Source organism: Draconibacterium sediminis, assembly GCF_000949475.1.
Classification (GTDB): domain Bacteria; phylum Bacteroidota; class Bacteroidia; order Bacteroidales; family Prolixibacteraceae; genus Draconibacterium; species Draconibacterium sediminis.
Map to the genome: position 1 here is coordinate 634,386 of NZ_JRHC01000001.1, position 57,671 is coordinate 692,056.

At 40.1% G+C, this 57,671-nt stretch carries 55 protein-coding genes and 1 tRNA gene (2 of these 56 cut by a window edge); 24 read left to right on the forward strand and 32 right to left on the reverse strand.

What is annotated here, in order from left to right:
- From LH29_RS02510 to LH29_RS25090, 6 genes are all read left to right on the forward strand, one after another.
- On the forward strand, positions 1-7 hold the 3' portion of the coding sequence (locus LH29_RS02510; RefSeq protein WP_045025965.1) for a DUF2461 domain-containing protein. It extends 644 nt beyond the left edge of the window; 7 of the gene's 651 nt are visible here — the last part of the coding sequence; its start codon lies beyond the left edge, outside the window; its stop codon occupies positions 5-7.
- 250 nt (positions 8-257) lie between these two features.
- Positions 258-938 (forward strand): DUF5020 family protein, encoded by a 681-nt coding sequence (locus tag LH29_RS02515; RefSeq protein ID WP_045025966.1) that lies wholly within the window; start codon positions 258-260, stop codon positions 936-938.
- Positions 939-948: 10 nt separating this feature from the next.
- Positions 949-2,241, forward strand: a complete 1,293-nt coding sequence (locus tag LH29_RS02520; protein ID WP_045025967.1) for an NCS2 family permease — start codon at positions 949-951, stop codon at positions 2,239-2,241.
- Between the two features lie 122 nt (positions 2,242-2,363).
- Positions 2,364-2,438: transfer RNA gene (locus LH29_RS02525), tRNA-Val, on the forward strand.
- A gap of 14 nt (positions 2,439-2,452) precedes the next feature.
- On the forward strand, positions 2,453-2,698 hold the full coding sequence (locus LH29_RS25085) for a GIY-YIG nuclease family protein (protein ID WP_082063387.1): 246 nt from the start codon (positions 2,453-2,455) through the stop codon (positions 2,696-2,698).
- Between the two features lie 94 nt (positions 2,699-2,792).
- Positions 2,793-3,038, forward strand: coding sequence for a GIY-YIG nuclease family protein (locus LH29_RS25090; RefSeq protein ID WP_045025968.1), 246 nt, complete (start codon positions 2,793-2,795; stop codon positions 3,036-3,038).
- A gap of 123 nt (positions 3,039-3,161) precedes the next feature.
- On the opposite strand, the gene LH29_RS02535 is transcribed toward LH29_RS25090, so the two are convergent.
- Positions 3,162-4,076: a nuclear transport factor 2 family protein gene (locus LH29_RS02535; protein ID WP_157493541.1), complete on the reverse strand. Its 915-nt coding sequence runs from the start codon at positions 4,074-4,076 to the stop codon at positions 3,162-3,164.
- 380 nt (positions 4,077-4,456) lie between these two features.
- On the opposite strand from LH29_RS02535, the gene LH29_RS02540 reads away from it, so the two are divergent.
- On the forward strand, positions 4,457-5,257 hold the full coding sequence (locus LH29_RS02540; protein WP_198152328.1) for a ThuA domain-containing protein: 801 nt from the start codon (positions 4,457-4,459) through the stop codon (positions 5,255-5,257).
- Positions 5,258-5,476: 219 nt separating this feature from the next.
- On the opposite strand, the gene atpG is transcribed toward LH29_RS02540, so the two are convergent.
- The 15 genes from atpG to LH29_RS02615 form a co-directional block, all read right to left on the reverse strand.
- A complete protein-coding gene (gene atpG / locus LH29_RS02545; RefSeq protein WP_045025970.1) occupies positions 5,477-6,352 on the reverse strand; it encodes an ATP synthase F1 subunit gamma in 876 nt (291 codons plus the stop codon).
- An 82-nt stretch (positions 6,353-6,434) separates the two neighbouring features.
- Positions 6,435-8,012: a F0F1 ATP synthase subunit alpha gene (atpA, locus tag LH29_RS02550; RefSeq protein ID WP_045025971.1), complete on the reverse strand. Its 1,578-nt coding sequence runs from the start codon at positions 8,010-8,012 to the stop codon at positions 6,435-6,437.
- A gap of 30 nt (positions 8,013-8,042) precedes the next feature.
- Complete coding sequence (atpH, locus tag LH29_RS02555; protein WP_045025972.1) at positions 8,043-8,588, reverse strand: ATP synthase F1 subunit delta; 546 nt, start codon at positions 8,586-8,588, stop codon at positions 8,043-8,045.
- A gap of 2 nt (positions 8,589-8,590) precedes the next feature.
- Positions 8,591-9,085, reverse strand: coding sequence for a F0F1 ATP synthase subunit B (locus LH29_RS02560; RefSeq protein ID WP_045025973.1), 495 nt, complete (start codon positions 9,083-9,085; stop codon positions 8,591-8,593).
- Between the two features lie 66 nt (positions 9,086-9,151).
- Positions 9,152-9,415 carry an ATP synthase F0 subunit C gene (gene atpE / locus LH29_RS02565; RefSeq protein ID WP_038557555.1) on the reverse strand — a complete coding sequence of 88 codons (264 nt, stop codon included), beginning with the start codon at positions 9,413-9,415 and terminating at the stop codon, positions 9,152-9,154.
- An 18-nt stretch (positions 9,416-9,433) separates the two neighbouring features.
- Positions 9,434-10,588: a F0F1 ATP synthase subunit A gene (atpB, locus tag LH29_RS02570; protein ID WP_082063388.1), complete on the reverse strand. Its 1,155-nt coding sequence runs from the start codon at positions 10,586-10,588 to the stop codon at positions 9,434-9,436.
- A gap of 222 nt (positions 10,589-10,810) precedes the next feature.
- Positions 10,811-11,191, reverse strand: coding sequence for a hypothetical protein (locus LH29_RS02575; RefSeq protein ID WP_045025974.1), 381 nt, complete (start codon positions 11,189-11,191; stop codon positions 10,811-10,813).
- Positions 11,192-11,440 carry an AtpZ/AtpI family protein gene (locus tag LH29_RS02580; RefSeq protein WP_045025975.1) on the reverse strand — a complete coding sequence of 83 codons (249 nt, stop codon included), beginning with the start codon at positions 11,438-11,440 and terminating at the stop codon, positions 11,192-11,194. It lies immediately after the preceding gene.
- Positions 11,403-11,816 carry a bactofilin family protein gene (locus LH29_RS02585; RefSeq protein ID WP_045025976.1) on the reverse strand — a complete coding sequence of 138 codons (414 nt, stop codon included), beginning with the start codon at positions 11,814-11,816 and terminating at the stop codon, positions 11,403-11,405. The genes LH29_RS02580 and LH29_RS02585 overlap by 38 nt, the downstream gene beginning before the upstream one ends.
- Before the next feature lie 130 nt (positions 11,817-11,946).
- Positions 11,947-12,945 (reverse strand): beta-ketoacyl-ACP synthase III, encoded by a 999-nt coding sequence (locus LH29_RS02590; protein ID WP_045025977.1) that lies wholly within the window; start codon positions 12,943-12,945, stop codon positions 11,947-11,949.
- Between the two features lie 276 nt (positions 12,946-13,221).
- Complete coding sequence (rpmF, locus tag LH29_RS24235; RefSeq protein ID WP_074780135.1) at positions 13,222-13,407, reverse strand: 50S ribosomal protein L32; 186 nt, start codon at positions 13,405-13,407, stop codon at positions 13,222-13,224.
- 12 nt (positions 13,408-13,419) lie between these two features.
- Positions 13,420-13,962, reverse strand: a complete 543-nt coding sequence (locus LH29_RS02600) for a YceD family protein (RefSeq protein WP_198152329.1) — start codon at positions 13,960-13,962, stop codon at positions 13,420-13,422.
- Positions 13,963-14,130: 168 nt separating this feature from the next.
- Positions 14,131-15,312 carry a sensor histidine kinase gene (locus LH29_RS02605; protein ID WP_045025980.1) on the reverse strand — a complete coding sequence of 394 codons (1,182 nt, stop codon included), beginning with the start codon at positions 15,310-15,312 and terminating at the stop codon, positions 14,131-14,133.
- A 119-nt stretch (positions 15,313-15,431) separates the two neighbouring features.
- The gene (dxs, locus tag LH29_RS02610) at positions 15,432-17,351 is read right to left on the reverse strand and encodes a 1-deoxy-D-xylulose-5-phosphate synthase (protein WP_045025981.1); all 1,920 of its coding nucleotides are present in this window, start codon (positions 17,349-17,351) and stop codon (positions 15,432-15,434) included.
- A gap of 99 nt (positions 17,352-17,450) precedes the next feature.
- Positions 17,451-18,215, reverse strand: a complete 765-nt coding sequence (locus tag LH29_RS02615; protein WP_045025982.1) for a type III pantothenate kinase — start codon at positions 18,213-18,215, stop codon at positions 17,451-17,453.
- A 142-nt stretch (positions 18,216-18,357) separates the two neighbouring features.
- On the opposite strand from LH29_RS02615, the gene LH29_RS02620 reads away from it, so the two are divergent.
- Positions 18,358-18,852, forward strand: coding sequence for a response regulator (locus tag LH29_RS02620; RefSeq protein ID WP_045025983.1), 495 nt, complete (start codon positions 18,358-18,360; stop codon positions 18,850-18,852).
- A 924-nt stretch (positions 18,853-19,776) separates the two neighbouring features.
- Complete coding sequence (locus tag LH29_RS02625) at positions 19,777-21,219, forward strand: MFS transporter (protein ID WP_045025984.1); 1,443 nt, start codon at positions 19,777-19,779, stop codon at positions 21,217-21,219.
- 233 nt (positions 21,220-21,452) lie between these two features.
- Here LH29_RS02625 and LH29_RS02630 read toward each other — a convergent pair whose 3' ends face one another.
- Positions 21,453-21,986, reverse strand: coding sequence for a DNA-3-methyladenine glycosylase (locus LH29_RS02630; protein WP_045025985.1), 534 nt, complete (start codon positions 21,984-21,986; stop codon positions 21,453-21,455).
- A 103-nt stretch (positions 21,987-22,089) separates the two neighbouring features.
- Here LH29_RS02630 and LH29_RS02635 point away from each other — a divergent pair, with 103 nt between their 5' ends.
- The 4 genes from LH29_RS02635 to LH29_RS02650 all read left to right on the forward strand — a co-directional run bounded on the left by LH29_RS02635 (position 22,090) and on the right by LH29_RS02650 (position 26,085).
- Positions 22,090-23,214, forward strand: coding sequence for a DegT/DnrJ/EryC1/StrS family aminotransferase (locus tag LH29_RS02635; RefSeq protein WP_045025986.1), 1,125 nt, complete (start codon positions 22,090-22,092; stop codon positions 23,212-23,214).
- 11 nt (positions 23,215-23,225) lie between these two features.
- Positions 23,226-23,801, forward strand: a complete 576-nt coding sequence (locus tag LH29_RS02640) for an acyltransferase (RefSeq protein WP_045025987.1) — start codon at positions 23,226-23,228, stop codon at positions 23,799-23,801.
- Positions 23,791-25,101 carry a nucleotide sugar dehydrogenase gene (locus LH29_RS02645; RefSeq protein WP_045025988.1) on the forward strand — a complete coding sequence of 437 codons (1,311 nt, stop codon included), beginning with the start codon at positions 23,791-23,793 and terminating at the stop codon, positions 25,099-25,101. The genes LH29_RS02640 and LH29_RS02645 overlap by 11 nt, the downstream gene beginning before the upstream one ends.
- A 90-nt stretch (positions 25,102-25,191) precedes the next feature.
- Complete coding sequence (locus tag LH29_RS02650) at positions 25,192-26,085, forward strand: Gfo/Idh/MocA family protein (protein WP_045025989.1); 894 nt, start codon at positions 25,192-25,194, stop codon at positions 26,083-26,085.
- An 11-nt stretch (positions 26,086-26,096) separates the two neighbouring features.
- Here LH29_RS02650 and LH29_RS02655 read toward each other — a convergent pair whose 3' ends face one another.
- Positions 26,097-26,888 (reverse strand): class I SAM-dependent methyltransferase, encoded by a 792-nt coding sequence (locus LH29_RS02655; RefSeq protein WP_045025990.1) that lies wholly within the window; start codon positions 26,886-26,888, stop codon positions 26,097-26,099.
- Entirely contained in the window at positions 26,872-29,370 is a 2,499-nt protein-coding gene (locus LH29_RS02660; protein WP_052670555.1) for a YfhO family protein, read from the reverse strand. Before LH29_RS02660 ends, LH29_RS02655 begins: the two co-directional genes overlap by 17 nt.
- A 295-nt stretch (positions 29,371-29,665) precedes the next feature.
- Between LH29_RS02660 and LH29_RS02665 the strand changes: the two genes are divergently transcribed.
- The 4 genes from LH29_RS02665 (at position 29,666) to LH29_RS02680 (ending at position 34,114) form a co-directional block, all read left to right on the forward strand.
- Positions 29,666-30,637 (forward strand): glycosyltransferase, encoded by a 972-nt coding sequence (locus LH29_RS02665; protein ID WP_052670556.1) that lies wholly within the window; start codon positions 29,666-29,668, stop codon positions 30,635-30,637.
- Entirely contained in the window at positions 30,612-31,571 is a 960-nt protein-coding gene (locus LH29_RS23590) for a class I SAM-dependent methyltransferase (RefSeq protein ID WP_052670557.1), read from the forward strand. Before LH29_RS02665 ends, LH29_RS23590 begins: the two co-directional genes overlap by 26 nt.
- Positions 31,568-32,518 carry a glycosyltransferase family 2 protein gene (locus LH29_RS02675; protein ID WP_052670558.1) on the forward strand — a complete coding sequence of 317 codons (951 nt, stop codon included), beginning with the start codon at positions 31,568-31,570 and terminating at the stop codon, positions 32,516-32,518. Before LH29_RS23590 ends, LH29_RS02675 begins: the two co-directional genes overlap by 4 nt.
- Positions 32,519-32,614: 96 nt before the next feature.
- Positions 32,615-34,114 (forward strand): oligosaccharide flippase family protein, encoded by a 1,500-nt coding sequence (locus LH29_RS02680; RefSeq protein ID WP_045025992.1) that lies wholly within the window; start codon positions 32,615-32,617, stop codon positions 34,112-34,114.
- Positions 34,115-34,135: 21 nt separating this feature from the next.
- On the opposite strand, the gene LH29_RS02685 is transcribed toward LH29_RS02680, so the two are convergent.
- The 11 genes from LH29_RS02685 to LH29_RS02735 all read right to left on the reverse strand — a co-directional run bounded on the left by LH29_RS02685 (position 34,136) and on the right by LH29_RS02735 (position 47,166).
- On the reverse strand, positions 34,136-35,140 hold the full coding sequence (locus LH29_RS02685; RefSeq protein WP_045025993.1) for a glycosyltransferase: 1,005 nt from the start codon (positions 35,138-35,140) through the stop codon (positions 34,136-34,138).
- A 3-nt stretch (positions 35,141-35,143) separates the two neighbouring features.
- Positions 35,144-36,292, reverse strand: coding sequence for a non-hydrolyzing UDP-N-acetylglucosamine 2-epimerase (gene wecB, locus LH29_RS02690; RefSeq protein ID WP_045025994.1), 1,149 nt, complete (start codon positions 36,290-36,292; stop codon positions 35,144-35,146).
- Between the two features lie 4 nt (positions 36,293-36,296).
- The gene (gene wecC / locus LH29_RS02695; protein ID WP_045025995.1) at positions 36,297-37,505 is read right to left on the reverse strand and encodes a UDP-N-acetyl-D-mannosamine dehydrogenase; all 1,209 of its coding nucleotides are present in this window, start codon (positions 37,503-37,505) and stop codon (positions 36,297-36,299) included.
- Positions 37,506-37,566: 61 nt separating this feature from the next.
- Positions 37,567-38,859 (reverse strand): glycosyltransferase, encoded by a 1,293-nt coding sequence (locus LH29_RS02700; RefSeq protein WP_045025996.1) that lies wholly within the window; start codon positions 38,857-38,859, stop codon positions 37,567-37,569.
- Positions 38,860-38,861: 2 nt separating this feature from the next.
- Positions 38,862-40,019, reverse strand: a complete 1,158-nt coding sequence (locus LH29_RS02705; RefSeq protein WP_045025997.1) for a glycosyltransferase — start codon at positions 40,017-40,019, stop codon at positions 38,862-38,864.
- 141 nt (positions 40,020-40,160) lie between these two features.
- Complete coding sequence (locus LH29_RS02710; RefSeq protein WP_045025998.1) at positions 40,161-41,696, reverse strand: glycine--tRNA ligase; 1,536 nt, start codon at positions 41,694-41,696, stop codon at positions 40,161-40,163.
- 580 nt (positions 41,697-42,276) lie between these two features.
- Complete coding sequence (locus tag LH29_RS02715) at positions 42,277-42,549, reverse strand: DUF4834 family protein (protein WP_045025999.1); 273 nt, start codon at positions 42,547-42,549, stop codon at positions 42,277-42,279.
- Positions 42,550-42,557: 8 nt separating this feature from the next.
- Positions 42,558-43,928 carry a DUF5723 family protein gene (locus tag LH29_RS02720; protein ID WP_045026000.1) on the reverse strand — a complete coding sequence of 457 codons (1,371 nt, stop codon included), beginning with the start codon at positions 43,926-43,928 and terminating at the stop codon, positions 42,558-42,560.
- A gap of 541 nt (positions 43,929-44,469) precedes the next feature.
- Positions 44,470-45,183: a head GIN domain-containing protein gene (locus LH29_RS02725; RefSeq protein WP_052670559.1), complete on the reverse strand. Its 714-nt coding sequence runs from the start codon at positions 45,181-45,183 to the stop codon at positions 44,470-44,472.
- Between the two features lie 72 nt (positions 45,184-45,255).
- Entirely contained in the window at positions 45,256-45,969 is a 714-nt protein-coding gene (locus tag LH29_RS02730; protein ID WP_045026001.1) for a head GIN domain-containing protein, read from the reverse strand.
- Positions 45,970-46,677: 708 nt separating this feature from the next.
- Positions 46,678-47,166, reverse strand: coding sequence for a Spy/CpxP family protein refolding chaperone (locus LH29_RS02735; protein ID WP_045026002.1), 489 nt, complete (start codon positions 47,164-47,166; stop codon positions 46,678-46,680).
- A 254-nt stretch (positions 47,167-47,420) separates the two neighbouring features.
- Here LH29_RS02735 and LH29_RS02740 point away from each other — a divergent pair, with 254 nt between their 5' ends.
- The 6 genes from LH29_RS02740 (at position 47,421) to LH29_RS02765 (ending at position 53,998) form a co-directional block, all read left to right on the forward strand.
- Positions 47,421-49,088 (forward strand): S41 family peptidase, encoded by a 1,668-nt coding sequence (locus LH29_RS02740; protein ID WP_045026003.1) that lies wholly within the window; start codon positions 47,421-47,423, stop codon positions 49,086-49,088.
- 176 nt (positions 49,089-49,264) lie between these two features.
- Positions 49,265-50,110, forward strand: a complete 846-nt coding sequence (locus LH29_RS02745) for a mechanosensitive ion channel family protein (protein ID WP_045026004.1) — start codon at positions 49,265-49,267, stop codon at positions 50,108-50,110.
- A 24-nt stretch (positions 50,111-50,134) separates the two neighbouring features.
- Positions 50,135-51,088 carry a mechanosensitive ion channel family protein gene (locus tag LH29_RS02750; protein WP_045026005.1) on the forward strand — a complete coding sequence of 318 codons (954 nt, stop codon included), beginning with the start codon at positions 50,135-50,137 and terminating at the stop codon, positions 51,086-51,088.
- 4 nt (positions 51,089-51,092) lie between these two features.
- Complete coding sequence (locus tag LH29_RS02755) at positions 51,093-51,521, forward strand: nucleoside 2-deoxyribosyltransferase (protein WP_045026006.1); 429 nt, start codon at positions 51,093-51,095, stop codon at positions 51,519-51,521.
- A 117-nt stretch (positions 51,522-51,638) separates the two neighbouring features.
- Positions 51,639-53,045, forward strand: coding sequence for a Gfo/Idh/MocA family protein (locus tag LH29_RS02760; protein ID WP_045026007.1), 1,407 nt, complete (start codon positions 51,639-51,641; stop codon positions 53,043-53,045).
- A 20-nt stretch (positions 53,046-53,065) separates the two neighbouring features.
- Positions 53,066-53,998, forward strand: a complete 933-nt coding sequence (locus LH29_RS02765) for a sugar phosphate isomerase/epimerase family protein (protein ID WP_045026008.1) — start codon at positions 53,066-53,068, stop codon at positions 53,996-53,998.
- A gap of 422 nt (positions 53,999-54,420) precedes the next feature.
- Here LH29_RS02765 and LH29_RS02770 read toward each other — a convergent pair whose 3' ends face one another.
- Both LH29_RS02770 and LH29_RS02775 read right to left on the reverse strand, forming a co-directional pair.
- Complete coding sequence (locus LH29_RS02770) at positions 54,421-54,822, reverse strand: DUF2752 domain-containing protein (RefSeq protein WP_045026009.1); 402 nt, start codon at positions 54,820-54,822, stop codon at positions 54,421-54,423.
- 3 nt (positions 54,823-54,825) lie between these two features.
- Positions 54,826-55,119 carry a CD225/dispanin family protein gene (locus tag LH29_RS02775; RefSeq protein ID WP_045026010.1) on the reverse strand — a complete coding sequence of 98 codons (294 nt, stop codon included), beginning with the start codon at positions 55,117-55,119 and terminating at the stop codon, positions 54,826-54,828.
- A 486-nt stretch (positions 55,120-55,605) separates the two neighbouring features.
- Between LH29_RS02775 and LH29_RS02780 the strand changes: the two genes are divergently transcribed.
- Positions 55,606-57,671: the 5' portion of a TonB-dependent receptor domain-containing protein gene (locus tag LH29_RS02780; RefSeq protein WP_082063391.1), read on the forward strand. Its footprint extends 412 nt past the window's final position; the window shows 2,066 of its 2,478 coding nt (coding positions 1-2,066); it begins with the start codon at positions 55,606-55,608; its stop codon lies beyond the right edge, outside the window.

The window sequence follows — 57,671 nt, forward strand, 5'->3', positions numbered from 1 at the left end:
GGCCTAAAAATTATTTTTATTGTTTCTTAATAAAAGTTCGTAGGGTTACTTTTTACAGCTCTAAAGAATATTATAATATAAGACCCTTATTTTTTATCTTCCCGATTTCAATGAAATGCCCCGGTTGTTCTGACCGGGGTTCTTTTATTTATAACCATTCAATACAGAGGTGGTTAGCCGCATTTTTTGTTTTTCAGATTGGAAAGAATAATTACTTTTGCTGCCATTAAATATCAAATTCTTATAATTTAACGACTATGAAAAAAGTACTACTTGCAATGGCTTTTGTTGCATTTATGTTTTCTGTTAATGCCCAAAATGTACAGTTACACTACGATTTCGGCGAAGGCCGCAAAATGTTGACCTCAACAGTAGAAATGTTCCGTCCCGATGCTTACGGTTCGACATTCTTTTTCATCGACATGGATTATGGTGCTGATGGAACAGGAATCGACAATGGTATTTCGTTGGCTTACTGGGAAATTGCACGTGCTTTTAAATGGAACGAAACTCAGAAGTTTATGCCACGTGTTGAATACAATGGCGGAACAATGAGCATTGGCGGTGGAGTTTGGATTCCTATTGAAAACTGCTGGTTGGCCGGTGTGGAACGTACCTGGGCTTCGGCTGATTTCTCTAAAATTCTGACTTTGCAAGCCAACTACAAGTACATTAAAGACAAAGAAGATGCAGCTTTTCAGTTAACAGCTGTATGGACAGTACAAATGGCAGAAGGTAAATTTACTTTCACAGGTTTTGCTGATTTCTGGAAAGAAGAAATGTTCTGGGGAACTGACTACCGTTTCTTAACTGAGCCTCAATTGTGGTACAACCCATGTAAAAACTTCTCGTTTGGTACTGAAATAGAGTTGAGCAACAACTTCGTTGGTGACGAGTTTGCTGTGAAGCCAACGCTGGCAGTTAAATACACCTTCTAAAACCTGAATTATGATCGATAAATATTTTAATATCAGCGGCCGTGGTTCTTCTTTCAAAAAGGAGATCATTGGTGGGGCAACCACCTTTTTAACTATGGCCTACATCATTTTTGTAAACCCATCGATTTTGGGCGATGCAGGAATGGATAGAAATGCACTGATCACAGTTACAATTGTAGCCTCTCTTATTGGTACGCTTTTGGCCGGTGTTTGGGCAAAAGTACCTTATGCAATGGCTCCCGGAATGGGATTGAATGCCTTTTTTACCTACACGCTGGTGTTGGGTGCCGGTGTTGACTGGCAAACAGCTCTTGGAGTGGTATTTATTTCAGGTGTAATATTCCTGGCGCTTACCGTTACCGGTATACGAACAAAAATTATTCATACTATTCCGCTTGCACTGCGTTTGGCAACCGGAGCAGGTATTGGATTGTTTATCTCGTTCATCGGTTTTAAAAACATGGGATTGGTAGTGGCTAACCCTGCAACATTTGTTGGTTTAGGCAAATTTACTCCAACTTTGTTAATCGGTTTGGCCGGTTTACTTATAACTGCCATTCTGGAAGTGAAAAAAGTACGTGGCGGAATCTTCTACGGAATTATTATTACTACAATTATTGCAATAGTTGCCGGAGAAGTTCAGGCACCTGAATCGTTTGTTTCGATGCCTCCTTCAATGAGCCCGTTGATGTTGAAACTGGATATCCTTTCGGCACTTAGCCTGGGATTGATTGGTGCGATTTTCTCGTTTATGTTTGTCGATCTTTTTGATTCGGTAGGAACAATTGTTGCCTGTTCGTACGAAGCCGGTTTTGTTGATAAAGATGGTAAAGTAGAAAACGTTGACCGTATTCTTGAAGCTGACGCGGTTGCAACTGTTGCCGGAACATTGCTGGGAACAAGTACAACTACTACATACATTGAATCTGCTTCGGGTATTGCCAACGGCGCCAAAACAGGTTTTGCATCTGTTATTACTGCAGGCTTGTTCTTTTTGGCTTTGTTCTTTGCTCCGCTTATTGGTATTGTACCAGGTTACGCAACGGCACCTGCATTGGTAATTGTTGGAGTGTACATGTTCAAGAATATCAAACAAATTGATTTTGCTGATTTCTCTGAAGCTATTCCTGCATTTCTTACTATTATTTTAATGCCTTTAACTTACAGTATTTCCATCGGTTTGTCGTTTGGATTTATTTCGTACGTGGTACTAAAAGCTGTGGCCGGCAGGTACAAAGAGGTTTCGTGGCTGATGTGGGCTATTGCCGTGTTATCAGTAATAAATCTGTGGTTTGGAGTATAGATATTTCAAATAAAAAATAGTTAAAAGGATTGTCGTATGGCAATCCTTTTTTTGTATTTTTATTTTGTATTGAGGCATTAGCTCAGCCGGTTCAGTCCGTCAGCTGACGGATGACAGGGTAGGGGTCGTTAGTTCAGTTGGTTTAGAACGCATGCTTGACAGGCATGAGGTCGGCAGTTCGAATCTGCCACGACCCACAAAATTTCCAAACATGTATTATACTTACGTTTTATATTCTTCGAAGTATCATAAAATATACATTGGATACTCAAGTGATACTGAAAAGCGGTTACTGTCTCATAATGATGAAAGGAATACAGGGTGGACTAAAAGGTATCAACCATGGCAGATTATTCATATAGAAGGATTTGAGACAAAAAGTGAGGCATTAAAGAGAGAGAAACAACTGAAATCATCCAGAGGGCGTGCTTTTCTTCGTACACTACTGCCGAGTTAGCTCAGTTGGTTTAGTCCGTCAGCTGACGGATGACAGGCATGAGGTCGGTCCGTCAGCTGACGGAAATCTGCCACGACCCACAAAATTTCCAAACATGTATTATACTTACGTTTTATATTCTTCGAAGTATCATAAAATATACATTGGTTATTCAAGTGATCCTGAAAAGCGTTTGCTCTCTCATAACGATGAAAGGAATACGGGTTGGACTAAAAGGTATCAACCTTGGCAGATTATTCATATAGAAGAATTTGAAACAAAGAGTGAGGCATTAAAGAGAGAGAAACAAATGAAATCATCCAGAGGGCGTGCTTTTCTTCGTACACTACTGCCGAGTTAGCTCAGTTGGTTTAGTCCGTCAGCTGACGGATGACAGGGTAGGGGGCACTGGTTCGAATCCAGTATGCCTCACAAAAAAGGAAGCAATCATAACGATGCTTCCTTTTTCTTCATATAATTTGTATTAATCTGTTACGTGATTGGTACTAAAATAAGCCATTTCCCGAACTATTTTTCCGTCGTCGTTAAACGAATGAGAAAGCATTAATGGCATCTCCACTTTTTTATCGTTTTCTTCATCGGTGTACGAATAATTCCACCACGAATAAACTACATAGCCGTTATTTAGTTCGTAAAAAATACAATCGGGATACCCGACCTGCTCAAAGTGAATATCTTTTCTGGTAGCAAAATGGTCAGCAACATCTGCAGCTCTTTCTTCCAGGTTCATAGTTACATCATAGCCTCCGGCCAAACTACTGAAAATGGCATCTTCAGTAAAGAATTCTTTTAAACCTTCTACATCTTCTGCTACATAGGTATTCAGCAATTTTCTTACTGTTGCTATGTGGGGATGGTTGATGTACACCTTCCCGTTTTCGCGGGTTGTTTGCGCATTCCGAATGTCTTCGAAAACATTGTTGTTATAGTATTGAATAAAAGTGGCAATTTTTCCATCATCGTCAAAAGCGTATAAACAGTGCATGTGCAGATCCAGATTTATGCCGGTTTTTTCGTTTGTTCCGGTAAGCAACAGCCAATCCTGAACCCACATTTTTCCGTCTTTATATTCCAAGGCATCGGGATAGGTACCGGGCAAGTCTTCAACTTTAAAATTCACAAAGTTTTTGGTCCAGTAACTTGAGTTTTTACTAAAGTTTTCAGCCGAGGTTTTCCAATCATTACCGTTTCGCACAATTACCACTGAGTCGGCAAAAAAGGTTTTCACTTTTTCGGTGTCGCCATTTTTAACAGCATCCCAAAAGCCTCTTGTTTTGTCTATGGTTTCGTGTTCATTAAACACGGTACCATTTTTCTTTTGAGCGATTGATGTACTTGCAAGGAGGGTTAAGATTAGCAATACAGCAAAATTTTTCATAATGTAATCTTTAGTTAATTGTTTAGAAAAATTCTGGCCATAAATCACTTAACCTAATTGGTAGGTATATACAATTTACGTAATACTTCATTAAAATGAAAATAATTAAAATGGTAATATGCAGAAATTCAGTAAGATAGTGTGATTTTGAGAGCTGCTAATTGATATAGAATCGAGTCAACGTGTTGATATTAAACAACGTAAAAGAAAAAAGGGTCTGAAAATAGGTAATGTAGAATTCATCATTTTCTTTTAAACAAACTCACTTTATCTTGTTAAGCGCTTGAATTTGAAAGGTTGCCAAGTTCGTTTTCTATTTTGTAGTTCAACATTTTCCTTTATTTTTAGCCAGATATTAAATCAACTAAACTATGTTACGAATGAGTAGAATGTACTTTAAGATAATCTCCGCTTTGTTGGTGGTAGGTTTTTTATTTTTAACTCCAGGAACTTACGCCGGGGAGAAAATGCAAAATAATAACTCGTTGAAAGGAAAGAAAGTTCTTTATGTTTACGGTGGTTGGAAAGGTCACGAGCCCATAGAGTCGGTAGATGTATTTGTGCCATGGCTGAAAGCTGAAGGGGCAGAGGTTACGGTGTCGGACAACCTGGATAGTTACCTAGATGAAGAATTAATGGGGGCAGTTGATCTGATTATCCAAACCTGGACGATGGGAACCATCACCAAAGAGCAGGAAAAGGGACTGTTAAAAGCCGTACGAAACGGAGCCGGTTTTTCTGGCTGGCATGGAGGTATAGGCGATTCGTTCCGAAATAACACTGAATACCAGTTTATGGTCGGCGGGCAATGGGTAGCACATCCCGGTGGTGTTATTGATTATTCGGTGAAAATAACCGACAAAAATGATCCGGTAACTAAAGGAATGGATGATTTTAAGATGCATTCGGAGCAGTACTACATGCATATCGATCCGAACGTAAAAGTGTTGGCTACAACAGAGTTCACCGCTGAACATTCGTCGTGGATTGATAAGTCTGTAATGCCGGTGGTTTGGAAAAAATACTATGGTAACGGACGTATATTTTACAGCTCGCTGGGCCACGTGATGACTGATTTTGAAGTGACGGAAGCGCTGGAAATTATGAAACGCGGAATCCGTTGGGCGGCTGAAAGTAAATATGCTCCAAAAGAAAAGTGGGTGAGCCCGGTTTACAAATAAAAAAAATGATTAACCGTGTAAAATACACGTAAGATAAGAAGTTTCACTGTTCTGATTAACAAATTTGTTCTGCCCCCCTATAATCCCCAGAAGGGGGATATTTCCTCCCCTTTAGGGAGGTCAGGAGGGGTTATTAAATTGCATCATTTTGATTTTTTTTCATAAAAAAAACCGTTCCTTTTTCAAAGAACGGTTTTCCAATATTTTTATAAAAACGATTTATCCGTTTAATGCTTCGGCGCCGCTTACAATTTCCAGGATTTCTCCTGTAATGGCTGCCTGGCGTGCTTTGTTATATTCCAGCGTAAGCGAACCGATAAGATCAGTGGCATTGTCGGTTGCCTGATGCATTGCCGTCATTCGGGCGCCGTGCTCGGCAGCATTCGAATCAAGCAAAGCTTTGTAAAACTGAATTTTTAAGGAACGCGGAATCAGTTCCCGTATAATGTGCTCTTTCGATGGTTCGTAAATAAAATTGTAATTACCATCGTCGTTGTCTTCTTCTATTTCAACCGGTAGAAACTGCTCGGCAGCCTGCACCTGTACAGCAGCATTTTTAAACTGGTTGTACACCAACTCAATGCGGTCGTAATGTTTGTCGGCAAACGATTTCATGCATTCTTCGGCAACTCTCGAAACATTTTCAAAAGACAATGCATCGAACAACTCATTTTCGTCGGCCACAACTTTATACCCGCGGTGTTTTAGCTGGCGTGCGCCCTGTTTCCCGATGCACATAAAATCGAGCTTACCCAGTTGCAACTGTTGCTCATATTTTGTTTTGGCTACTTCAACCGCTTTTTTGGTGATATTGCTGTTAAAACCTCCGCACAAACCGCGGTTTGATGATACCAGAATCAGAAGCACTTTTTTAGGTTCGCGTGATTGTGTGTAAACCGAATCTTCAACGTTTTCGAGGCTGGCACTCAGCGAAGTTAGTATCTCGTGTAGCTTTTCGGCATACGGTCTGATTTGCATAATAGCATCCTGCGCTTTTTTTAACTTGGCAGCCGAAACCATTTTCATGGCACTGGTTACCTGCCGGGTGGTTTTTACCGATGCTATCCGGGTGCGTATTTCTTTTAATCCAGCCATATCTTGGAATGTTGGAGTATCAGAATATTGGAGTGCTAGAATTCTTCCATTCTAATATTCCAATATTCTAACCTTCTACTATTTATTTATATTTCTCTGCCGTTTCAGCAGCTACTTTTCTAATTGTCTCCTCAATTTCAGGTGTCAGTTTACCGGCTTTTAGTTCATCCAAAACCGGGCGGTGCGACATTTCCATTGTTTCCAGAAAATCAGCTTCAAACTCTTTCACCTTATCAATTGGTACACTACGAAGCAACTCGTTGGTTCCGCAATAGATAATAGCTGCCTGATGCTCAACTTTTACCGGCGAGTACTGTCCCTGTTTCAGGATTTCCACGTTTTTACGTCCCTTATCAAGTACACGCATTGTAGCGGCGTCCAAATCGGAACCGAATTTAGAAAACGCTTCCAGTTCGCGGAACTGTGCCTGGTCGAGTTTTAATGTACCCGAGATCTTTTTCATCGATTTGATCTGTGCACTACCACCAACACGCGATACCGAAATACCCACGTTAATCGCCGGACGAATACCTGAGTTAAACAGGTTCGATTCCAGGAAAATCTGTCCGTCGGTAATTGAAATTACGTTGGTTGGGATATATGCAGAAACGTCACCGGCTTGTGTTTCAATAATAGGAAGTGCGGTTAACGAACCACCACCTTTTACTTTATCTTTTAAACATTCCGGTAAGTCGTTCATGTTTTTTGCAATCTCATCCGATTCGATGATTTTTGCCGCACGTTCCAACAGGCGCGAGTGCAAATAGAAAACGTCACCCGGATAAGCTTCACGGCCCGGTGGACGACGAAGCAACAGCGACACCTCGCGATACGAAACGGCTTGTTTCGAAAGGTCATCGTAAATGATCAATGCATGACGGCCGGTATCGCGGAAATATTCTCCGATAGCAGCACCTGCATACGGAGCATAAAACTGCAATGCTGCCGGATCTGATGCAGTTGCCATAACAATTATCGAGTAGGCCATTGCACCTGCTTTTTCAAGTGTTGCTGCAATGTTTGCAACGGTAGATCCTTTCTGACCTACTGCCACATAGATACAGTATACCGGATTTCCCTGTTCGTAGAATTCACGTTGGTTAATAATGGTATCGATGGCTACTGCTGTTTTTCCTGTCTGACGGTCGCCAATAATCAACTCACGCTGACCACGGCCGATTGGAATCATGGCATCAACCGCTTTCAATCCTGTTTGCAGCGGTTCTTTTACCGGCTGACGGAAAATTACACCCGGTGCTTTCCTTTCCAAAGGCATTTCGAAAAGCTCACCTGTAATAGCACCTTTACCGTCAATGGCCTCACCAATGGTATTTACCACACGACCAAGCAGGCCTTCGCCAACATTAATCGATGCAATACGACGTGTACGTTTTACTGTATCGCCTTCTTTAATTTGTTCTGTAGGACCTAAAAGTACAGCCCCAACATTATCTTCTTCAAGGTTCAATACAATGCCTTTCATTCCGTTTTCGAATTCGATCATCTCATTCGATTCCACGTTCGAAAGTCCATAAATACGTGCAATGCCGTCGCCAACTTGCAGAACGGTACCAACTTCTTCCAGTTCGGCTACCGATTTAAATCCTTCGAGTTGTTGCTTTAGAATTTCAGATACTTCAGCAGGTTTTATATTAGCCATGTTCTATTATTTTTTGCTTGTCGCTATCGTTTATAATTCGGTTTCTAACAAGGTTTGTTTAACCTTGCGTAATTGGGTTGCCACGCTGGCATCATACTGTTTATCATCAAGGCGTAATACCAGACCTCCAAGAATTTCGGGATTTACCTGAGCCGCCAGTTCAATGGTTGCATTCAGTTCTTTTCCCAGCAGTGTTTCCACCTTTTTAAGTGTTGAGGCATCAACCTCGGTAGCTGTTGTAAGAACCGCCGATTTAATGTTGAGGTCTTTTCGGGTAAGATCGAGAAAATTGCGGCAGATGCCCGGAATGTGAACTTCGCGTTTGTTTTGAACTATCAGCAGTAAAAAGTTGAGACTGATCTCTTCAATTTTGCCTTCGAAGATACTTTTTACCAAGGCAGCCTTTTTTGATGATTTTACGATGGGGCTTTCCAGCAAAAGAATAAAATCTTTTGATGATTTGCAGACATCCATAACCAGTTGGATATCGGTTTTTAGCTTATCGAGCAGGTTTTTCTCTTTGGCTGTTGAAAAGAAAGCTTTGGCGTATCGTACAGTAATTGTGCTCTGGTCCATACTTAATTCAGCTTGATGTCGTCGATTAATCCGTCAACCATTTTTTCCTGTTCGGCCTTGTTGCTTAACTCTTTGCGAATTACTTTTTCGGCAATACTTACCGAAAGTTCGGCCACTTGTTTTTTAATATCGTTTATGGCAGCAGTTTTTTCGGCTTCGATTTGCTGACGTGCCTGAGCAATGCTTTTTTGCGCTTCTTCGCCGGCTTTTTCTTTGGCTTCGGCAACAATTTTATCTTTTAACTCCTTGGCCTCTTTCAGGATCGCTTCTTTTTCGCGGCGTGCTTCAGCAATAATTTTTTCATTATCGGCTTTTAGCCCGGCTACTTCTTTCTTGGCTTCTTCTGCCGAGTTTAAAGCGGTTGCAATAGAATCTTCACGCTCTTTTAATGCAGTAAGAATTGGTTTCCATGCAAACTTCGTCAACACAAAGAGTACGATTCCAAAAATGATGAGCATCCAAAAAATGGTGCCCGGATTCGGCATTACTAATCCCATGATTTAAAATTTTAATGGGGCAACGGCATCCCGGGCAATCCCCGGGATGGCTGCCAAAGTTTTTTGCTATACAAAAACGATAAGGATACAAACAATAACTGCGAAGAATGCAACACCTTCGATAAGTGCTGCCGACACAATCATGTTCGATCTGATGTCGCCGCTTGCTTCCGGTTGACGGGCAATAGCTTCCATGGCACTGGCACCGATTTTACCGATACCCATACCAGCTCCAATTGCTGCTAAACCTGCACCAATTGCTGCTCCCATTTTTCCAACCGACGCACCGGCGGCCGCTTGTAGCAATACTGTTAAAATAGCTGATAACATAGCTTTTAATTTTAAATATTAATGATGTTCTGAGGTCGCCATTCCGAAATAGAGTGCCGACAACAGAGTAAAAACATACGCTTGAATAAATGATACCAAAACATCGAGCAGCAAAATGAACACCGAGAACAGAATAGATATCGGACTTGCTCCTAATCCTACTGCCGGGCCAAACAGGCTGCCGAATACAAAAATAAGGCTCACAAACACCATCACAATAAGGTGACCCGCCATCATGTTGGCAAAGAGTCGGACCATGAGAACAAATGGTTTAGTAATTACGCCCGAAAGCTCAACGATAGGCATTAAGGGAATCGGGAATTTTAACCACCACGGAACATCCGGGTTGTAAATCTCTTTCCAGTAATGTTTGTTACCATTAATTGTTGTTATTGCAAAAGTGAATAATGCCAGTACCATTGTAACCCCTATATTTCCTGTAACGTTGGCTCCAAATGGCGGAATAGGTATCAATCCCATGAAGTTGTTGATCAGGATAAAAAAGAACAGGGTTAACAGGAACGGCATGAACTTTTCGTATTTGTGTTCGCCAATGGCCGGTTTTGCCACTTCGTCGCGAATAAAAAAGATGATCGGCTCCAAGGCATTTTGTACACCTGTTGGCGCTTTTCCTTTGTTCTTTTTAGCCAAATTAGCTGTTGCAAAAACCAACCACAATAAAATAACTACCGATGCCAAAATACCGGCAATCGTTTTTGTTATTGAAATATCGATGGGTGTTCCAATTTCGTGTCCTGCTGCATCCAGCTCAACCACTTTGCCTTTATATTCTTCGCTTTCCGAAATGCGGAACCCGTTGTAGGCGCTGTGTCCGTGGTGAAATTTCGACGACATAAACACATGAAACGCTTTTCCATCGTGTAATTCCGGTTGTTTGCTGTATAATACAATCGGTAACGGAATGCTGATTGGTGTCCCCTTCCAATCTGTAATGTGCCAGTCGTACGAATCTGACACGTGATCGATCACAAATTCTCCGGCGTTAAATCCTTCTTCAGCGTGTGCGTCTGAAGCATGGTCTTCGTTTTCTTCTGAATGACTTTCTGTTGCGTGTGTCTCTTCTTCTTCGTGCCCGTGTTGAGCCTGAAGCTGGCCATAACCTAATAATGAAACGGCAAACAGTATAATGACGGCTTTGGTAAGCTTAAGCATGGTTAATTCAGTTTTTTCTTTGTTTTAACTTGTCTTGTAAAAACACTTTAAACAAACGCTTCTCGATAAGAATTTTGTCAGGTTGTTAAAACGAATATTCCGTTCTAAGGTTCACAAATTTATAAGATTTTTTGGACCGTGAATGGAATTTGGCATTTTTCATTTGAGAATTAACCATGTTTAAAAACCTGTTTTTGTGTGAGGAAGGGAAGCGATGGAGCCTTATTTTCTTTCAGCCGACTTAGTTGCCTTTGTAATCTCGGTTACTTCAAAAAAAGTGTAAATCAGGTATAGCAGCATTAAACAAATAACAAACGGGAGGGCATTTTCTTTATCAACAGCAATATATACAACGGCTACCACCGAGTATAGAACGAGTTTGAAAAATGTAACGAGCATATTGCTGCGGGTAAATTTGCCGATATCTTTTTTTGCCATTTTAAGCTGATAGGAATGAATACCCATTGTAGCCAGATAAAAGAAAAGTAACAGAAAAGGAAATACCGGCAGGTAGTATTCGGGGAATGCCAGCGAAAATACCAGCCAGCCAATTAAGGCAATAGCCAGAGATATTCCGGTAAGTTTTACGATGAAAGCCTTCATTTACTTTTTCGTTTTTTTCGATTTATTATCCGGTTTCAACAGGTTTTTTACACCATAAATAATCGATGCAATTACACCAAATAGTACCAGTGCAAGTGTAAAACCTTTAAATTCGTTATCCATCCATTGGTCGATTTTATAGCCCAGAAAAGTAAAACCTCCGATAATGGCCATCATTTCGAACCCCAGGCTGGAGTAACGAATAAACGAATTAGTTTTTTTCGTTGTATAAGGTTTTTTCCTTTGCATCTTCTTTTGCAGGGGCACTGGCTGCTCCCATGGCGCAGGTTCCAGTAAAAGTTGCACCGGGTTCAACGGCCAGTTTTCCGGCCACAATATCGCCTTCAATTTTTGCCGAGGCTTTCATGTTCAAAAGCTCATCAACATAAACTTTACCTTTTATAAAACCGGCAATCTCAACGTTATTGCATTTTACCTTGCCATCGATTTTGCCTTTTGGGCCGATAACAACCCGGCCTTTTGCTTCCAGGTTTCCAACCAGTTGTCCATCAATGCGAATATCGCTACTTGCCGAAATATCGCCTTTAATGAGTGTACCTTCGCCTAAAATGTTAATCGCCTGATCGGGGGTTTCGCCAAACGTTCTTGTGTTTTGTTTTGCCATGGTTTAAATCTTCTTAACTGTCCTTATTAATTGGGTGCCTGAATATACAATAAAATGCATCTTCAGCAAAAAAATATTCATTTTGAGTCCCACAAACAGAACGGCAAAATTTAACTTCTATTGTTAGCTTCTATTCCGAATCGTACGCCCATTTTAGATAGGTGCTTCCCCATGTAAATCCGGCACCAAACGCGGCGAGAATAATGTTGTCGCCTTTTTTTAGTTGTTTTTCGTAATCCCACAAACAAAGCGGAATGGTAGCTGCTGTGGTATTTCCGTATTTGCGGATATTGATCATTACCTGCTTTTTGCTAATCCCCATTCGGCGGGCGGTAGCCTCAATAATGCGCATGTTTGCCTGGTGTGGAACAAGCCACGCAACATCTTCAGAGCTGATGTTGTGTTTTTCCATAATTTCAGCAGCAACATCGGCCATGCTCGATACCGCAGCTTTAAAAACAGCTTGTCCTTCCTGGTATAAATAGTGTTCTTTATTTTTTACAGTTTCTTCGGAGGCCGGTTTTAACGATCCGCCTGCTTTGATATGCAGGTGATGACGTCCTAAACCATCAACACGGTTAATGTAGTCGATAACACCAACATCTTCGGTGCTTGGTTCAACCAAAACGGCTGCAGCGCCATCGCCAAAAAGCGGGCAGGTGGTGCGATCTTCGTAGTTAATAATCGACGACATTTTTTCGGCGGCAACTATAACTACCTTTTTGTAGCGCCCCGATTCGATAAATTGTGTTGCAGTTGACAGAGAAAAAATAAATCCTGAGCAAGCAGCATTCAAGTCGAAACTCCAGGCGTTATGAATATTTGTTTTGTGAGCAATAATATTGGCTGTTGCCGGAAGGTTCATGTCGGGCGTGATGGTTGCGCAAATCAACATGTCGACTTCTTCGGGCGATGTGCCGGTTTTTTCCAGCAAATTCTCCACTGCACGAGCCCCCATGTCGCTGGTTGCTTTTCCTTCTTCCTTTAAAATCCTTCGCTCCTTAATCCCGATTCGTTGCATGATCCACTCGTCCGAGGTATCAACCATCTTGCTGATTTCCTCGTTTGTTAACCGGTATTCCGGGAGGTAGGCTCCAACTCCTGTAATTGCTGCCCTTATGTTAGCCATTATTCAAATACTAATTTTTGTTTACTGAAAATAAAATTCTGGTCTTTTTTTACCGGGGATAAATGTAGAGCGATTTACAGGAGACAGCAAAGAAATGCCAACAGATGTGGTGTGCAGAGGTGAAAAAATGTTCTTTATGGCTGAACAATTTATAACATTGTTCGAAAAATCAGAAAATAGGAAATGCGATCAGGGGGGCACAAAAAATCCATCTTCGGAACTTACCAAAGATGGATTTTTGTTAGTTAAATCCGGAACTTCCGGATGCTTATTTAACTATAATGCAATTTCTTTTTCAATTACTTGTTTACCTCTGTAGTAACCACATTCAGGACATACTGTGTGGTATTTAACAGTTGTTCCACAGTTTGAGCAAGTAGCCAGAGTAGGGGCAACTGCTTTGTAATGGGTACGTCTTTTATCCCTTCTAGCTTTCGATGTTTTATGCTTTGGATGTGCCATTGTTATGTATTTTTAATTATTATTCTTTAAGTTTTTTAATGCAGCCCAGCGCGGATCAATTTCTTCTTCTTCATCATCCTCCGCATCGAACTGTGTAATATTATTTAATCTGTCAATCATTTCCTGGTTACAGCCGTTTTCTCCGCTTTCATCCGGATGAACATGCCGCAACGGAATACTCAGTGTAACGTATTCGTAAATGATTTGAGCCAGGTTGATGGCGTGTTCTTCGGGTAAAACCCAGATAACATTGTCGCCGTCTTCAAACTCATCTTCTTCACCAAATTTTACAAATAATTCGGTTTCTAAAGACACGTCTTGCTGATAACTGTCGAGGCAGCGGTCGCATACAAGCTCCAACCATCCTTCAAGTGCAAAACTTAGTTTCAGAAATGCACTTCGTTTTTCAAGTTCAACTTTTACGCTAATTTCCCCGTTGTCAACCAGACTCTCCTCAAAATGTACAAAGAACTTATCGTTCACCTCAAATTGGTAATCGTGCAGGCCTTCTTTAAGGCCTTTAAACTCAATATTATATTTGCTCTTCCAGCTCACGATTCCAAAAAAGTGGATGCAAAAGTATAAATTTTTTATTAACAGTTAAAGAAAACCTTGAAATATTTCAAAATTCTTTCCAAATCAAAACAGTTAAACCTGAGCCGTTTGCATTAGTGCTAAGTTCGGCGATCGAACACAATAGAATTGCTCGTTATTGTTTTGATTTTATTTGTACAGAACAATTCGGAATGTGGTTCCTTTTCCCATTTCTGACGATTTGATGAAAATTTTGCCTTTGTGGTATATTTCAACAATTCGTTTTGCCAGGGAAAGGCCTAAACCCCAGCCGCGTTTTTTGGTTGAAAAGCCGGGATGGAAAATCGATTTCTGATGATTTTTAGAAATACCGCAGCCGGTGTCGGTAAGGTCAATATTTACCTGCTTTTCTTTTTCTTTTACCTGAATGGTTATGGTGCCGTGATTGCTCATTGCATCGATGGCATTTTTGCATAAATTCTCAATAACCCACGAGAACAGAGCCGCATTCAATGGGGTTTCAATATAAGCGTTGGTGTCGTAATTCAGCTCAAATTTCACCTTATCCGACGAACGTCGTTTCAGGTACGAAACGGCCGAATTTAGTACTTCGATGAGGTTAACGCGCAGCAATTCCGGTTTTGATCCGATCTTGGAAAAACGTTCGGTAATACGTTCCAGGCGCGAAGTATCCTGCTCCAGCTCTTTAATCAGATTGGGATCAACATCTTTCAGTTTTAGCAGTTCAATCCATGCCATTAACGACGATATAGGAGTGCCCAGCTGGTGCGCTGTTTCTTTCGACATGCCCACCCACACCTGGTTTTGCTCGGCACGGTTGGTAGCCACAAATGCAAAATAGGCAACCAGAATAAATATCATTATAACCGCCAGCTGTATAACCGGATACAACTGCAGGTTTCGCAGAATTGTTGATTCGCGGTAGTACAACATCAGTTTATAATCGTCGCCTAAATCGATTGGGATTGGCGCTGCATAATCCTGCATTTTTTTTAGTTCGCGTTGCAGCACTTCTTCTTTTCGGTCTTCGCGGTAGGCAATATTTCGGTCGGTGTTAAAAGTCCCGTCAGGGTTTAATATCAGGATGGGAATAGTTGTGTTTTTCTCGCTAACCGTACCCAGAAACTGGAGATAACGCGTTTGGAGCTGAGCCATTTCGGGCGTGGTGATTTCGATGGTAGCATTATTGATTCCCTTTATCGCATCGGCCCAGATTTCAACCTTGTTGCGTTCTTCGTTGGCCATTTTTTTGGTTAGCCAGTTGGTGTATAGCATTGATGCTACTCCGATAAGAACAGCAAAGATGAGCAGTAAAATTTTTCCCCGTCGTCGTTTAAGATAAATGTCCAATGCAAATGGTTTTTAAGTACATTCTTCAGAACGACTTAAAGATAAAAATATTATACCGATAAACGGATTGCCGAAATAAAGGGGCAATCGAAATTTTGAATATTATTGTGACCGGCTATTTAAACGATTTTTGTTTTACCAACTAATTGTTTTGCAGTAATAACAATACCTTGAGTATCGATACCGCATTCCCGGTAAAGTTCCTCGGGAGTTCCGTGTTCGATAAACTGATCAGGAATTCCCAGTATTTTTATTTTATTGGTGAAACCGTTTTCGGCCATAAATTCAAGAATCGCACTTCCAAATCCGCCCTGAATGCTGCCGTCTTCGATGGTTACAATCTGATCGAAATTCTCCATGATTTCTGTAAGCATCTCAGTATCGAGCGGTTTTACAAAACGCATATCGTAGTGTGCAGCCGAAATATCGTTGCTGGCCAGTAATTTTACTGCCCGTTGTGCAAAGATTCCGGTTTTTCCTATCGACAATAAAGCAATGTCGCTGCCATCATTTAATTTCCGGCCTTTACCAATTTCAATTTTTTCAAATTCCTTTTGCCAGTCGGTAGTTATGCCACAACCACGTGGGTAACGTATTGAAAATGGCTGGTTAATCTCATCCAACTGCGCAGTGTACATCAGGTTGCGCAGTTCAATTTCGTCCATTGGTGCCGATACAATCATATTCGGGACCGAACGCATATAAGCAATATCAAAAACGCCATGGTGTGTAGGCCCGTCTTCACCTACCAGTCCTCCGCGGTCGAGACAGAAAATTACGGGTAATTTCTGAATGGCCACATCGTGTATCACCTGGTCGTAGGCGCGTTGCATAAACGTTGAGTAGATATTACAGAACGGAACCATACCTTGCGCGGCAAGCCCTGCCGAAAAAGTTACGGCGTGTTGTTCGGCAATTCCCACATCAAAAGCACGACCCGGCATTTGTTCTATCATTTTATTCATAGAGCAACCGGTAGGCATGGCAGGAGTTATCCCCACAATTTTCTCGTTTTTCTCTGCCAGCTCAACCAAAGTGTCTCCAAATACATTTTGGAATTTTGGTGCTTGATCAATTTTGCAATCGCACTTGTATATTTCGCCGGTTTCCTTATCGAAAATACCCGGCGCGTGCCATTTGGTTTGATGAATCTCGGCCTGTTTAAAACCTTTACCTTTTTGGGTGATTACATGCAAGAGTTTTGGCCCCGGAATATCTTTCAGGTCGTTTAATGCATTGGTTAAATACCGCACATCGTGTCCGTCAATCGGGCCGAAATACCTGAAGTTGAAAGCTTCGAAAAGATTGTTCTCTTTAAGGATCATGTTTTTCAGCGCATGCTGGTTTTTCTGGATAAACTTACGTGCTTTCTTTCCAAAACCATCCAGTTTTCCCAGTCCTTCCCAAACATCGTGTTTCATCCGGTTGTAGGTGTCGGACTTCGAAATGTTGAGCAGGTATTTATTTAATCCACCAACACTTGGGTCGATGGCCATATTATTGTCGTTAAGAATAACCAGGATATCGGCATTTTCGCCTCCTGCGTTATTTAATGCTTCAAAAGCCATTCCTCCGGTCATGGCGCCATCGCCAATAACAGCAACTACTTTGCGCTCTTTTTCACCTTTAATTCTGGAGGCAATGGCCATTCCTAATGCAGCTGAAATAGATGTTGACGAGTGACCAACACCAAAAGCATCGTATTCGCTTTCGCTACGTTTTGGGAATCCGCTAAGTCCTTTGTATTTCCGGTTGGTATCGAATTGGTCTCTTCGTCCGGTAAGTATTTTGTGTCCGTAAGCCTGATGGCCTACATCCCACACCAACTGATCGTAAGGCGTATTGTATACGTAATGCAGGGCAACAGTGAGCTCAATAACGCCCAGACTGGCTCCGAAGTGCCCCGGATTGGTTGAAACCACATCGATAATATAATCGCGCAACTCCTGACAAACGTCTTCGAGTTGGTCAACCGGTATTTTTTTTAGATCGTCGGGATTGTTTATTGATTCAAGCAGCTTCCCCTTCGCGTCTTCCATTTTTCCAAAAATTACTGAAACAATAACAACTGTTCTGCTACAGTTTGTTCACTGCAAAAGAAATAAAATTACTTGTAAAAAAGTATGAGATCACTGATGTTATATAAATGAATTGATTTGAGCCAGCCCTTCGAGCGTTAGCATGGGCTCGCAGAATTTAATATTTTTGGTTAACGGAGCGATTACCGCACTAAGTCCTCCGGTAGCTACAACATTAAGCGATTCGCCTACTTCTTTTTCGGTACGTTCTATCATAGAATCAACCAATCCGGTGTAACCGAAAATTATCCCCGACTGAATAGCATGAATGGTGTTTTCGCCCAAAACGGATGGCGGAGGCGCAATATGAATTTGCGGTAATTGTGCAGTTTTCCCGGCAAGAGCGCCAACGGCGGTGCGTAACCCGGGCGCTATGGCAACGCCTAAAATTGCTGAATTTTTACCAATGGTGGTGAACGTTAAAGCAGTCCCAAAATCGATTACCATGGTGTTGTTGCCATATTTTTGATAGGCAGCCGTGGCATTGGCAACCAGATCGGATCCAATTTGGTATGGGTTGAGCACTTTTATGGGTAAGCGATCATAAATATCAGGATTAAGATGGTTAATAACAGCATTGCTGAATAATCCGGATAACATTTCGCGAAACGGATGAACAAGCGAAGGCACCACACTGCTTAAGATTATCCGTGATATTTCGGTGCGGCAGATCTTTCCTGCAGTTAACAGTGAGCGGAAAATAACCTCATATTCGTCGGCTGTTTTCAGTTGATCGGTTTGAATGCGCCAGTGGTTTAGCCATTCTTTATCTTTGTATATTCCAAAAACAATGTTTGTGTTTCCTATGTCGATTGCCAGTAACATAATTCGTGTATTAATTTTTCAAAAGTACCTTTTTCTGCTGTCAGTTGCGAATGATTAAGGGTTTTTTGAGCATTTCGGTCCTGTTGTTTTCTAAATAAATTAATGTTATTTTTAGTGCAGCACTAACACTATTTCTAAAATTATGCAAGAGACAAAAAATCCTTTAATTTTTCTGATCGAAGACAGTACCGTTTACAAAGATCTTATTGTCGGTTATTTGCAATCGAACAAGTTTTCGAATCTGAAAGTTTTTAAAAACGGAGATGAATGTCTCAAACAAATACATTTAAAGCCGGATATTATAATTTTAGATTATTCAACCGAAGGTACAAGTGGTTTGGAATTTATGCTTCAGGTAGAGCGCGAATACAGCCATATTGATTTTATCTTTCTGAGTGCGCAAAGTAAAGTGGATACTGCCGTTAAAATTATGAAGTTGGGTGCGGCCGACTACATCATTAAAAACGATCAGGCGCCCCAAAAACTGGTTGAGTCGATAGAGCGACTTAAAGACTCGACAAAACAGGAGAAAAAAAGGTTCAGTTTCAAACTGGGAGTGCTTGTTTTCTTTATTGCATTGTTCCTTATTATAATGATCATCACCTTTGTATCAGTCTTTTTCGATGTGGGTTTGTGATGAATAAACGAATTTAGATTTTACCCCCTCATTTATTCCATTACTCGTTCACGTTAATGCGAAATTGCTCTATTGTGAAATTGTAAAACTGAAAACTGCGACTGTATTAAACACAAAGACTCAAAGACACTAAGAACTGAACCACATTAGGTACATAGGACACAATAGATTTGTTTACTACTGCTTAATTGTTCTATTGATAAATTGCTAAACTGTTCACTGCGACTGGCAACTGAAAACTTTCCTCCCACTTCTGAAATCAACAATCGTTAATCATCATTCGAAATTCATCATTCAATTGCTCTTCATTCACTCAATAACTCATTCGCGATACAGCTAAATTATCCTATTGTCGAATTGTAGAACTGAAAACTGCGACTGTATTAAACACAAAGACTCAAAGACACTAAGAACTGAACCACATTAGGTACATAGGACACAATAGATTTGTTTATTACTGCTAAATTGTTCTATTGATAAACTGTTTACTGCGACTGAAAACTGTAAACTTTCTTCGCCTTTCTGAAATCAACAATCGTTAATCTTCATTCGAAATTCAAAGTTCTGCATTTATTACTCATTCACTCAATAACTCATTCGCGATCTACTGTTAGATTGTTCTATTGTGAATTTGCAAAACTGTTAACTGCGACTGAAAACTGTATACTTTTCTGGTTCTGCAATCTAAAATCGTTAATCATAATTCGAAATTCAAAGTTCTGCATTTATTACTCATTCACTCAATTACTCATTCGCGATCTACTGCTAAATTGTTCTATTGTGAAATTGCAAAACTGTCAACTGCAACTGCCAACTGAAAGCTTTCCTCTTTTTTTTATGTGTTATGTCAGCTCTACGGGATTGAGGTGATGAACATATTTCGAAAAATGTTACCTTTCACGCTTCATCTAAATTTATTGAAAAATGGCAGTTCTTTCAGTATTAAAAGGATACAGTAAAAGTTTCTGGACTTCAAACACTATTGAATTATTTGAGCGTTGGGCGTGGTATGGTTTTTACCTGGCTTTTCCGCTGTTTTTGGTAGGTTCGACCGATACCGGTGCACTTGGTTTTTCGAATGCCGAAAAGGGAGCAATTATGGGAACCAGTTCTGCATTGTTGTACTTTTTACCTGTGATTACCGGAGCCATTGCCGACAAAGTAGGATATAAGCGAATTTTATTATTGGCCTTTAGCATATATATCACCGGGTTTTTAATGATTAGCAGCTTTAACTCTTATTGGCCCGTTTATTTTGCTTTTATGTGGACCTGTATTGGTGGCGCATTTTTTAAACCAATTATTTCGGCGATGATCGCAAAAACTACCAATGAAAAAACTGCCTCAATTGGTTTTGGTATTTTTTATATGATGATAAATATTGGTGGATTTATCGGTCCTTTCATAGCCGGAGCGTTGTTAAAATTAAGTTGGTCGTGGGTATTTTACATGTCAGTAGCCGCCATTGGAGTAAATGTATTGCTCACTCTTTTTATGTTTCGCGAACCCGGAGTTGAAAAGGATGGTAAATCATTGTTACAAAATATTGCACAAGCGTTTAAAAATATTTGGATCACACTTCAGAATTGGAAATATGTGCTTTTCCTGGTGATCATGATCTTATTCTGGACAGCTTTTAACCAGTTGTATTATTCGTTTCCAATATTTGTAGATCAGTGGATTGATACAACTTCGGTTTATAACGGATTACATGCGGTATGGCCCTGGCTGGCCGAAACAATTGGTGAAAACGGAACGATCAGTGCCGTATCGATGACAAGTATGGATTCCTTTTTTATTATTGTATTTCAGCTAATGGTTTCAGCATTTGTTATGCGCTTCCGCCCGCTGGCTGCCATGATGGGGGGGATTCTTGTTCTTGCCGGAGGTATTGGGTTGATGTTCTCAACACAAAGTGGCTGGTTAATTTTGTTGGGTGTTTTAATTTTTGCACTTGGCGAAATGGGAAGCTCTCCAAAGTTTACCGAATACGTGGGTAAAATTGCCCCGGCCGATCAAAAAGCTTTGTATATGGGAACTTCGTTTTTGCCTATAGCCGCAGCCCATAAATTGGCGGGTTGGCTTTCCGGTGATTTTTACGAAGGTATTGCCGATAAATATTTCCTGTTGCAAAAAGAAGTAGTTGATCGTGGAATTCAGTTTCCATCAGAATATTCAACCGAATTTACTAAAAACGACTTTTTTGCCCAGGCAGCCGATAAAATGAATATGACACAAGTGGAACTAACCAATTATTTGTGGCAGAATTACCAACCTTCAAATATTTGGATGGCTTTCTCAGGTATAGCAGTTTCAGCGGTTATTTTCTTGTGGTTGTATGATCGATTTGTAATGGGAGGGAAGTAAAACGTTTGCAGTGATCAGTCGCAGTTTTCAGTTTCTGTTGAAAATTGAATATTGGGGATTCCATATTGGATATTTTGATGCTGGATGCCGGATATTTGATTCTTGATACTCGTAGCTTAAAAATTGATTATTCTACTTTGGAAATTTTTACTTAGTTGAACCTAATATCCAATAATCAATTTTCAATTTAGAATATTCAGCTTGTTTTTCATGGGAATTGAATATTGAGAATTCTACATTGATGATTCTTTTAAAATAAACCGCCAGGGTATACTTATCCAGGGTTCGCCTGCATAGTCGATTCCAACACGGGGAGCGGTTATGAATTGGGGATTTTCTCGTGCATCTTCAACCCATATTCTTTCTGAGGTAGCAAGGTTTTCACCATAAAAACTTTTGTCGAGCAGCAGTGCGCGGCCCACTCTGCCCGGTCCTGAAATGCCTTCCACTCCACGAATTAAAACGGCAGAAGAGTCTCCCACCTCGCCGGTGACAAAGTTTAGCATCCAGTACATTCCGTATATCAGGTAAACGTATACCAATCCGCCTTCGTCAAACATCACTTTGGTACGAGGCGTTAAGCCTTTATTTGCATGGCAGGCTTTGTCTTCACCTCCGCGATAGGCTTCGGTTTCAGTAATTTTAAATTTATGTATTGTGCCATCGTCAAATCGTCGTACCAATAATTTTCCGAGTAACTCGGGTGCCACCTGGGTTACATCGCGTAGGAAGAAAGAATTTGGTATTCGACTTGAATCTGTTCTCATATTTTATCGCTAACTGACCGGGAATATGCGAAATAAAAATCTAATGACTAATTCTGGCACTAAAATTATACTTTTATAGTTTATTAAAAACAAGCTAAGCGGTATGCAAACCATCCACATGACGGACATTTACGGGCAATACCTCACCATGAAGGCGGAGATTGACAATGCCATTCAGGAGGTAATTAAATCTACCCGGTTTATTAAAAGTGGGAAGGTGCTTGATTTTGAAGCGAAGGTGGCCGAATATCTGAATACCAATGTAATTACGTGTGGGAATGGGACTGATGCACTTCGGCTGGCGTTTATGGCCCTGGATCTAAAACCGGGAGACGAGGTAATTACTACTGCTTTTTCGTTTGTGTCAACCGTTGAAGTTTTGGTTTTGATGGGGCTAAAACCTGTTTTTGTAGATGTTTATCCGGATACATTTAATCTGGATGTAGCGCAAATTGAGACCGTCATTACGCCAAAAACAAAAGCGATTTTGCCGGTACATCTTTTTGGACAATGTGCCAATATGGAAGCAGTAGTAAACATTGCAAAAAAACATGATTTGTATGTAGTTGAAGATGCTTGCCAGGCATTTGGGACGGATTATCTGTTCTCTGACGGTACAAAAAAGAAAGCCGGAACAATCGGACACGTAGGCTGTAATTCATTCTTCCCGTCAAAAAATCTGGGAGCATTTGGCGATGGTGGTGCTGTTTTTTCGAGCGATATAAAACTGGCCGACACAATTCGCTCTATTGCCAATCACGGAATGAAGGCTAAATATGAATACGAACGTATTGGAATAAATTCAAGGCTCGATAGTATACAGGCAGCAATTCTTGAGGTAAAACTAAAGTACATCGATAAGCATATAGATGCCAGACAAACGGCTGCACGGTTTTATGATGAGCATTTGAATAATTTGAACGGGCTGAAAATTCCTGCGCGAACAGAATATAGCACGCATACTTTTCATCAGTATACCATTCAATCTGAGCGGCGCGACGAGTTAAAAACCTATCTGGAAAGCCATGGGATTCCTTCGATGGTATATTACCCAAAAGCATTGCACTTGCAGGAAGCCTATAAAAGTTTGGGGTATAAAGCCGGTGATTTTCCAATCGCTGAACGTATTACTCAAACGGTTTTGTCGCTGCCCATGCATACGGAGCTGGATATCGAACAGATGGAGTACATTGTTAATGCCATAAAAAGTTTCTCGCAAAGTAGTTAAGAAAAAGTACTATGAATAAAGAATATTACGCACACGAAACAGCCATTATTGACGAAGGAGCACAAATTGGTTCCGGAACAAAAATATGGCACTTCTCGCATGTTATGGATTCCGCTCAGATGGGTAAGAACTGTATTCTTGGGCAGAATGTTTTTGTTGGTAACAAGGTAAAGCTGGGCAATAATGTAAAAGTGCAAAACAATGTTTCGGTATATGAAGGAGTAATTTGCGAAGACGATGTTTTTCTCGGCCCTTCAATGGTGTTTACCAATGTTATCAATCCTCGAAGTAGTGTTGAGCGGAAAGATGAATTTAAAACAACACTGGTAAAACGCGGGGCGACAATAGGAGCCAACGCCACCATTATTTGCGGAGTTACTTTGGGCGAATATTGTATGGTTGGCGCCGGTGCTGTTGTAACAAAAGATGTAAAGGCTTTTGCCCTTGTAACCGGGGTCCCTGCCAAACAAACGGGATGGGTAAGCCGCAGCGGAGAAATTTTGGGAGATGATTTAACTTGTCCCAAAACCGGAGAAAAGTATAGTCTTAAAAACGGCAAATTGAAACTTATCGAGAATGAGGAATAAAGAAGCGCTAATTCAAAAGATACACGACACAAAACTCACTGTTGGGGTAATTGGTCTTGGTTATGTTGGGCTGCCGCTGGCGGTCTGTTTTGCTGCAAAAAAGGTGAAGGTTTTGGGTTTCGATACCTCTTCTGGAAGGGTTGAAGCAATAAATTCCGGGAACAATTACATTGCCGATGTAAACGATGAGAAACTTGCTACTTTGGTGCAACAACACCAACTAAGTGCTACATCTGATTTTTCGCTTTTGAGCAAATGCGATGCTTTATTTATTTGTGTTCCTACACCACTCGATAAGTTTAAAAAGCCTGATATGTCCTTTATTGAGCATGTATGCGGGCAAATTGGAGCGAATTTGCAGCCCGGAACATTTATTTGTTTGGAAAGCACAACTTATCCCACTACTACCGAGGAATTTGTACTGCCAATTATTGAAAAAGAATCGGGATTAAAAGAAGGAGAAGATTTCTGGTTGGCTTATTCGCCCGAGCGTGTTGATCCTGGAAACAAGGAATATTCAACGCTGAATACACCAAAAGTGTTGGGTGCAATAAGCAACGATGGGCTGGAAATCGGGAAAGCCATTTATTCGATTGCAGTTGAGGAGATTCATACGGTGAGTTCGCCTCGTATAGCTGAAATGGTAAAAATTCTCGAGAATACCTACCGCCTGGTTAACATAAGTTTGATCAACGAGTTGGCGCTATTGGCCGGGAAAATGAACATTAACATTTGGGAAGTGATTGATGCTGCAGCAACAAAACCATTCGGCTTTCAGCCCTTTTATCCGGGGCCGGGAATAGGTGGGCATTGTATTCCGCTTGATCCTTTTTACCTGGAGCACATTGCCCGGAAATTTAACTTCGATTTGTCGATGATTCATACAGCAGGGCACATCGATTTGCTTATGGCGCACCGAATGACCGTTAAAATAACATCGGCACTCAACCGGCAGAAAAAAGCTATTAACGGCAGCAAAATTCTGTTTTTGGGTGTGGCTTACAAACCGGATATCAATGACGAGCGCGAATCGCCGGCATTAAAAATTATGGAGGAAGTAGAAAACAAAGGAGGAGAGGTGAGTTACCATGATCCTTATATTTCTGCGGTTAGTTTAGGGAGTGGAAGTCGGTTTGAATCGCTTGAAATGGCAGAACCTGTTTTGGCAGCTGCCGACTGTGTGGTTATTACAACCAATCATAAATCATTCGATGCCGATTTTATTGAGAAGAATTCAAAATTGGTCGTCGATCTGCGAAATATGATTAAGGAGGCTTCGGATAAAGTTTATAAATTATAATAAAGTTAACCGCGGAGACGCAGAGTTGCGGAGGTGAAGTTTACAAAAGAATACCTTAGCGCCTTCGCGTCTTAGCGGTGAAATTTTTATATGAAACGATTTGCATTAATAGGAGCTGCAGGATTTGTAGCCGAACGACATATAAGGGCTATTAAAGAAACCGGTAATGAGTTGGTTTGTGCCATGGACACCTTTGATGTAATGGGCCGAATGGACAGCTATTTTCCCGATGCCGAGTTTTTTACTTCGGAGAAAGAACTTGTGCAGTTTCTTCAGCAGTCAAAAGCAAAAGGTGAGCCGGTAGATTACATTAGCATCTGCTCACCCAACTATATTCATATAAAACATATTGAACTGGCCTTAAAAAACGGATGTGATGTGATTTGTGAAAAGCCATTGGTAATTGATTCAAAAGATTTGGAAAAAATTAAAGAATGGGAAGCTGACAGTGGAAAAAGAGTGAACAACGTATTGCAACTGCGTTATCACCCAACCATCCTGAAATTGAAAAAGGATATCGAACAATCGGACAAAGACTTTTTTGATATCGATTTGAAATACATCACTTCGCGGGGCAAGTGGTATTTTAAAAGCTGGAAAGGAGATGTAGAAAAATCCGGTGGAATTGCTACAAACATTGGAATCCATTTTTTCGATATGCTTACCTGGATTTTTGGGAAGGTGCAGAAAAGTAACGTATCGGTTTATGAAGCTACCATAGCATCAGGTGAGCTGATTCTTGAAAAAGCAAAAGTCAACTGGTTTTTAAGTCTGGATGCCAACGACCTGCCTGAAGTTGCAACAAAAGCTGGTAAACGGACTTATCGCTCTATAGAAGTAGATGGTAAGGAAGTGGAGTTTAGCGAAGGGTTTACCGATTTGCATACTGTAACCTATCAGAAAATTCTAACCGGGAATGGTTTTGGGGTTGAGGATGCACGCGAGAGTCTGGATTTAATCGCGCTTATACGAAGCATAAGGTAGTCACAGGTACATTAAACCAGATCTTTTGCACTCAATAAATAATAAGCACAAGTGGAAAAATAGTTCCGAAGTATAGGAATGCCTGCAAGGATTTTATTTTGTTTTCGCGGCTGAAGTTTAAACTTAACTTCGTAGTTGGGATTTATAAAAAACAAAGTCCTGTCAAGTATTTCGAAATCATTTTCTTTTACAATGTTTTCAAACCTTTCAATGGAAATGCCTGTTTCCTTTATTTCTAATAGTTCGTTGATTCTTGATTCTGGTTCGCCAAATAATTTCAAAACTCCTTTGTATAAGGGTATGGGCAATAGGTGAATATACGGCATTTTTGAAAGAATCCGATTCTGACAAATCTGCTGATGTCCTCCGAAGGGATTTTGCCAGGGCGGAAAACCAAAGAAAACGATGGTTTTGGCATGAAAGCAAGATTTGAAATAGGACATAAAATATTCCTGATTAGGGATGTGTTCAATTACGTCGCGAAGAATAATCAGATCAAATTTTCCCAAATCATTCCGGTTGTAAATATTATCGGCAATGAGCGTCAGGTTTGCCCGATTTTTATGTGTCGAATAAAATTCCTGTCCCTTATCGATTTTCCCTTTCGACAGGTCTATACCGGTTACCTTACAGCCCATATCCACAAAAGGAAGAAGGTTGCCTCCCTCGCCACATCCTATTTCCAGAACGGTTGATTCCGTGCCAGGCTGCAGCAGCTCCTTGATATAGGGGATAACGTATTTCCGGGTGGTGTAGGCTTGCTCGTTAAAATACTGCCATTTATCTCTATGTCGTTTCTGCATGTTTTTTGGGTTTGGGTAATAGCCCTCCGTTATTTTTAATGTTTATTGCAAGGAAGGCGAGAGCCAGGATTATAAAAACGATTGAGCTGGCATACGATATTTTAGTTCCTAAGAAGTAGGATTGAGGTTCGAACTTAAACTCAATGGTGTGCTCACCTGCCGGAACCGACATGGCCCTCAATACATAATTAACCCTGAAATAGGGAGCTTTTTCGCCATCAATATAGGCCTCCCATCCTTTGTCGTAATAAATTTCGGAGAATACGGTTAGTTGCTCGGAGCTCGAGTTAAAGGCATATTTCAGGTAATTCGGATCGCTAACCAGCAACTCAATGTTTCCGTTTTTTTGATAGGTTTTGCCCGAAACATATTGTTCAAATCGTTGGTCGATTACTGCTTTATCAGCAGGGTTGATTTCGCTTATTGCATCGATTTCGGCATCGGCGTTTTCAACCACCTCGTAGTTGTTAACAAACCAGGCGTTACCTAATGGTTCCGGATCTTTTACCGGTGCTCCATTCGGGTTTATTATCAGGTATTTGGTATTCAGCATTTTTAGTGCAGGAGTGCTGTTAAACAGCATGCTGACCTGATCGGGAGCCAGGCCATTGTTCAGCATTCTGCTCATAGTCTGAATCTCGGGTGAGATATGGTAATCAATTAATTCCTGGTAACGTTTTAGTTTGGCGGCATGGTATCCGCCAATGGATTTGTGGAAGTACGAGGTTGATGCATCGGTAAACGGATTTACAGTAAGGTTCAGCACTCGGTAGGAAAGCGCTTCATCCTGGTGAATCAACTCATCAGCTTTCGACAGCGTGTACGGATTATTCATTTGGCGTTTAGCCACAAAACTATCGTTGTTCAGGTAGCGTTTGTTGGTGGGCCACATATCTGCCAGTATTAAAACGACCCATAATGCCAGTGCGTATTCAGCTTTTAATTTCTTTTTCCAGAAAGCCCATAAAACACCGGCTGCCAATGCTACAAATATAAAGATTCGGAAAGCATCTTTTTGTACCACCATTTTCCTGTCGGCCTGCAGGGCATCTAAAAGTTGCTCGGGCCATCCGGCTTGCAGGAGACGGGCATCGGAAGCGGCATTAAAATCGCCCGCCAATCCCGGTATCACGGCAAAAACAAGGGCTAAACCACCGGCAATACCAAAAGAGTACAGTAATGCTTTATTAAAAACCTTATCTGAAACTTCGCGTTTATAAACCTTCGAAATAGCCATCACCCCCATAAAAGCCATAGCAAATTGCTGGATAACAATAATGTTTTTTACATCGCGGAACTTGTTGTAAAGCGGGAAATAATCGATCATCAGGTTTGACAGTGAAGGGAAGTATTTCCCCAGCGAGAGCGCGAACGAAACCACTACGGTTGCCACGATCCACCATTTGTCTTTCCCTTTTACTATGAATAAGCCAAACACAAAGAGGAAGCATAAAACAGCGCCAAAATAAAACGGTCCGCCGGCAATGGGTTGGCTGCCCCAATACAAAGGCAGGTTGTTGGCAATACGCAAAGCATTTTGTTTGTTTTGTCCGCGGGCCAGCAAATCATATACCTGAGAGTTTTCTCCCAGGGGCTCGGCCATGCTACCTCCCTTCAGACGAGGGATAAAGGCGGTGAGAGCTTCACCCACATCGTAGCTGTAATCCAGGATATAATCGCGGTCTAATCCATCCGATTTTTTGTGCAAATCGCTGGTTAATTCCGATTTCCCACGGATAGTATCCTTGCTGTACTCATAGATTGGCCACAAAGTTGAAATATTCATTCCAATGGCCAGCACAGCAGCAGCTGCCAATATTCCTGAACTTTTCAGAAAGGGTATGATTGTTTTTTCGCGTACGGCATAAATAAAATATACAATGGCAATAATTAGTACCATTATACCGGCATAGTATGTCATTTGGAGGTGGTTGGCGGCAATCATCCACGAAAGGGCCAGGGTGCTGATAAGTGCTCCGGCCAAACGTTTGTTTTTATAAGCCAGAATAATTCCTGCAATTAATAACGATATATAAGTGATGGTAAGGCTTTTACTATTGTGCCCGGCTTCGAATACCACAAAAAAGAAAGAGGTAAAGCCATAAGCCAGAGCTCCGGCCAGGCTGAGCCAGGGATTTACACCGAGTAAAATTAACATCAGGTAAAACAAACTTAAAAAGAGCAGGTGATAACTCACCGGACGTGGAATTTTTAAAATAACATCGATTATCTTTTTGCTAAGGTTGCCTTTGTAAATGGTAGTAATTAAATAGGTAGGCATACCAGAGAACATTGTGCTGGTCCAGAATGTATTTTCTCCGGTTTCTTTTTTGAAAACAGCAATCTCTTTCGACATCCCTTTGTAATGGATAATGTCAGATTGTTGTACAACTTTACCTTCAAAAACGGGTGCGAAATATATTGCAGAGGTAATAAAAAGTAAAACTACCGGAAGAATGTAACTAACAATTTTTTTATTCATTGAGACGGGCATTTGATTGTAGAGCAAATATAAATAATGATTGGTGATATGCTATAATTCAATAATTAAATATGGAGGATATCTATCTCTTTGTTCTTTTGGGAGCCGCAAAAGTAGTTATAGATTCAACGATATTGTCTGTGTGTTAATTGCTTTCTATTATGCTTTAGACTATTTGAGTATAACAAGAGACCAATGTATTATTAAACACAGATTAACTTGATGTCTTCAGTTAAAGACGATCTAAGTGCTGGTCAGATTAATTATTTTAGTTTTGTGATTACAATTTTAGAGGATGAAAGATTTTGACATGTCTCAGCCACTGGTTTCTGTTCTTATGTGTGTGTATTCTGAACCACTTGAGTGGATTCATCAATCTGTGTCATCAATTTTAAATCAGAGTTATTCAAAATTCGAGTTTATTTTAGTGAATGACGCCCCAAAGCGAACAGATTTAAAAAAGACTTTAGATAATTACAGTACCTGCGATGATCGCATTTGTTTAATTGAGAATAGTAAAAACTTTGGTTTAACTAGAAGTTTAAACACTGGACTTGAGAAATGCAGAGGGAAGTACATCGTCAGGATGGATGCCGATGATATTTCGGGATTAACAAGAGTTGAAGAACAAGTAAAATTTATGGAGCAAAACCCTGAAATTGGAGTATGTGGAACCTGGGCAAAATTATTCGGAGCAAGAAATGGTATCGAGAAAAGAGCTCTTAAGGATGAATCGTTGAAATTCAGTATGGTTTTGCAAAGTCCCTTTATTCATCCATCGGTAATTATCAGAAAGGCAGTGTTGGATACAAACAGAATCAGATATAACGAAAATTACAGATTTGCTCAGGACTACGGTTTGTGGAGTGATTTAATGAAGGTAACAATTTTTGCTAATCTGCCATTGATATTATTGAATTATAGACTCTCGAATCAGCAAATTTCTAATAGAAATCAGGAACAAAAGAAGATAGCATATCAAATACGGCAAGATGTAATAAGGACACTTTATGGGGAGAATATTGAAAAGATAATTTATGGTGGAGAAAAGATTAATTTAAAAACGATTAAAATGGTAAAAGAATCTTTAACGAGATATGACCAAAGAGATGCTCCTTTAATGAACGCTTTATACTTGTCTTTACAGCATTATTCTTTTACTGTTTTTCTGGTATATCTAAGAAACTTGAAATACTTTAATCTTGAAGTTGCTATTAAAATAATTAAGAGAAATTTTATTCATGACAGCAAAAACAGAAGAATTTAAAAACAAAGGTCTCTGCCTTTTGTGTAATTCAAAACTTTCTGATAGAGGTTTTGAAGCGAAGGATTATTTAACCTCAGTAGAAGGTTCGTATCTGTATAAAGAATGTTCTTTCTGTAAAAGCTATATACAAACACCAGTTGTTAGCCAGGCGTTTTTATATCATTGTTATAATTCACAGTCTCTAACATATAAGAAACCAATAGAAAAATCCAGGTCAGTTTTCGTGAAGGTTATTTCTCGTGTTGTCATGCTAATTGATCTGTTGTTTTTATCAAAGAAAAGAAAAAGAACTCTTTTTCTTGAGCCTTCCTTACCTCCGGGTAAAAAAGTGCTTGAGATAGGTTGTTCTTATGGAGAAAAATTGTCAAAACTGAAAGATAGAGGTTATGATGTTACCGGTATTGAATTGGCTGAAGAATCTGTTCAAAAGGCAAAAGAACTTTTTGGTTTGAACATTATAAATAGTGACATTGACTCATGCGATTTTAAGGAGAATCAATTTGATGTGATAATCATGAGAATGGTGTTGGAACATTTAAGAAACCCACAAACGATCATTCGTAAAATTTCTTCATGGCTTCGGGAAGGTGGGGAGTTGTTGATAAGTGTTCCAGCAGCTGAAGGAGCGGAATTTAAAGAAGATATGCGACATAGTTACCTCACTCAAGCTCCATATCACATATTTATACCTACTATGGAAGGATTAAGGGAATTGTTCTCAGATAATTATAAGATTGTTGACTATCAATATCAGTTTGCAATCAACGATCTTGTTAAATCGGCACAATTTCAAAGAAGAGATAGAAGGACATTAAAGAACAGATTATTGGCAAAAAGTGAAGTTGTTGGGTATCTATATGGGCTAGTCAGGCACCTCATGGTTTTAGCTGGAAGGAAAGCGTCAAGGGTTAATATTCGTTTAATAAAATTATGAATAATTATAAACCTTTGGTATCAATTATGATACCTACATATAATCAGGAAACGTATGTTGAACGGGCACTAAAAAGTGCTTTGAGTCAGAACTACGACAATCTTGAAATAGTTGTATCTGATGACTGTTCGAGTGATAATACGGAAAAGATTGTAAAGAAATATCTAAATAATGGGAATATACATTATTTCAGAAATGAGACGAATCTTGGTAGAGTTGAAAATTACCATAAAACATTGTATGAAAGAGCTAAAGGGGACTATGTTCTCAATCTGGATGGAGACGATGAATTAATAGACAATAATTTTATTTCCGATTCAATTGAACTATTGCGAAAATTTGAATCTTTTCCAAATCTTGTAGTCGCTTGTAAAAGAACCAATAATGAAGAAACATTAAAGTACAATTTGCATCAAATAGAGGAAGAATTCCGATCAATAAGCGGAGTAGATTTTGTGTTGGGTTTGTTGTATAAATACAAATTTTCGCATTTGACTACTCTATATTTAAGAGAAAAGGCATTAGATATAAATTTTTATCGTTCCCCAATTATCTCTTCTGATATGGAATCTCTACTAAGATTAGCTTTAGGTGGCAACGTGCTTTTATATAATAAAGTGGTTGGGCAATGGAATTATGTGGGCAATAATGAAAGCCAAACTATAGATATAGATAAGAGTATTCAGAATTTAGACTGGATTAGAAGCGTTGCAAAGAATCTAAAGAAGCATGTCTCTACCTTTGAACTATTGGTTTGGACTATAAAAATGAAATATTTTTATACGAACGGTATTTTTAATCAATTAAAGGTTAATAACACTCAGAAATTCCATATTTGGTCAACACTCTTTAAAAGTGGATTATTCTTTTTTCTTTTTGCTCATCAGGTAGTTTATCTGAAAAAAAGGGTATGGAACTTTCTTAGGTTGTGTATAAATCAAGTATAAGATCAGATATTATTAATTATCAGTACTACTCTTTGATAATGGTGATATATTTCACTACATTGAATTTGGCAGTTCGTTTGTATTATATCGTGTATCATGCGTGAAATAAAAAAATCGTTTTGGGATTTTGTTGTGGTAAGTGGAAGTACAGTGTTGGTAATTCCTTTGATGTTAGTTTCTGAGGTGATCCAGGCTCGTTACCTTGGAGTAACTAATTATGGTAAAGTAACCTTGTTTTACAGTGCTATATCGCTTTTGTTTTTGGTTTCGATTAGCTGGCTAAGAATGAGCTTGGTGAGGTTTGGGAAAGAGGAAATGATAAGCGAAGGACATTTGCGAAAATCAACATCCAGTTATTTTATTTTAGCATTTTTTAGTATGGCCATTGGCTTGGTTCCTTTTTATTTGTTTCGGGAATGGATTCTGAATTTCTTGGAGGTGAAGCATCCAAATGCATTATTAATTATCGTTGTCGGAGTTTGTATTCAAATCTTAAAAACGTACGTTCTTGAAACACTAAAAGCTATTCGTCTAATTAAACTTCAAACACTATTAGAACGATTAGGAATTAAACTCGTAATTGCATTTGCAGTACTATTCCCAGTTGTATTTGCTTTCGATTGGATCTCGGTTGAGTATCTTATTGCGGTTTTTTTGTTAGCCGATTTGTCAATTGTTTTAGTGGGTTTATTCTTTATAAAAAGGAAGTATATAGTTCCGATAGAAATTAACTGGGAACATTTAAGGCTATTATTTTTGTTTTCGATCCCACTGTTTTTTGGAGCTTGGTCAAGCTATGTTGTCAATTACATCGATACCTATACAATTAACTATTATCTGACAATGGAAGATGTTGGGATTTATTCGGCTGCTTATAAGATATTTTTGACATTGAAAAACTTTGTTGGCGGGATTACGGCCATAAGCATACCTCTTATTATTGCATTAAAAACAGAGGGTAAACAAGAGATAATGAGCAAATACATAAAGCGAATTGTTCCTCAGGTAACTTTTTTTGCTTTCCTTCTTGTTACCATAATAATTGTTGGGGCCGATGCGATATTTGCGTTGGTGTATGGGAATGAATTCGCGCCATCTGTAGTTCCTTTTAAAATATTAAGCTCTACTCTCACATTTACGATGTTATCGAGTTTAATTACTGGTTTCTTTTTTGCGTTTGATATGACAAAGATCATCTCAATCTTAGGCGTTTTTTGGGGAGTATTTAATGTTGTTGCTGACTTGATTTTGGTTCGCTACTTTAATATTATCGGACCTGCAATTGCTTCATTTTTTATTTTTTCTTTGGGGCCCGTTGTATTACTGATTATTATCTCTAGAAAATTTGAGATAAAACGTTACCTGTCATTGTTTTATGGTGGCCTAACGGTATTTGTTCTTGTTGTTAACCTTTTGCCGATTGATTATTGGATGAGAATGGTTCTAAGTATAGCTATAGTGGTTTTTGCGGTACTCTTTTCCAGGCAGTTTAATTTGTTCAGGAAGGACGATATTGAAATGTTTAATAATGTATCGTTACCTAATGCCGTAAGACGAATACTAGTTAAAATATTAAGTATAATGAGTATTCGATGAATGTCAATAGTTTGAAAAGTATCAATAAATTATTTCTAACAGCATTTTTATTCGGTTTTTTAATTCAAATTTATTTAAGATTTCATTCGAAATTTGAGTACGATTTAACCTAGAATTGCTTAATACATAATTCATACAGATTTCTGGGGCCCAATCTTTAAGAAGTAAGCCGTCGGTATTAATGGCTGAGGCTATTCCTCCAACTTCCATTCCCAAAGGAACACATCCATATAACATAGCCTCACAAAGCGCATTGGGTAAACCCTCGCTGCGTGAAAACTGAGCATAATACGATGCTTGCTTGTAAAAGTTTATAAGTTCGTGTTGTTCAACAGGAGGAAAAAGAAAGAGGTTTTTCGGTATCGGTTCGAATAAACTTTTTGCAGCTTCCTTAACACCTACAACAATAAATTTGTATTCGGGTAATTTCTCGGCAAGTTCTTTAAAACGGTCAAGCCCTTTTACCATATATCGTTGATAATTTTCCGTTATACTAACTGTAAGAACAATTTTCTCACGAGTTGCATCAAAGTCGAATCTTTCATTTAACTGAAATTGGTAACCGGTATGTATTGTTTTGCTTTTCGCTTTGGGGCAAATTTGTTTTAGTTTTTCTTCTAGTCCTTCAACAACGGGAAGGCATAAAGTTGCATGACGAAAAGAAAATAGTGTTAGTTTTTTACGCAAAGGGCGGTTTAGTGAGCCGTAGTTTATTTCAGGGATATTTGCTACGTCATAACCTCCAATGACAACAAAAGATTTTTTACCTAAAATTCTGGCAAATAATACCGGAAGGAAAGAATGAAAATCTCCAAACCAAACATAAACGATGTCAAAACGCCAAATATTGAATGCCAGATAAAAAAGCTGTTTTAGAAATTGAATCGAAACTTTTATTAATCCTTTCTTCGGTTTAAACTGGTATTTTACAACTTCGTATTTAGAGGCAAGTATATCATAATCTGTTTTGGTGAACGTAGTCCATGGCGAATAGATGAAGAGTATTTTTTGTTTTGCTTCTGCCATCAGTTAAATTTCAATAAGTTGTTTTACAATCCTTTCACAAGCTTTCCCATCTCCGTATGGGTTATGGGCTTCGGCCATTGAGTTGTAGTAGCTCTGTTCGTTAATTAGCCGGCGGGTTTCGGTAAGGATTTTATCCTTATTGGTGCCAACCAGTTTTACGGTTCCGGCATTTACTGCCTCGGGGCGCTCTGTGGTATCGCGCATCACCAGTACCGGTTTCCCAAAACTGGGGGCTTCTTCCTGTATACCGCCGCTGTCGGTTAAAACAAAGTAACATTTCTCCAGCAAATAGATAAAGGGCAGGTAGGAGAGAGGTTGTATCAAATGAATGTTATTGAATCCGTTTAACAACTCGTAAACAGGGCCTTTTACATTCGGATTTAAATGTACCGGGTATACAATGTTTACATCCGGGAATTCGCGGGCAATTTCCTGTAAGGATTCACAAATCTGAATAAAACCATCTCCAAAATTCTCGCGGCGGTGCCCGGTTACCAGAATAAACCTTGAGTTTACTACCGATTCTAAGTCGGGTTGGAACAGTTCGTTTAGCTCATTCATAATTTTTTGTTCCAGTTTGGGCGATGTTTTTATCTTTTCGGTGGCCAGAAACAGGGCATCAATAACCGTATTGCCGGTAATAAATATATTGGCTTTGTTTATGTTTTCACGTAGTAAATTTTCCTGCGCAAGTTGTGTAGGAGCAAAATGCCAGGTACTAAGGGCGCCGGTCATTTTACGGTTCATCTCTTCGGGCCAGGGCGAATATATATTGCCTGTACGAAGGCCTGCTTCGATATGCCCTACAGCAATTTGTTTGTAAAAGGCTGCCAGGGCAGCAGTGGTGGAAGTAGTGGTATCGCCATGCACTAATACCACATCAGGTTGGTAATCGTCGAGGACATCACGCATTTTCAGCAAAACCCTGCTGGTTATTTCGTAGAGATCCTGGTTGGATTTCATGATATCGAGGTCGTAATCAGGTTGAATGTCAAAAATTTCAAGCACCTGGTCAAGCATCTCGCGGTGTTGGGCCGTAACACATACTTTGCAGTCGATTATGTCTTTATTCTTTTCCAGTTCTTTAACCAGAGGAGCCATTTTAATAGCTTCGGGCCGGGTCCCAAAAACGGATAATATTTTTTTCTTCATTTACCTATTTTCTAATTCCGCAGAAATCCAGTTCTCCGGTTTTTGGTTCTAATTCAAGAAATTCTTTGTGCGCTACCAGATAAACGATGATGTCAGCGTCTTCGTATGCATCAATGTAATCGGTCAAACCCGTTCCATTGTATTTATTAATATTAGGTTCCACCAGCAAATATTCTGCTTCTTCAAATTTTACCAATGCATCAGCTACTGTTTTGGCCGGGGATTCTCGCAGGTCGTCAATATTTGGTTTAAACGCGAGTCCCATTAATGCCACAATGGGCTGGCGTTTGTTTTCATTCTGAAACTGGAGTATGGTAGTCTTAATTTTTTCAATTACCCAAAGCGTTTTATAATTATTGATCTCCCGGGCTTTTCGGATAATGCGAGCTTCATCCGGGAAGTCGGAAGCAATAAACCAGGGATCGACTGCAATACAATGACCGCCAACTCCGGTGCCGGGTTGTAATATATTTACACGAGGGTGTTTATTGGCCAGTTGAATCAATTCCCATACGTTGATATCGGCTTTATCGCAAATGAGTGATAGTTCGTTGGCAAATGCGATGCTTACATCACGAGAGGAGTTCTCGACCAATTTGCACATTTCTGCAGTGCGGGCATTGGTTTCATGTAATTCGGATTTTACAAATTTGCGGTAAAATGCACAGGCCGCTTTTGTTGATTCGGGATTGATTCCACCAATAACCCGGTCGTTATTTTCCAACTCGTAAATTACATTCCCCGGAAGCACCCGTTCGGGGCAATAGGCAATATTGATCTTATCCTTTAACTCCGGACGTTCCTGATAGATTAGGTTAGCCATTTTTTCGGTGGTATATATTGGGCTTGTCGATTCGATAAGAAACAAGTTTCCTTCACGAAGGAAAGGTATGATCATGCGGGTTGCCGATTCCACATAACTAATATCTGGTTGATGATCTCCTTTAAATGGAGTTGGAACGGCAATTAAAAAAACATCAGCTTGGGTAACAGCTGTTGAAGCTTTTAGGAATTGATTTTCGATGACATATTTTACTAAACCGCCTAATTCCGGTTCAACGATATGGATTTTTCCCTTGTTTACAGTTTCAACCACATCTGGGTTGACATCAACACCCAATACATTGATCCCGTTTTTTGCCATTAAAGCGGCGGTTGGAAGCCCGATATAACCCAGGCCAAGCATTACTGCATTTTCAAAACAATATCTCATATGGTAAGTTTATAGGCCAAATTTAGATTTTTTGAAGATTAAAGAAGGTATAACAATCCCATTACTTGTTAAGTAACTTAACGAAATTGGTGGTTTGGTTTTTTCTGGAGTATTTTTCGTAGGATTTTGAATTTGTTTTTAACGTTCCTTTTTTAAAATGATTAAAATACAATTGCAAGGTACTTTTTATGCCTTCCACATCTTCGAAATTTTTACAAATACCGGAATTTGTTTCGGAGATAATTTGTGCAGAGTCAGATTCTGTCGGACCAATTGCTAGTATTGGCCTGTTAAGAGCTATATATTCATACATTTTGCCAGGTATAATTCCCAAAGCATTTGGGGCATTATTGATGGGTAATAACAACACCTGAGATTTTTTTAATAAGGCCACTCCTTTATTATGAGGAATAAAGTCGATATTGGTTAGAAACTTATCTAAGCCTGCTTTTTTGATTGAATGAATGATCGAATCATCGGTTTGTCCAATTAACTGTATGGAAAGGTATTCTTTAATTTCAGGGATTTCAATCAGCATTTCATTTAATGCAATCCAAAGAGCTTCCGGGTTTCTGTCTTTATTGAAGGAGCCGAAATGAGACATAGAAAATTTAGTATCAACATCAGGGTTTAGGTTTTCGAAATCAATATGATCAAAACCATTGTATACCAAATCAACTTTTCGATTACCAATTATGGCTAATTCTTCTTGCCAACGGGGAGTAACCGTAACCACATAATCGGCTTTCTTTAGTACCTTTTTCTCTAGTTTCTTATGTTTTTTATCCGCCCAATTGGTTAGCCTTAATTTGAAATAGAAATCAATATTGGTCCACGGATCCCTAAAATCTGCTACCCATTTAATATCAGGAAATCTTTTTTTTAATCTCAAAGCTATTAAATGCATGCTATGTGGCGGTCCGGTTGAAACAATGGCATCAATATCGTTTTCTTTAAGATATTTTGATAAAAAACGGATTGAGGGTTTTATCCAAAATTTTCTTGGATCGGGAATTAAGAAGTTTCCCCTAATAAAAACAGATAGTTTACTTTTCCAGTTACCTGTAGAAGCTTCCGAAACATAACCGGCTTTGAATTTTGTTCCTTTCTTTTTCCCGGAAAAACGTCGGTACACATCGTATGGTTCCCAGATTGGATGTTTGATTATTATGCTATCTTGATGAATTTCGTGTAGTAAACTTTCGTCATCTACAGAGGAGTCAGGATTTTCAGGAGTATAAATAATGGGCTGCCAGCCGTGTTCGGGTAAATACTTTGACATTTTAAGCCACCTCATTACTCCGCCTCCGGCACTTGGCGGCCAATAATAAGTTATGATCAGAACTTTTTTCATTACTAAAGTGATTGGTAGATATGTAATAAATTTTCAACAAACACCTCCCACGAATACTTCTTTTTCTCTTCGGCAGCATTGGTGCTAAATTCCGTTTCCTTATTCAGTTCATAGAATTTATAAATGGCATCAGCTATTTCCTGTTGGTCGGTATTTACCACATAACCCACTTTTTCGTTTGGTATCAGTTCTGCCAGGCCTCCAACATTGGTGGTAATCATTGGCTTGTTAAAGTGATAAGCTACTTGTGTTATTCCGCTTTGTGTGGCAGTTTTATAGGGTTGTACCACCACATCCGAAGCACAGAAATACTTGTGTACGTCAGTATTGGGAATAAAGCCGGTTCGCAGTTCAATGTAGTCTTCCAGTTGATGCTTTTTTATGATCTCCAGGTATTTGTCCGGTTTCGAGTAAAACTCTCCTGCAATCAATAACTTTACCGGAAGTTCGCGCAATTTTTTATTGGCAAAAGCTTCCAACAGAATATCCAACCCTTTGTAATCGCGGATAAAACCAAAAAACAGGATGTAGTTTGTATTCTTTTCGAGACCAAGTTGTTCTTTGGCTATTTCTTTGGGAATTATTGCTCCGAAATTGTCATATAGCGGGTGCGGTGTATAGCTGCGTGGTTTTTCGGTGTCAAACTGGTTCAAGTCGTTCAGCACACTTTTCGACATGGTGATGAATGCATCCACGTTTTTTACGAAATACCTGGACAGCAAAGTGTCACCCGGCTTTTTCTCGTGAGGGATTACATTGTCGGTAATGGCAATTACTTTGGTTTTTTTGTTTTTCCTGACAATTTTTGAAATAGTACCCAAACAAGGCCCCATAAACGGTATCCAGTAGCGCAGAATTACAAGGTCAGGCGCCAATTTTCGAAGGTATCTTCCAACTTTTATCCAGTTAAAAGGATTAATGGAATTAACCATCACTTCAATATCAAGTCTCTCAGGAGGTTCTTCCTCTGAATATTGTGTTTTTCCGGGGAACAGAATAGATGGGTATTGGAGGCTGAAGGTGTAAATTTTTACATCGTCGCCATTATCCATAAAAGCCTTTGCCATTCTTTCGTTAAAAGTAGCTATTCCTCCACCTCTTAAGGGGTAAGCCGAACCTACAATCACAATCTTTTTTTTCTCTTGTTTTTGTTTGTGCATCCTGAATATGTTAATGGCTGTTTGCTTCTATCCGATAAAGATATTAGATTTTGATGAATGAGTTCTGAGATTTTGTCATTAAATAAAAAGGGGATGTGCAAAACTGCACTCCCCTTTTGTATATTTTTTTGGCTTGTTTTCTTACAGCTTCCCAAACAACTTCTTATAGCTAACCTGCTCGCCAATAATTTTACCCAAATCGGCAATGGCAACACGTTCCTGCTCCATCGTGTCGCGGTAACGGATGGTAACGGTGTTGTCTTCTGCGCTTTGGTGGTCGACAGTTACGCAGAACGGAGTACCAATGGCATCCTGACGGCGGTAGCGTTTACCAATCGAATCTTTTTCGTCGTACTGACAGTTGAAATCAAATTTCAGCTCATCGATAATTTCGCGGGCTTTTTCAGGCAGACCGTCTTTTTTCACCAGCGGCATAACAGCCAGTTTTACAGGAGCCAGTACCGGAGGTAATTTTAGTACTACACGTGTATCTTTTTCCAGTTGTTCTTCGCAATAACTTGCCGAAATTACCTGCAGGAACATGCGGTCGACACCAATCGATGTTTCAACAACAAAAGGAACGTACGACTCGCCCAGTTCCGGATCGTAGTAGCGAATTTTTTTGCCCGAATATTGCTCGTGTTGCGATAAATCGAAATCGGTACGTGAGTGGATACCTTCCACTTCTTTAAATCCGAAAGGGAATTTATATTCAACGTCAACGGCAGCGTTGGCATAGTGAGCCAGTTTTTCGTGCTCGTGGAAACGGTAGTTTTCGTCTCCAAAACCAAGGGCTCGGTGCCATTTCATACGTGTTTCTTTCCATTTTTCGAACCAATCGAGCTCGCTGCCGGGACGAACAAAAAATTGCATTTCCATTTGTTCGAATTCGCGCATACGGAAAATAAACTGACGTGCTACAATTTCATTACGGAAAGCTTTACCGATTTGCGCAATACCGAACGGAATTTTCATACGTCCGGTTTTTTGCACATTCAGGTAGTTTACAAAAATTCCCTGTGCCGTTTCGGGGCGAAGGAAAATTTTTGAAGCGCCTTCAGCAGTCGATCCCATTTCGGTAGAAAACATCAGGTTAAACTGGCGTACATCGGTCCAGTTTCGTGAGCCTGAAATCGGGCAAACAATACCTTCGTCTTCAATTATTTGTTTTAATTCTGCCAGATCGTTATCGTTCAACGCATTTGAAAAACGCGTATGCAGATTATTCCATTTTTCCTGGTTGGCTAAAACGCGAGGATTGGTTTCGCGGAATTGTTTTTCATCAAAAGATTCGCCAAAACGTTTTGCTGCTTTGGCAACTTCCTTATTCATCTTTTCCTCGTATTTCGCCAGCTGGTCTTCAATAAGTACGTCGGCACGGTAGCGTTTTTTCGAGTCTTTGTTGTCGATTAACGGATCGTTAAAAGCATCAACGTGGCCTGATGCTTTCCAAATTGTTGGGTGCATAAAAATGGCTGAGTCTAAACCAACCACATTTTCGTGCAACAGCACCATGCTGTCCCACCAGTATTTTTTGATGTTGTTTTTCAGTTCAACACCCATTTGTCCGTAATCGTACACTGCTCCAAGCCCGTCGTAAATCTCGCTCGATTGAAATACATATCCGTATTCTTTGCAGTGTGCTACTAATTTCTTGAAAATATCTTCCTGTGCCATCTAACTATAATTTCTGAATTGTGAACGCAAAAATAGGATAAAATTCTAAAGTACAGGAGAGAGAGCCGCAAGATTAAGGATTAGTGATTAAAGATTAATAGGAGAATTAGTGAGTGAGTGAACAAGGAATGAGGAAATGAGGAATGAAAATTCCGCAGAGATTGAAGTAGGTTGAAAAGAGATTGATTTTAAGATAGGAGGAGATTGTTAAATTGTTCTATTGCTAAATTGTAGAGCTGTTCACTGCGACGTATCAAACACAAAGACTCAAAGACACTAAGAACTGAACCACATTAGGTACATAGGAATATTAGGTTTTAAACACTTCAAGCTTTCAAAAACTCTTGAAGGTTAATCTGTTTGCATATTGCTGTTTGCCGATTGCCAACTCATACTGCTAAATTGCTAAACTGTTAACTGCGACTGCCAACTGAAAACTTTCCTCCCACTTCTGCAATCTAAAATCGTTAATCAACATTCGTCATTCACTTTTTCCTCATTCACTCAATAACCCATTCACTTTTGCCTGATGTAAATTGCTGGTCAATCCTTCAACAAATCTGTCCTTCAGTCCATGTTTTTAATCTACCTCTTCAAAATCAACATATTCGCCTTTGTCCGGGTTGTTCCTGTTATTTGAACGCCGGTTTTCAACAGTAACTTCACCTTCAGGGCGTTTGGGTTGCTGCTGACGTTGCTGCTCCTGCATTTTTTGCTGCATATTTTTCATTCCCTTATCAATTATTTTAGGAAAAATATAGCGCACCACAAAACGGAATCCGAAGTAGATAACAGCAATTATAACGAGAGTTCGCAGGAAGCCTACCAGGTATAGTGTAATAAATAATGCCATAACAAAAACTAATTTGGTTCGGTGGAAAATAATAAGTTCACACCGAACGACAAATTTAAATTTTTTGCTTTAGATGGTTGCACCAGCCTTAAGATATTATTTGTTGCCAGGTAAAGTTGTACACCTCTCGCCGTATAGCTGCAAGCAAAACCGGGCATAACCTGCCCTAAATTATAAAGGTTTAGCCCACTGCTTAATTCGAATCGGGTTCCTAAAAGAACATTGAAATAGGCAGCCAAATAATTACTGACTTCTCCGTTGTAGTAGGTAAGGTTGTCGGAAAAGTTTAATTTCATTTTGTCATTTAGATGATGTGTTGCCATCAGGTTCAGTCTTACAGGAAGCAGTTCGTACTGGCGCTGGGTAAAGGCTTCGGCGATTGTTTTATAAGGCAACGAATCGGTTAGGGCCTCCAGGGCAGCTCTGGGTTCAAAGTAGTAGGCTGCTGCCGTGTCGGAAGACTGGTAAAGACGAGTATAATCTATCGAACCAACAAAGGTATTGTTAAAAGCCTTGTCGTTTATCGTGGTAAAACCAATATCGGCAATTGCCACCGCAAGGGTGGTTTGTTTGTTCGGTTGGTAGGTAAATCCCAAATCTATACCGGCTCCCATATTTTTGAACTTTAAAAAGTAATCTCCGGCCGTAAAATCGGTTTTAATGCTTGTTTTTCCTATAACCGGATCGTACTTCACATCAATCGGTCCCGATATACGATAATCTCCTTTTGGAATAACTTGAAGCACTTGCCTGTCTTCATCGGTTTGTACCACTACATTCAGGTTCTCGATGTCGTAAAAGAAGCGGCCAAACAACACTTTGGGGCGTATTCCAATACTCAATTTCTTCGTAACTTGTTTGGCATACGCGAAAGACAGTTCTCTGAAAAATTGTGTTTTAAACGAGATGGGGCCAAATTCCTCATCCTTCCCATAGTAGGGAAGAAGCCCCTGGTCGATAAATTTCAGGAACTCGTGATCAAAATTTCCCCAAAGCAAAACCCGTTCCGACAGGGAAAAGCTCAAGGTTCGTTTATCGTTTCGGTGACTTAAATATACAAGTGGAAGTGTTGCATTTGCTTTAGCATCGCCGGGTTCGCCCAACGACGTATAAAAATGATCGAAACTATATTCAAAGTTTTCGGTAAATAAATAATCGGACGAGAAATTAGCATTCCAGTGTGCAGTGGCTCCAGATAATAGAGGAAGACCAATCACCAGTTTTTCGGTTTTATTATGAAAGGCCGGATTTGCCTGCGACGATTGACTTACCTCCGACAAAAACTGCAGTGGATTTCCGCTTTGCGCCGATGCAGGTACTCTGACAATTGCAGCAAACAGAATGATTATGAATCCTACTTTTGTGGTTAAGCTTTTCATTTGTGTATAAACGATTATTTATACGATAACCCGCTGTTGGCGGGAAACATGCAAACAACCATTTCCCTTTGGGAAAATCATTTTATCTTTTTGTTTTATCCTAAATACTACAACGCAAAAATATGGTTTCTATTGAGTTAGTGGTGATTTGAGCGGAAAAAGTGGCATATTTCCACTGTGTTTAATCTGTCCCGTTTATACAGAATAGACATTAACGCCCTATGATTGGGAATGAACTTTCAAATTTTCCATGGTGTTTTAAGGGGCCGCTGGGACAAGAAAATACGGGCACAAAAAGGCGGAAACGACCGCCAGTTGGAACGCAGATGACGCAGAATTAGGATGATTTGCGCAGAAAACAAAAAAAGGATAGCTATCAATTCCCGGCTGAATGGTTTATACAAATTGTAGAACGAGCGATAAAAAAAGAATCCCGGAGAAATATCTCCGGGATTTTTATTCATCAGTTGAAAAAATCATATGTAAGATCAAGTATATTCTGCTAAAATCAGTTAGATCCACGTTGTCAGCTTTCTAGCAATTATCGCTGGCTAACATCGCCGCCGCTCGATTCGTCGATGTCTCTGACCTCCGGTTTTCCGTGATAATTAATGTCCGATCCACTGCTGGCGTTGGCGTACAATTCGCTGCTAACACTAACGGTAATATCCGATCCGCTACTGGCATTGGCATAACAAATTACCGATTCAAGATCTCCGGCTTTAATATCCGAACCGCTGCTGGCGCCAACACGAAGAGTTTTTACTTTGCCACTTAGTTTGGCATCGCTGCCACTGCTGGTATCAACCGACAGATTTTTGTAAAAAACCTCTATTTTTAAATCGGAACCGCTGCTGCAGTTTACTTCAAGCGATTCACCTTCAAGAGTATTTGTCGATTCCACATCAGATCCTGACGATGCCGAAAGTTCTTTCAACTCTTTTACGGTTACATAAACTTTTCGTGTTTCGTTGCCGCTACCCCAGTTAAACCAATTGTTGCGTTTCATGTAAATTTTCAGGGTACCGCCTTCTACCTCGGTAATTAGGTCATCGATAATATCGTCATCGGCAACCACTTTTACTTCTTCAGTGTTGCCCATTGTCAGGTACAGGTCGATTCCGGTTGAGACTTTTATCGCATTAAAGCCGCTTATTTGTCGCTTTTGGGTTTCGTCGCTGTTGCCGGCAAGTACTGTTCCGTAGCTGGTAACAGCTATCATAAATAGAAATAGAATTTTTGTAAATGTTTTCATGTGCTTTATTTTTATTTTTTGAATTGAGACTGTTGAAAAGACGCGCCCAAAAATGGAAAGTTACAGTTCCGGCTAATTTTTTATCACATTTCCGCCCGATGACTTGTTTATTTCGGTTTCAGACGGGTTGCCATTATAGAATACATTTCCACCGCTGCTGGCAGTTGCCTGCAGTTCTTCTTCGGTGCTTAGCCAAATGTTTGCACCGCTGCTAACATTTGCCTGGGCCGATTTTGCTTTTAAATCTCCGGCTTTAATGTTCGATCCCGAACTGGCTTTGGCACTTATAGAACCGGCATTTCCCTCGAGAAAAATATTCGATCCTGAGCTGGCCTTTGCATTCACCTCGTCGGCATTAAGCGAGAAGGTTAAATTGGCACCCGACGAAACCGAAAGGTCGATATTTTTTACGTTTAACAGGTTTTCGGAATATACATTGCTGCCCGATGATGATTTTGCCGCTTCGAGCTGTGGAAGCGTAACAAATACTTTTAAGCTGCTTGCATTTCGGATGATGTCGATAGCTTTTATATGCAGTTCTTCTCCGCGCAATTCGGTAACAATGCTATTGTGCAGGTTTTCATCGGCTTCAACCACCACATTATAATCGTTTCCCATGGTAACATAAACATTCATCCCACGGCTTACATTTAAAGCATTAAAATCTTCCAGATCCCGCTCCTCGGTTGTTACATTGCCATTTCCTTTAACAGTTGACTGCAATAAACATGAAGTAGTAAAAAGTGATAAAATGATTCCGAAAAGGAACACTACAAACTGTTTCATAATTCTTTGTTTGGTTTATAATTGTAGTGCAAATTATTGCAATCCAGTCGAACACAGGAAATTATTTCGTTAAACCGGGGTATTTTGTCGGTAAGCAGGAATTGAACGCAGAGAATTTAGAATGATGATTGACGATTTTAGATTGCAGAAGAAAGTTTACAGTCGCAGTTAGCAGTTCAGCAATTTGACAACAGAACTGTTTAGCAGAAGTTTCTTGAATGAGTTATTGAGTGAATGAGGAAGAAAGTTTGCAGTTTTCAGTCGCAGTTTTCAGTTTTACAATTTAGCAATGAAACAATTTGGCAATAGTATCGCGAATGAGTTATTGAGTGAATGAGTAGTGAATGCAGAACTTTGAATTTCGAATAAAGATTAACGATTGCTGATTTCAGAAGGGGGAGGAAAGTTTTCAGTTGGCAGTCGCAGTAAACAGTTTAGCAGTTTATCAATAGAACAATTAAGCAGTAGTATCGTGAATGAGTTATTGAGAGAATGAGGAAGAGAAGATTGCATCAGGGGAAAGAAAGTGTACAGTTTTCAGTCGCAGTAAACAGTTTATCAATAGAACAATTAAGCAGTAATAAACAAATCTATTGTGTCCTATGTGTCTATTGTGGTTCAAATCTTAAGTCTTCGTGTTTAAAAATTCAATCATAAAAAAAGCCGGCAAACTAAATCGCCGGCTCCAAAACATCTATCTATTTACCATTAAGCACCGTGTTTAAATCGATCACGGGTTGTTGGTTTTCTCTTAAAATCGCTGTCTCTTCTGCTTTTCCGTTCATCAAGCTTAATACGTTGTTCATCACTTAACATCGAACGGATTTCCTGGTGTTCCTTAGCCCTAATTTTTTGAATTTGTACCTCAACATCAGCCATTTTTTCAATATTGTTATTAATGGCTTTCATGTCTGCTTTTTCCGCTGTAGTAAGCGTACGTTGTTTGGCTTTTAATTCGTTCAATTCATTACGCAGGGGCTGAATTTCTTTAGTCGATTCAAGCCGAAGTTCTTTCAGTTTCTCCTGTTGTTCTTCAGTAAAGAAGGTTTTAAAACTGGCCCTTTCCCTGTCAAAATGCCTGGCCATCATTTCGCGTTGTTCGGGCGATCGCCGTTGTCGTTCCGGTTGCTGTGCCATTGCAGTAAGCGAAAATGCAAATACCGCAATTAATGCTAAACTTAAAATTCTTGTTTTCATGATTCAATAAAATTTAATTGTTCCGTTTTCAGGAGCTTTGACGATCGTGTTTTGCAATGGTTTAACGTAACATTTTTTTTAACCACCTTTAACTTTTCGGGCTGAAAAATGTTCTACCATTAGCATAAACCTTTGGTTTTAATATAAATTAACGTAATGGATTGCCGGGATGCGTTACTGATATCAGGCAAGATTTGTTACTTTTGGCAGTTCGATGCAATTGTGCAGACAGTGAATTCAGAAAAGAAGGAATTATGAAGAAAAGATTATTAATAGGAGTAATGATCGTTGCGGTAATTGGTATTAGCTTTTTTAGCTTTACCCGCGACGAGAAGAATTTTGAAATTGCAAAGAATCTGGATATTTACCATACTTTGTTTCGCGAGTTGAACATGTTTTATGTTGACGAAGTGAATCCGAATGACCTGGTAAAAACCAGTATTGATAAAATGTTATCCTCACTCGATCCGTACACGAATTACATTTCGGAAGATCAGATGGAAGATTTCCGCTTTATGACTACCGGCGAATATGCAGGTATCGGAGCGCTAATCAGCAAACAAAACGACAACATTATAATTGCCGAACCCTATGAAGGATTTCCGGCACAGAAATTTGGAATAAAAGCAGGTGACATTATTCTCGAGGTTTCGGGAAAAGACACCAAAGATATGAATACCGAGGATGTAAGTTCGCTGTTGAAAGGACCCGCAAACAAACCGGTTTCCATAAAATTGCAGCGCCCCGGCCAGAAAAAGCCTTTTACGGTTGATGTTGTTCGCGAGAAAATCAGTATCGATGCCGTTCCTTATTACGGCATGATCAATCAGAACACAGCCTACATTCGTTTGTCGAATTTTACAACCAACTGTAGCGACGATGTTAAAAAGGCTTTCCTGGAATTAAAAGAAAATAACCCTGACGGCTTAATTCTCGATTTGCGCGGCAATCCCGGCGGGTTGTTGGTTGAAGCTGTAAAAATCGTAAACTTATTTGTGCCAAAAGGCGAAGAGATTGTAAGCACCCGCGGCAAAGTAAAACAATGGGACAAAGTGTATAAAGCAACGGCTGAACCTTTGGATACCACAATGAAAATTGCTGTTCTTGTAAACAGCGGATCGGCTTCGGCATCCGAAATTGTATCAGGAGCTATTCAGGATCTCGACCGCGGAATTATTGTGGGTACGCGCACATTCGGAAAAGGATTGGTGCAAACCACGCGCGATTTAAGCTACAACACAAAACTTAAGGTTACTACCGCTAAATATTACATACCGAGTGGCCGTTGTATTCAGGCGCTGGATTATTCGCACCGCAACGAAGACGGCAGTGTGGGCCATGTTCCCGATTCGCTGATTACCGAATTTACAACCAAAAAAGGCCGCAAAGTATACGACGGCGGTGGCGTTGTTCCCGATGTAAAAATTGAAGGCGACAGGCTGAGCAGTTTGAGTATTGAACTGGTTACCCGTTTTATGATTTTCGATTTTGCCACAAAATATTCAAACGAAAATGAAAGTATTCCTGAGCCGGAAGAATTTTCGATTACCGACGACATTTACAAGCAGTTTGCCGATTTTGTTGAGCAAAGTGATTTTAAATACGAATCGGCATCTCAAGACGATCTGAAAGAGTTGTTGGAGACAGCAAAGCAGGAAAAATATTACGAGCTGGCAAAAGAAGAGTTTGATGCACTGGCAGCTAAAATTGAACCGGATCTGGATAAAGACTTATCGGTTTTCAGACCTGAAATCAGCGAGTTGCTGGAAAGCGAGATCGTTTCACGCTATTATTACCAAAAAGGATCGATAAGAGCATCGATTAACGACGATAAAGGAATAGTAAAAACTATTGAGGCACTACATTCTGAAACAGCTTATGCTGCTTATTTTAAGCCAGGCCAGGTTGTTGGAGTGAATTAAGAAATACTGTTCGACACAGGATTAAAGGAGGTCTTTATTTTAAAGGTCTCCTTTTTTTTCAACCATACTGCCCGTTTGTTGTTTGAATAATTAAACTGAATCATTATCGCCCGCAAAACTTTTCAAATCTTCCGGTTTTTAGTACTTTTCTAACTCCAATAGTTTGATAAAGAGTTATGACATTTAAAGAGATTTTAAACATTGAATTATACAGCAAAGGAGATTTTGCAATTACAGTTTACAACATCTTTCTGATACTTGTTGTTGTTCTGATCACCTTAATAGCGCTGAAAATTATCCGCCGCTTCTTCAAACGTTTTATTAATAGGCAGGAAGCCGAACGGCGCTCTTACTGGTCGATTTACCTGATATTAAGGTATGTCGTCTGGGTAATTATAGTCGTTTTTCTTTTAGAATCTTCGGGGCTGAAAGTTTCGGTTTTACTGGCCAGTATTACCGCCCTGTTGGTGGGTGTTGGATTTGGTATTCAGCAACTGTTTAGCGATATCGCATCGGGGATTGTATTGCTGGTTGAACGAAACCTGCAAATCAACGATGTCATTCAGTTGCAAGACGGTACTGTGGGGCGGGTGATACATATCGGGTTGCGCACATCGCGGTTAAAAACCCGCGACGATATTATTCTGGTTGTACCCAATTCGAATTTTGTAAACGATAAAATTATTAACTGGAGCCACATGGATTACAACACCCGATTTTCGGTTGATGTTGGGGTCGCTTACGGATCAGATACTAAACTGGTAACACAGATTTTGCTTGATTGCGCTGCAAAAAACAACAATGTTTCGCTTTCGCCAAAACCCTTTGTCAGGTTTAAGAATTTTGGCGATTCGGCACTCGAGTTTCAGGTTTTCTTTTGGGTACGCGAGTCGTTTTGGGTTGAAAATACCAAGAGCGAAATACGCTACGCCATTGATGATGAGTTCCGTAAAAATGGCGTACAAATTCCTTTCCCGCAGCGCGATATACATATTAAAAGTACCGTTGAACATGCAAAATAATTTTGCATAAAACACACTGTTTATATGAAGAAAATTATAAAATTTATTGTCCCGTTTTTATTGCTGCTGGTAGCGGTATATTTTAAAATATTTGTTGAAAAAAGCGAACTGGTTTCACCCGATTGGTATTACTTTTTTAATAAAGTAGGTTCCATTTTACTTATTGTAAGTATTGCATGGGGTTTGATGGCCATTTTGCGTGCCTTTAAAAAGGTTATTCTTTCCAGATTAGATACATCGCAGGAAGATAATTTACGCCAGCGAAAGTTTCTTACGCAATTCAATATCATGGAAAGCATTATTTATTTCCTGATCGTTTTAATTTCAATCGGAGCATCGTTAATGTTGTTCGAAGAGGTGAGACAGCTGGGAATCAGTCTTTTTGCCTCGGCTGGTGTTGCCGGTATTATTATTGGTTTTGCGGCGCAAAAGCTTATTGCAACTGTTTTGGCCGGTTTACAAATTGCCATTACGCAGCCCATCCGTATCGATGATGTGGTTATTATTGAAAATGAATGGGGGAGAATTGAAGAGATTACACTTACCTACGTGGTTGTAAAAATCTGGGATCAGCGCCGTTTGGTGGTGCCATCCACCTATTTTTTCGAAAAACCATTTCAGAACTGGACACGCAACACTTCCGAGATTTTGGGAACCGTGTTTTTATATACCGATTATCATGTGCCCTTTGATGCCTTACGCGAAGAGCTGACGCGTCTGCTCGAGAGCACACCGCTGTGGGATAAACGGGTGAATGTATTGCAAGTTACCGACGCCAAAGAATATGGGGTTGAAATACGTGCTTTGGTAAGTGCCAAAGACTCGCCAACAGCGTGGGATTTGCGCGTTTTTATCCGCGAAAAAATGATTGAATTTATTCAGAAAAACTACCCCGAAAGTTTACCGCGTACACGTGTTGTTTTTGAGCAGGGAGAACAAAAGTCAACCACTAATATACCAAGCAAGAAAAAAGCCTAAAGCAATGAAGATCTATTTTGCCGGTTCAATACGCGGAGGCCGACAGGATGCCGGCCTTTACGAACAAATTATTCAGTACCTGAAAACCTTTGGCGAAGTGCTAACTGAGCATGTTGGCGATCCCTCGTTAACCAGTGCAGGCGACGACGGACCAAACGATCAGTTCATTCATGATCGTGATTTGGAATGGCTGCAAAGTTCCGATGTAATTGTGGCCGAAGTAACTGCAGTGTCGATGGGAGTTGGTTACGAAGTTGGCAGGGCTGTGGAAATGGGTAAGCCGGTACTTTGTCTTTTTCGGGAAGGAACGAGTTCTAATTTATCGGCAATGATCGCAGGCTGTAGCGATGTTGAGTTGATTTATTATTCAGAATTTGAGGAACTTAGAAAGCCACTTCAACAATATCTTTTTTCTTTTAACGCGTCTAAATAACTGCAGGAAAATCAGGGGGAATAGATTTTTTAATTTTTCATTGCGTCCTTTTGACAAAATCAATTATCTTGTGTCCAATTTCGAAAAAAAATTGATCACGAATAAAAATCTAAACCTATGGATTCAAAGAAATCTAATCAATTAGACCGAAGGAAATTTCTTGGTCTTTCAGCACTGGGATTATCCAGTTTGACCATCCTTCCAAGTTGGACTATCAATGGCATTAAAATCGCTCCAAGCGACAGAGTTACAATGGGTTTTATTGGCCTTGGTCAGCAAGGTATGAATGACTTCCGAAGTTTCTCGGCAGTTCCCGGAGTAGAAGTTGTTGCAGGTTGCGATGTTGACAGCATGAAAACAGAACGTTTTAAACGTACGGTTGAAGAATGGCAACAATCGTTGGGATTATCTCCTCGTGTGGATAAGTACGAACAATATGAAGAACTGCTTGAGCGCAAAGACATCGATGCAGTAGAAATTTGTACGCCCGACCACTGGCATGCTTTACAAACCATTCACGCTTGCCAGGCCGGTAAAGACGTGTATGTTCAGAAACCACTTTCGTTTACTATTGTTGAAGCCGAAAAAATGGTTCGCGTGGCAAACGATACAAAACGTATCGTTCAGGTAGGTAGTCAGCAGCGTTCAAGTGCCGAATTCCAAAAAGCTATCGCATTGGTTCAAAGTGGCGCTATTGGTCACATCGATAAAGTTTATGCTAAAGTTGGCGATCCGCCGGCACCGCTTGATTTACCTGAGATGAAAGTTCCCGGTAACCTGAACTTCAACCTTTGGATGGGACCATTAAATGATCCTAAAATACATTACCACCCTGATCTTTGTCCTCCTATTTCGCTCGATCCGGCGGAAAGAGAAAAATTGTGGGGTGCATGGCGTTGGTACCGCGAAACCGGTAACGGATTTACTGCCGACTGGGGGGCGCACATGTTCGATATTGCACAGGCTGCTATTGGTATGGACGGTTCGGGTCCAGCAGAAATTATTCCTAAAGGAGTTGACGGTGCCGATTACCTGACATTTAAATACCTGAACGGTGTGGTAATGACAGAACAACCGTACCTGGAAGATATGCCAAATGCGCAGGGTATTAAATTCGTCGGCGACGATGGTTGGATTGAAGTAGCTCGCGGATACCTGGCTTGTTCAAAATCAGAATTAGTTCCTGATGAGTTAAGAGGCCGCCGTCCAAGAAATCTGACTCCGGAAGAGCGCAGAAAAATGTTCGAAGAAATGCAGAAAGCACAGGCAAAAGGCGGTGGCAGCTTCGAGATCAGTTCTCCACACATGGACGATTTCATCAGCTGTGTTCGTTCTCGTCAAAAACCAATTGCTCCGGTTGAAGTAGGTGCAAGTACCGCTATCACTTGTTGTTTAGGAAATATGGCTACTGAATTACAACGTTCAGTAAAATGGAATCCTGCAACCCACAGCTTCGGAACCGATAAAGAAGCATGGAACCACCGTTTGTATGATTACGAATACCGTGGTTCATATAAACTATAAATCATCCAACAAAAAACCTAATGGATAAAAGAGAATTTTTGAAAAAAATGGGGCTGCTTACCGCCGGAGGTATGGTAGCTGGCTCGATAAAGCCTGCAAGTGCTGCCGCTATGGTTGGCATGGGCAAAAAGGAAATTGGTTTGCAAATTTATTCTCTGGGAAGGGAATTGACTGCCGATGTTCCGAATGGCTTGAAAAAAATAAAGGATATTGGCTACAGCGCCATTGAACTGGCTGGTTACGGCAATCGCAAAATGGGAGAATATTCGGTTGAAGAATACAAAAAACTGGCCGACGATGCAGGTTTGAAAATTACCAGCTCGCACGTAAATCCTCCTACCCGCGATATCACCAAAGATAAACTGGGTGAGATTGCCGATTTCTGGAAACAAACCGTTGAAGATCATGTGAAATTTGGGGTGAAAACGTTGGTTCAGCCAATGATGCCAAATGTACCAACACATGACGCTGTAAAAGTGGTTTGCGAATCGTTTAACAAGGCCGGTGAAATTGCAAAATCAGCCGGAATTAAGTTTGGTTACCACAACCATAGCATGGAATTCGGACGTGTTGTAAAACCGGAAGACAAGGATAAACCACGCAATCCGTGGATGCCTGTGGGTGATGTTATTTACGACCTGTTCCTGAATGGTACCGAGCCGGATTTGGTATTCTTCGAAATGGATGTTTACTGGACGGTTATGGGCGCAAACGATCCGCTGGAGTACTTCGAAAAGTATGCCGGTAGGTTCCCTGTGCTGCATATTAAAGACCGCTCGGTTCTTGGCCAGTCGGGAATGATGAACTTTAAAAACATCTTTAACAAAGCTTACGATAATGGACTGGAAGCTTTTTATGTGGAACTGGAAGGAATCAGAGGCGGAAGTATGACACAGTTTGAAGGTGTTGAAAAATGTTTCGATTATTTAAATGACGCTTCATTCGTGAAGTGATCCTAACCAAGTTAAATACATAAACGGGTGCGTTTTCGCATCCGTTTTTTTGTGCCTATTCGGATTATATGAAAAGCTGGTGCAAATGGGACACAACTACAAAGCTGCGACCTCGGCCGGTGAGCCGGAAAACAAGTGGTGACGGCGTTAAAAAATTACTGCTGTTTGAGGAGGTACGACGAGTTTCAGGAATTTTAGCCGGCATCGCGTAGTTTTTCCGAGTGAAGTGGGCGCAGTCTTGGGTTTTGTGTTTACTATTTGGGCTAAGCCAAATAGTAAAATCCGCCCGATAGGGCAAAGGCAAGTTTTATGATTTTGCTTATATAACAGCTTCATAAAAACCTGGAGAATCGGATGAAATTTAATTTCGAACAAAGATAGAAATGCGACTTTTTTGCAAAATGGAAATATGAATACACCATTTAACCAACAGGTGCAAGCACATTAAACGGATACCATGGCAGGTTTCGTGCAATCCAAAACAGAATAACTATCGCTAAAACAATTAAGGGCGTTTGTTTTTTGTAAAACAAGTTAGGTAGTTTCCACCCAAAAGCTTTATTCAGTAGAGGATACAAGTAGTGATACAAAATAAATAACGCCGCCGGAAGAAACAAAAAGTTATAGCCCACTACACCGGCAAAATCAAAATGCAACAAACTGTGTAAAGCGCGTTGCGAGCCGCATCCCGGGCAATAGCCCCCGGTTAATGAATGAAAGAGGCATTGCGGGAATATTTCGTGTTGGGCAGGGTCGAGTACAAAAAAAAGAACTGCTACCCCAATAATTAAGAGTAGCAGTATGCTATTGATTGTTCGTTTCATTTACTACATATTAAAAGCCCCCTGCATAATTCCTGCAAGTACGCCAAAAATCGATAGTATTACTGCTAAAATTACCCAGGCCAAACCGGCTGCAAACGACACCCAGGCCCACAATTTGGCATTTCTACTGGCCGACAGGGCTGCCTCGTAATTTCCGGCATTCCAGTGCGAATTTACCTGCGCGGCAAAAACAATGGCTACAATCCCAAATATTTTTCCGCAAAACAGTGTGGTAAGAATGGCAAATACCAGGTAATTAGGTGGCGGTACTTGCGGGTGATTTACTTGTTCGTTCATGATAAGTAGTTTTTTAAGACTTGATGAAAGCAAAGTTAAACGAACGAATAAGTATAACAAAGTATATGTTGCAAAATACAGTCTGAAATTTAACCTTATATATACTGAAAGTTAAACTAAATCTTAAAATATATTAAAATCAACCATCAATTTATTGTCTGAAGTTGATGTGATTCGATTCACATTATTTTTGCAATCCTTATGGATTAAGTAGCAGAAGGCACTTTTTCCATAGATTTTAAGTTTTGGTAGAATGCCATCCGGAGGGGTGGCATTTTTTTTAGAGGCTATCCATTTTGCAGTTGTAGGCTTTTTCGGAATAGCGCAATTAAGAAACCACCCCAACAACAGAGAACAAAACTATGTAAATACCCTGGCAGTGTTGAGATACGTTAACAACTAATTAACACGCATGGATTAAACTAAAAACGGAATAAACGGTCTTAATATAGTGAAAACAAACAAAAGGAAACAATTTAAACAGTAATGAAGTACTTGAAGAACGTAATTTTAATCGCCCTTCTATTTATAGGGGTGAATTCTTATGCATTAATTGAAGATCCTGTAAAAGAGAATGACCCAAACGATGATGGTAAAGGTAAAATAGTGGGAACGATTGTAGAGAAAGATTCGGAAACTCCCATGGAATTTGCCAATATAGCCGTTTATAAAGAGACCGATTCAACGCTTGTAACCGGCGGTATTACCAACGAAAAAGGGGTATTTGAAATTACAAATTTAGAATATGGCGATTATTACCTCGTGGCCAATTTTATAGGTTTTAATGAGGAAAATGTGGTAGATATTAAGATCGATCGCAGCAACCGTGTATACAATTTGGGTGAGATCAATCTTGCTCCTTCAACCGTTGCCATTGGCGAAGTAAATGTGGTAGCCGACAAAGCTGCAGTAGAATACAAACTCGATAAAAAAGTGGTTAACGTTAGCCAGGTTATCAGTGCAATTGGCGGTACAGCAGTCGATGTTTTGGAGAATACACCTTCCATTCAGGTAGATATTGAAGGTAATGTATCCTTACGCGGCTCGGGAAATTTTACCGTCTTAATAGATGGCCGCCCAAGTGTTTTAAGTGGTAGCGACGCCCTGCGCCAGATTCCTTCTTCGGCAATCGAGAATATTGAAATCATTACCAATCCATCGGCAAAATACGAACCCGATGGTGCGGCAGGTATCATTAACCTGGTTATGAAAAAGAACTCGATGAACGGACTGAACGGAATTGTAAACGCCAGCGTTGGCACGGGCGATAAATACCGTGGCGATTTTATGCTGAACTACCGTTTTGAAAAACTGAACCTGTTTTTTGGTGCCGACTGGAGCGATGAAATCAACAATGGGGAAATGGCTTCGGAACGTGAAACGTATTACAACGATACGACTGAATTTTTGAACATGGGTGGCGACCGCAAGTGGATTCGTGGCGGACACCGTTTTAAGGGTGGTGCCGATTTTTACCTGGGCACCAACACTACCTTAACGCTTTCGGGCGAAACAGGAACCTCGAAACGTGGCAGCGAAGGTGGCGGCCGAACCGAAAATTTTACGGTACCGGCCTCGGAACAAATATTATCAATAAGCGATGAAACTTCGGAACGTAACAACGACTTTTATACGCTGAACATGAATTTTCAGCATAAATTCGATGATAACGGACACCGTATTGAGGCTACGGCCTACTATTCGGACGAGACCGGAACCGACAATGAAATAGAAGCTGAATTGCTTGCCGACGGGAATTGGAATCCTACCAACGAATATTTGTCGAATGTGTCGACACTGGAGACCGAGGATGAGCAAGACATTCGTTTAAAACTCGATTATACCTATCCGTTTAGCGAAGATGGCCGTTTTGAGGCCGGTTACCAGGGGCGCCTGGAAAGCGAAAACGAGACACTCGAATTTCGCGATTACGACCAGGCAAGCGACAGCTGGATTATAAATGATAAATATTCGAGCGCTACCGATTTTCAACGCGATATACACGCAGCTTATTCTACCTACAGCAACAAGGTGGGCAAGTTGGCATACATGGCCGGTTTGCGTGGAGAGTTGACCGTTCGCGAAATAAAAAATACAAGTGCTGAAAATGTGTCGTCGTTAAATCGTTTCGATTTGTTTCCAACGGCACACTTTTCGTATCCTTTAGCGCAAACGGCTGATGTTACCGCCAGCTACAGCCGAAGGATAAACCGACCAAGTGGTCGCGATCTTGACCCTACACCGAATTATTACAACCGTTATACCATTCGTTTTGGTAATCCCGATTTGGAACCTGAATACACCAACTCGTACGAACTTGGTTTTATGAAACGCTTTGGTGAATCACGTTCGTTTGTTTCGGCCGATGTGTTTCGCAGGGTAACCAACAATAAAATCGACCGCACACAGGAATTGGGCGAAGACGGTATTTTTTACATGTACACCGACAATTTTGATAAAGACTACAGCACCGGTCTTGAAGTAACCGGAAACCTGAGTTACAAAAAATGGTTAACCGTTAATACCAGTGTGAACGTTTACGATTATAAAAT

What these genes read in the sequence shown, in the direction of transcription:
- LH29_RS02515 (WP_045025966.1), top strand. Translation starts at nt 258, where the DNA reads ATGAAAAAAGTACTACTTGCAATGGCTTTTGTTGCATTTATGTTTTCT.
- LH29_RS02520 (WP_045025967.1), top strand. Translation starts at nt 949, where the DNA reads ATGATCGATAAATATTTTAATATCAGCGGCCGTGGTTCTTCTTTCAAA.
- LH29_RS25085 (WP_082063387.1), top strand. Translation starts at nt 2,453, where the DNA reads ATGTATTATACTTACGTTTTATATTCTTCGAAGTATCATAAAATATAC.
- LH29_RS25090 (WP_045025968.1), top strand. Translation starts at nt 2,793, where the DNA reads ATGTATTATACTTACGTTTTATATTCTTCGAAGTATCATAAAATATAC.
- LH29_RS02535 (WP_157493541.1), bottom strand. Translation starts at nt 4,076, where the DNA reads ATGAAAAATTTTGCTGTATTGCTAATCTTAACCCTCCTTGCAAGTACA.
- LH29_RS02540 (WP_198152328.1), top strand. Translation starts at nt 4,457, where the DNA reads ATGAGTAGAATGTACTTTAAGATAATCTCCGCTTTGTTGGTGGTAGGT.
- atpG (WP_045025970.1), bottom strand. Translation starts at nt 6,352, where the DNA reads ATGGCTGGATTAAAAGAAATACGCACCCGGATAGCATCGGTAAAAACC.
- atpA (WP_045025971.1), bottom strand. Translation starts at nt 8,012, where the DNA reads ATGGCTAATATAAAACCTGCTGAAGTATCTGAAATTCTAAAGCAACAA.
- atpH (WP_045025972.1), bottom strand. Translation starts at nt 8,588, where the DNA reads ATGGACCAGAGCACAATTACTGTACGATACGCCAAAGCTTTCTTTTCA.
- LH29_RS02560 (WP_045025973.1), bottom strand. Translation starts at nt 9,085, where the DNA reads ATGGGATTAGTAATGCCGAATCCGGGCACCATTTTTTGGATGCTCATC.
- atpE (WP_038557555.1), bottom strand. Translation starts at nt 9,415, where the DNA reads ATGTTATCAGCTATTTTAACAGTATTGCTACAAGCGGCCGCCGGTGCG.
- atpB (WP_082063388.1), bottom strand. Translation starts at nt 10,588, where the DNA reads ATGCTTAAGCTTACCAAAGCCGTCATTATACTGTTTGCCGTTTCATTA.
- LH29_RS02575 (WP_045025974.1), bottom strand. Translation starts at nt 11,191, where the DNA reads ATGAAGGCTTTCATCGTAAAACTTACCGGAATATCTCTGGCTATTGCC.
- LH29_RS02580 (WP_045025975.1), bottom strand. Translation starts at nt 11,440, where the DNA reads ATGCAAAGGAAAAAACCTTATACAACGAAAAAAACTAATTCGTTTATT.
- LH29_RS02585 (WP_045025976.1), bottom strand. Translation starts at nt 11,816, where the DNA reads ATGGCAAAACAAAACACAAGAACGTTTGGCGAAACCCCCGATCAGGCG.
- LH29_RS02590 (WP_045025977.1), bottom strand. Translation starts at nt 12,945, where the DNA reads ATGGCTAACATAAGGGCAGCAATTACAGGAGTTGGAGCCTACCTCCCG.
- rpmF (WP_074780135.1), bottom strand. Translation starts at nt 13,407, where the DNA reads ATGGCACATCCAAAGCATAAAACATCGAAAGCTAGAAGGGATAAAAGA.
- dxs (WP_045025981.1), bottom strand. Translation starts at nt 17,351, where the DNA reads ATGGAAGACGCGAAGGGGAAGCTGCTTGAATCAATAAACAATCCCGAC.
- LH29_RS02615 (WP_045025982.1), bottom strand. Translation starts at nt 18,215, where the DNA reads ATGTTACTGGCAATCGACATAGGAAACACAAACATTGTTTTTGGAATA.
- LH29_RS02620 (WP_045025983.1), top strand. Translation starts at nt 18,358, where the DNA reads ATGCAAGAGACAAAAAATCCTTTAATTTTTCTGATCGAAGACAGTACC.
- LH29_RS02625 (WP_045025984.1), top strand. Translation starts at nt 19,777, where the DNA reads ATGGCAGTTCTTTCAGTATTAAAAGGATACAGTAAAAGTTTCTGGACT.
- LH29_RS02630 (WP_045025985.1), bottom strand. Translation starts at nt 21,986, where the DNA reads ATGAGAACAGATTCAAGTCGAATACCAAATTCTTTCTTCCTACGCGAT.
- LH29_RS02635 (WP_045025986.1), top strand. Translation starts at nt 22,090, where the DNA reads ATGCAAACCATCCACATGACGGACATTTACGGGCAATACCTCACCATG.
- LH29_RS02640 (WP_045025987.1), top strand. Translation starts at nt 23,226, where the DNA reads ATGAATAAAGAATATTACGCACACGAAACAGCCATTATTGACGAAGGA.
- LH29_RS02645 (WP_045025988.1), top strand. Translation starts at nt 23,791, where the DNA reads ATGAGGAATAAAGAAGCGCTAATTCAAAAGATACACGACACAAAACTC.
- LH29_RS02650 (WP_045025989.1), top strand. Translation starts at nt 25,192, where the DNA reads ATGAAACGATTTGCATTAATAGGAGCTGCAGGATTTGTAGCCGAACGA.
- LH29_RS02655 (WP_045025990.1), bottom strand. Translation starts at nt 26,888, where the DNA reads ATGCAGAAACGACATAGAGATAAATGGCAGTATTTTAACGAGCAAGCC.
- LH29_RS02660 (WP_052670555.1), bottom strand. Translation starts at nt 29,370, where the DNA reads ATGAATAAAAAAATTGTTAGTTACATTCTTCCGGTAGTTTTACTTTTT.
- LH29_RS02665 (WP_052670556.1), top strand. Translation starts at nt 29,666, where the DNA reads ATGAAAGATTTTGACATGTCTCAGCCACTGGTTTCTGTTCTTATGTGT.
- LH29_RS23590 (WP_052670557.1), top strand. Translation starts at nt 30,612, where the DNA reads ATGACAGCAAAAACAGAAGAATTTAAAAACAAAGGTCTCTGCCTTTTG.
- LH29_RS02675 (WP_052670558.1), top strand. Translation starts at nt 31,568, where the DNA reads ATGAATAATTATAAACCTTTGGTATCAATTATGATACCTACATATAAT.
- LH29_RS02680 (WP_045025992.1), top strand. Translation starts at nt 32,615, where the DNA reads ATGCGTGAAATAAAAAAATCGTTTTGGGATTTTGTTGTGGTAAGTGGA.
- LH29_RS02685 (WP_045025993.1), bottom strand. Translation starts at nt 35,140, where the DNA reads ATGGCAGAAGCAAAACAAAAAATACTCTTCATCTATTCGCCATGGACT.
- wecB (WP_045025994.1), bottom strand. Translation starts at nt 36,292, where the DNA reads ATGAAGAAAAAAATATTATCCGTTTTTGGGACCCGGCCCGAAGCTATT.
- wecC (WP_045025995.1), bottom strand. Translation starts at nt 37,505, where the DNA reads ATGAGATATTGTTTTGAAAATGCAGTAATGCTTGGCCTGGGTTATATC.
- LH29_RS02700 (WP_045025996.1), bottom strand. Translation starts at nt 38,859, where the DNA reads ATGAAAAAAGTTCTGATCATAACTTATTATTGGCCGCCAAGTGCCGGA.
- LH29_RS02705 (WP_045025997.1), bottom strand. Translation starts at nt 40,019, where the DNA reads ATGCACAAACAAAAACAAGAGAAAAAAAAGATTGTGATTGTAGGTTCG.
- LH29_RS02710 (WP_045025998.1), bottom strand. Translation starts at nt 41,696, where the DNA reads ATGGCACAGGAAGATATTTTCAAGAAATTAGTAGCACACTGCAAAGAA.
- LH29_RS02715 (WP_045025999.1), bottom strand. Translation starts at nt 42,549, where the DNA reads ATGGCATTATTTATTACACTATACCTGGTAGGCTTCCTGCGAACTCTC.
- LH29_RS02720 (WP_045026000.1), bottom strand. Translation starts at nt 43,928, where the DNA reads ATGAAAAGCTTAACCACAAAAGTAGGATTCATAATCATTCTGTTTGCT.
- LH29_RS02725 (WP_052670559.1), bottom strand. Translation starts at nt 45,183, where the DNA reads ATGAAAACATTTACAAAAATTCTATTTCTATTTATGATAGCTGTTACC.
- LH29_RS02730 (WP_045026001.1), bottom strand. Translation starts at nt 45,969, where the DNA reads ATGAAACAGTTTGTAGTGTTCCTTTTCGGAATCATTTTATCACTTTTT.
- LH29_RS02735 (WP_045026002.1), bottom strand. Translation starts at nt 47,166, where the DNA reads ATGAAAACAAGAATTTTAAGTTTAGCATTAATTGCGGTATTTGCATTT.
- LH29_RS02740 (WP_045026003.1), top strand. Translation starts at nt 47,421, where the DNA reads ATGAAGAAAAGATTATTAATAGGAGTAATGATCGTTGCGGTAATTGGT.
- LH29_RS02745 (WP_045026004.1), top strand. Translation starts at nt 49,265, where the DNA reads ATGACATTTAAAGAGATTTTAAACATTGAATTATACAGCAAAGGAGAT.
- LH29_RS02750 (WP_045026005.1), top strand. Translation starts at nt 50,135, where the DNA reads ATGAAGAAAATTATAAAATTTATTGTCCCGTTTTTATTGCTGCTGGTA.
- LH29_RS02755 (WP_045026006.1), top strand. Translation starts at nt 51,093, where the DNA reads ATGAAGATCTATTTTGCCGGTTCAATACGCGGAGGCCGACAGGATGCC.
- LH29_RS02760 (WP_045026007.1), top strand. Translation starts at nt 51,639, where the DNA reads ATGGATTCAAAGAAATCTAATCAATTAGACCGAAGGAAATTTCTTGGT.
- LH29_RS02765 (WP_045026008.1), top strand. Translation starts at nt 53,066, where the DNA reads ATGGATAAAAGAGAATTTTTGAAAAAAATGGGGCTGCTTACCGCCGGA.
- LH29_RS02770 (WP_045026009.1), bottom strand. Translation starts at nt 54,822, where the DNA reads ATGAAACGAACAATCAATAGCATACTGCTACTCTTAATTATTGGGGTA.
- LH29_RS02775 (WP_045026010.1), bottom strand. Translation starts at nt 55,119, where the DNA reads ATGAACGAACAAGTAAATCACCCGCAAGTACCGCCACCTAATTACCTG.